This window comes from Azospirillum sp. P4_B5 (genome assembly GCF_056402275.1).
The window spans coordinates 1-55,754 of sequence record NZ_JBFUHT010000021.1 but is presented as its reverse complement, the minus strand read 5'-3'; the positions used below and the strand labels follow the sequence as shown (position 1 = coordinate 55,754).

Genomic DNA, 55,754 nt, shown 5'->3' with positions numbered 1-55,754 from the left:
GCAGGACGGCGGAGGAGGCGCTGCTCGCCGCCAAGGACGCGGCGGAGCAGGCGATGGAGCACGCCCTGACCGCGGCGGACGAGGCCCGGCGGGAGAAGAACCGCGCGGAGAAGGCGGAGCGGGCGAAAACCCAGTTCCTGGCGGCGGCCAGTCACGACCTGCGCCAGCCCGTGCAGTCGCTTTATTTCTTCGCGCAGGTGCTGGGCGACAAGCTGCATGGCCATCCCAGCCACGAGCTGGTGACCAGCATGGGCCATTCGCTGGACGCGCTGAAGCTCCTGCTCGACGGTCTTCTCGACGTGTCGCGGCTCGACGCCGGGGCGGTGGAGCCCAGCGTCACCGAATGCGCGGTCGGTCCGCTGCTCGACCGTCTGGCCGCGGAATACGGGCCGCGGGCGGACGGGCAGGGGCTGCGGCTGCGGGTCGTGCCGACCTCGCTGTGGGCGCGCACCGACCCGATGCTGCTGGAACGCATCCTGCGCAACCTGATCGAGAACGCGCTGCGCTACACCGAGCGGGGCGGCGTCGTGGTCGGCTGCCGGCGCGGCAACGGCACGCTGCGCATCGAGGTGGCCGACAGCGGCGTCGGCGTGCCGGAGGACCTGCAGCAGGCCGTCTTCGAGGAGTTCTTCCAGATCGGCAACCAGGAGCGCGACCGCGCCAAGGGCCTGGGTCTCGGCCTCGCCATCGTAAAACGGCTGGCCGGATTGCTCGGCCACATGATCGCCCTGCGCTCGCGGCCCGGACGGGGCAGCGTCTTCTCGGTGGAGCTTCCCTCCGTGCGGGCCCGCGCCATCCTGCGCCGCAGCGGGCCGGACCGGGCCAACGACGACGGGCAAGGGCTGGTCGTGGTCATCGACGACGAGGCCATCGTGCTGCTCAGCCTGCGCACCCTGCTGGAGCAGTGGGGCTACGAGGTGGTGGCCGCGGTCTCGGCGGAAGAGGCGGTGGACCTGCTGCACGGGCTGGGCCGCCTGCCGGACCTCATCATCGCCGATTACCGCCTGCGCGAGGGGCGGACGGGGGTGGAGGCGATCCGCGACATCCACGGCGTCTGCGGCGTCCGCATCCCCGCCGTGGTGCTGACCGGCGACACCGCGCCCGAACGCATCACCGAAATCCGCGGTGCCGGCTTCCGCCTCGTCCACAAGCCGATCACCCCGCACATCCTGCGCGAATTGCTGAAACCTGCGGCCTGATCCCGGAAAGCCTGATTGCGAAAGGCCGGTTTTTGACCCTGGCCGCCCGCGGGCCGGGTCTTTAGCGTGTCCGCCTCCTTGGGGAAGAGGGAGACGGGAGATGAATTGGAGCAAGGGGCTGTGGCGGGGCTGGCTGGCTGTCGCCCTGCTGTGGGGGACGGTGGTCGCCGCCTTCGCCGCCGCCGATCTGCACGGGCGCCACCCTTTCGCCGGTCTCTACGCCTATTCGGACGCAAGGGACGCCTTTCTGCCGCAGCATTACGCCGCCGACGAGGCGGTGGTGGAGGACGGGGTGAGGCGGGGCGTCGTGGCCCGGACGGACTTCCCCGACGGCACCAGCCTGGCCGCCCCGCCGGACCTCGGCGAGGAGCGCGTGCGGCGGATCGCCGACCGTTTCTGGGCGGAGCGCTGGGCACGCCGGGCGGAGGTCCTGTGGCCCTGGGGCCTGGGCGCCGCCATGCCGCCGCTGCTGCTTCTGCTGTGCGGTGCGTTCGCCCTGTGGATCGCCCGCGGGTTCCGCAAGCCGGACACCCCCGCGGAGACGGTTGCGGAGGAGAGGGCGGAGGAGGACACGCCGAAGGCGGCCTTCAACACGCGCTCCGCCGGCGGGCTGCCGCCCTTCATCCGTTCACTGGGTCCGGACCCCAAGCGTCGCCGCGTGCTGGGGGCGGGCCGGTAAGGGCGGTGCGAGGTACGTCGATGCGTCGTCCGAGCGGTGACCGCTCAAACTCGCGGTACCCCGCGGTGGAGCGCAAGCATCCCCGGCCGTCGGCATCCGGAAGGCACAAAGGAACAGGAACACCGGCATTGGGTTGATGGTGACGGAGCCCCGCCCGTGACGGGCGGATGTTCTCCAGGCTGCGGCTTTGTCCGTCCGGGCGTTCGGGCCGTTCGCCATCAAGGCAACGCGTGGCGCAAGGTGTTGCCAGCGGGCCAGACCAAGAGGAGACCTGGGTGTCGGAGCCGACCAAGACGGACAAGATCCTGACCGGAATTCCAGAATTCGACCTGATTCTACGGGGCGGCCTGCCGCGCGCGCGGCTTCATCTTCTGGAAGGCGCGCCGGGAACCGGCAAGACGACCATGGCTCTTCAATTCCTGTTGAAGGGTCTGCGGGACGGCAGGCGTGGCCTTTACGTGACCCTGTCGGAAACCGAGACGGAGCTTCGCGCCTCGGCCGCCAGCCACGGCTGGTCGCTGGACGACATCGGGATCTTCGAACTCGTTCCGCTGGAGGCGCAGCTCGACCGCCAGCAGAGCGTGCTCTATCCGTCCGAGGTCGAACTGGGCGAAACCATGCGCCTGATCACCGAACGGATCGAAGCCGACAAGCCGGACCTCGTGGTGATCGATTCCCTGTCCGAGCTGCGCCTGCTCGCCCAGGACCAGCTCCGCTACCGTCGGCAGATCCTGGCGTTGAAGCAGTTCCTGCAAGGCCGCCACTGCACCACGCTGGCGCTGGACGACCTGACCAGCCAGACCGGCTCCATGGAACTGCACAGCCTGATGCATGGCGTGGTCAGCCTGGAGCAGATCGAGCGTTCCTATGGCGCGGCGCGGCGGCGCCTGCGGATCGCCAAGATGCGCGGCTCGGAATACCAGAGCGGCTGGCACGATTTCGCCATCACGCCCGGCAACGTGCTGATCTTCCCGAGCCTGATCGCGGACGAGCACAAGACGGAGTTCGAGCCGACCGCCGTGTCGAGCAGCCTGAGCGGGCTGGACGAGCTGATGGGCGGCGGTTTGACGCGCGGCACGACGACGATGCTCGTCGGCCCCTCGGGCGTCGGCAAATCGTCCCTCGCCCTGCAATATGTCATGGCGGCGGTGGGCCGAGGCGAGCACGCCGCCTATTTCTCCTTCGACGAATCCTTCGAAACCCTGGCGCTGCGCAGCACCGCGCTCGGCATCGACATCGAGGAGGCGGTGCGCAAGGGCGAGCTGGGCTGGGAGCGGGCGAACCCGTCGCGCCTGTCGCCGGGCCAGTTCGTCTGGCAGGTCCGCCGCCAGGTGGAGGACCAGAAGGCGCGCGTCGTGGTGATCGACAGCCTCAATTCGTATCTCAGCACCATGCCGGAGGAAAAGGCGCTCATCCTGCAGATGCATGAGCTGCTGACCTATCTGAACAACCAGGGCGTCGTCACCATTCTGATCCTGGCCCAGCAGGGCATCGTCGGCGACATCCAGAATCCGGTGGACCTGTCCTTCATGAGCGACACCGTGGTGCTGCTGCGCTTCTTCGAGGCGGCGGGTGAGGTGCGCAAGGCGATCTCGGTGGTCAAGAAGCGCACCGGGGTTCACGAGCTGGCGATCCGCGAGTTCCGGCTGTTCCCCGACGGCATGCAGGTCGGCCCGCAGCTTCTGGAATTCCAGGGCGTTCTCACCGGCGTGCCCAGCTATGACGGGTCGGCGGCCCCGTTGCTGCGTGGGCAGAGCGGGACGGGCTGACGGCAGCGCATGGACGCCCCGATCCTTCTGCTCGCCCCGCATGGCCGGGACGCGGAGGTCATCCGCCTCGTGCTGGACGAGGTGGGCCTGATCACGCAGGTCTGTGCCGATCTGTCGGCCGTGTGCGACGGCTTGGCGAGGGAGGTCACCGCCCTGATCCTCTCCGAAGGCGCGCTGGGTGCGGGAATGGAGCCTTTGATCGCCTGCCTGGAGGCGCAGCCGCCCTGGTCGGACCTGCCGGTCCTGGTGCTCACGGCGCGCGGCAACCGTTCGGCCAGCAAGGCGCGATGGGCCCAGTTCCAGCGGCTCGGCAACGTCACGCTGCTGGACCCGCCCCTGCACGCCGAAGCCTTGCAGAGCGCGGCGCAGTCGGCGGTGCGGACCCGCCAGCGCCAATACCGCACCCGAACGCTCCTGGACGACATCGAGCGGGCCAACGACGCGTTGGAACGGCGGGTGGCGGAGCGGACCCGGTCCCTGCAGACCGAAATGCGGGAGCGCCAGAAGGCCGAGGAGGCATTGCAGCAGGCGCAGAAGATGGAGGCCGTCGGCCAGCTCACCGGCGGGATCGCCCACGACTTCAACAACCTGCTGCAGGTCATGCTCGGCAACCTGCACATGCTGCAGCGCATGCTGCGTGCCGACGATCCGCTGCTGCGGCACGTCGCCATGGCCGTCACGGCGGGCGACCGGGCCGCAGCACTCACCCGGCATCTTCTGGCCTTCGCCCGGCGCCAGCCGCTGACGCCGCAAAGCCTGGACATGAACGCCCTGGTCACCGCCATGAGCGGCCTGCTCCAGCGGTCCGTCGGCGAATCGATCCAGGTGGAGACGCTGTTGGCCGACGGGCTTTGGCGGACCTGGGCGGATCCCAATCAGGTCGAAAGCGCTCTGCTCAACCTGGCCATCAACGCCCGCGACGCCATGCCGGACGGCGGGAGCCTCCGTATCGAGACGAGCAACGCCGTTCTGGACGAGACCGTCTCCGACCCGCAGGGGGACATCCTTCCAGGCCGGTACGTCCTGCTCCGCATCACCGATTCCGGAACCGGCATGCCGCCGGCCGTCCTGGAGCGGGCGTTCGAACCGTTCTTCACGACGAAGCCGATCGGCCAGGGCACCGGCCTCGGTCTGAGCCAACTCTACGGCTTCGCCCGTCAGTCGGGTGGACACGCGGCCATCCGGTCGAAGCCCGGTCGCGGCACCACCGTCAGCCTGTACCTGCCGCAGCACGATGGCATAGCCGGTGCCGACAGCTCGGCCCCCGCTGCGAACGCGCCGTCGCAGGACCCGTCCCACAACGATGAATCCATCCTGGTGGTCGAGGATGAGGCCCTCGTCCTGATGCTGTGGGTCGAGGCGCTGGAAGGTCAGGGATACCACGTCCTGCAAGCGGCCACCCCCCAGTCGGCGGTCCAAATCCTGGAGTCGGACGCGGCGATCGACCTTCTGGTCACCGACGTCGGGCTGCCCGGAATGACCGGCCGGGATCTGGCGACCCTTGCGCGCGGGCTTCGCCCTGGGCTGAAGGTGCTGTTCGTGACCGGCTACGCGCATTACGCCGCTCTCGAAGCGGACAGCCTGGGGGCGGGCACGCGGATGCTCAGCAAGCCGGTCGGCGTGGACACGCTGCAGATCACGGTTCGTTGTATGCTGGATGAGGATTCGGCCTGACGTTGCGGCGGTGGGCGAACCGGCGTGAACGGCGGCAACTCGACAAGCTCCACGCACATCGCCTACAACCGGTCATCCGTCCTGTGGGTGGAATGGGAAGCGGTTGATCGGGGCAACGTCAGCACGGCCATCGGCCTCCCCTCTCCGTTGCGGGAAGAGGGGAAGGGTGAGTGGGCATCGCGAGGAAGGCGGCGCCGCGCTTGCGGCGCGCCCGTGTCCGTCCCGCCGGCATCCGTCCTGCTGGCGAACCGGGCTGGCCGCGGCGCTGGCCGCCGTTCTTCTGCTGATCCTGGTCCAGGTGCCGGGGCAGGCGGTCGCCATGCTCTCCGCCGGTCTGGCGCAGTCCTTCTGGGCGTCGTCGATGTGCGGACCGGATGGGGCTTCGGACCGGATGCCCGCCGTGCCCGATCAGCCCAAGCATGATCTGGAACATTGCCTGGGCTGCCAACTCGGCTGCGCGCCACCGGCGATGCTGATCCCGGCGGATGTCGCCGTTCCGCCGCCGCGCCTGACCGCTGCGCTGCGCGCGCTTCCCCTCCGAACCTGCAAGCTCCGCCGCCGGAGCATCTTCCGTCCGAACGCCCGTGCCCCGCCGATGACGCGTCCTGCCCCGACCAAGCGACCTTTCGATTCATCATTCTCTTTGCAGGACTCCGTCATCATGAAGAAGCACGCCCTGGCGCTCGCCGCGCTGATCACCCTGACCGCCGGCACCGCCCTGGCCCATGGTTTCAAGGCCGGGCCGGTCGACATCGAACATCCCTGGGCGCGCGCCACGGCGCCCTCGGCCCCGAACGGTTCGGCCTACATGGTGCTCAGCACCCACGGCCCGGACAGCGACCGCCTGCTGTCGGCCAGCACGCCCGTCGCCGACAAGGCGGAGCTGCACACCCACCTCATGGACAACGGCGTCATGAAGATGCGTCAGGTCGACGCCATCGAGGTGTCACCCGGCTCGCCGACGGCGCTGCAGCCCGGTGGCCTGCACGTCATGCTGTTCGGCCTGAAGCAGCCGCTGGCTCCGGGGAAAGCGTTCCCGCTGACCCTGACCTTCGAGAAGGCCGGGCCGGTGACCGTCCAGGTGGACGTGCAGAGCGGCGCGGCCGCAACCGACGGTCGGTACTGATATACCAGTATCGCATTTGACCGTCCGGCCCCGTGGGCGCAGGGTGTGGCGCGCCGGTCCGGCAGAAGGCCGGAGCGCCACAGGAAGGAACCGCCCCGCCCATGAGCGCCGCCCGATGACCGTCACCGCAAAGGCCCTGTCCGCCAACTCCTCCGGGCGGGCCGGCATCGCCTGGATGCTGCTCACCACGCTTCTGTTCGTGACGCAGGACGCGACCCTGCGCTTTCTGGTGCAGACCTACCCCTTCGCCGAGGTCGCCTGGGCGCGTTTCGCGGTGCATCTGGCCATCGCCTTCGTCGTGGTGGCGGTGAACTCCCCCAGCCACCTGATCGCCAAGCGCCCGGGGATTCAGATCCTCCGCTCCGCCCTGCTGGCGGTGCTGACGCTGCTGGTGGCGGTGTCCTACAAGACGCTGCCCTTCGTGGACGTGGCGGCCATCGCCAATGTGGCGCCGGTGTTGGTCACCGTCCTGTCCGTTCCGCTGCTCAAGGAGAAAGTGGGCTGGCGGCGCGGTCTGGGCGTGCTGGGCTGCTTCATCGGGGCGATGATCATCATCGGCCCGGCCAGCGTCGTCTTCCAGTGGGCGATCCTGCTGCCGCTGGCCGCCGCGCTGTGCAACGCGCTGTACCAGATCGTCACCCGGCTGTTGCGCGGCGGCGATTCCACCCTGACGACCTTCTTCTACACCAGCATGGCGGGGACGGTGCTCTGCGGGCTGCTGCTGCCCTTCGGCTGGGTGACGCCGGACCTGACGGGGGCGGCGCTGATGATCATGCTCGGCGTGCTCGGGGCGTGCAGCCATTACTGCCTGATCCGCGCCTATACGGCGGCGGACGCGGCGACGGTGGCGCCCTTCGGCTACACGACGCTGATCTGGGCGGTGTTCTACGGCCTGCTGGTCTTCGGGGAGTCGCCCAGCGCCTCGACCCTCGCCGGCGGTGTGGTGATCGTCGCCAGCGGCATCTACATCTTCCACCGCGAGCAGGTGCGGGCGCGCGAGGCGGCGGCCAAGGGGGCCTGAATGGCCCCCGTTTTCCCTATGCCGGAGGCACGTACACAGGACGTTCAGGTACCCTAAATATCACGGGCCGTACGCGTCGAACTGTAACATGCTCCGCGTACCGTACGCCTGCCGGTGAGGGCCGGCGTTTCTTCAACCCACAAGCAACGAGAACAGCAATGAACGGACTGCCCAAGCAGACGTGGCGCTGCCGCGTTGCCGAACTGTTGAACGATCCCGTGGTCCAGGCCGTGTTGCGCCGGGACCGCCTGACCCACGAGCAGGTTCTGGCACAGCTCACCCCCATTGCCGAGCACCTGCGCCGCAACACCTCCCCCGATCGACCCGCAAGGCGGCTTCCGCGCGAAGCCTTCTGACCTTCCAACGAGAAAAGGCCGCCCSATGAAACGGGCGGCCTTCTTCTTGTGAGCCGATGTCTTGCACGCCGGCTTTTTTCAAGCCGGTTGCGGATCAGCCGGCGATCTCGAACTTGATCCCCTGGGCCAGCGGCAGCGAGCGGGAATAATTCACCGTGGCCGTCTGGCGGCGCATGTAGCCCTTCCAGGCGTCGGACCCGGACTCGCGCCCGCCGCCCGTCTCCTTCTCGCCGCCGAAGGCGCCGCCGATTTCCGCGCCCGACGGGCCGATGTTGACGTTGGCGATGCCGCAGTCGCTGCCCGACGCCGACAGGAAGCTCTCGGCCTCGCGGATGTCGGTGGTGAAGATGCAGGAGGACAGGCCCTGCGGCACCGCGTTCTGCAGCGCGATGGCCTCCTCCAGCGTCTCGTAGGTCAGGACGTAGAGGATCGGGGCGAAGGTCTCATGGCGGACGATGTCGGTCTGGCCCGGCATCTCGACGATGGCCGGCTGCACGTACCAGGCGTTCGGATACTGGTCGGCGAGCGCGCGGCCGCCGCCGGTCACCACGCCGCCGTCGGCCTTGGCCTGCTCCAGCGCGCGCTGCATGCCCTCATAGGCGCCCTTGTCGTTGAGCGGACCGACCAGCACGCCGGACTCCAGCGGGTTGCCGATGGGAACGGAGGCGTAGGCGGCCTTCAGGCGCGGCAGCAGCGTGTCGCGCACGTCCTTGTGGACGATCAGGCGGCGCAGCGTGGTGCAGCGCTGGCCGCAGGTGCCCACCGCCGAGAAGACGATGGCGCGCACCGCCATGTCGAGGTCGGCCGACGGCGCCACGATCATGGCGTTGTTGCCGCCCAGCTCCAGAATCGGGCGGGCGAAGCGCTCCGCCACCTTCAGCGCGACCTCGCGGCCCATGCGGGTCGAGCCGGTGGCCGACACGATGGGGACCAGCGGGCTGGCGACCAGCGCCTCGCCGACGTCGCGCCCGCCGTTGACGACCTGCAGCAGATCCGCCGGGGCGTCGCCGAAGCGGGTCACCGCGCGCTCGAAGATGCGCTGGCAGGCGAGCGCGGTCAGCGGGGTCTTCTCCGACGGCTTCCAGATCACCGGGTCGCCGCAGACCAGAGCCAGGGCGGCGTTCCAGGCCCAGACCGCGACCGGGAAGTTGAAGGCGGAGATCACCGCGCAGGGGCCCATCGGGTGCCAGGTCTCGCGCATCGCGTGGCCCGGACGCTCCGACGCGATGGTCAGGCCGTAGAGCTGGCGGGACAGGCCGACCGCGAAGTCGCAGATGTCGATCATCTCCTGGACCTCGCCCAGGCCCTCCTGGACGATCTTGCCCATCTCCAGCGTGACGAGACGGCCGAGATCCTCCTTGGCGTCGCGCAGCTCCTCGCCCAGCAGACGGACCAGCTCGCCGCGGCGCGGCGCCGGGACGGAGCGCCACGCCTCAAAGGCGCGCTGGGCGCGGGCGGCCACCTCCGGAATCTCCGACGCCGGGGTGACCGGCGCCACGCCCAGCGCGGCGCCGTCGATGGGCGAGCGGACGGACAGGCCGGCCCCGTCGGCGGGAAGCTCAAGGCCGAGGCGGGAGAGAAGGTCGCGGTGCTGCATGGAAAAGGTCCTCGGTGTAAGGCAACCGGTGGAAAGTCAGCGCTGGCGCCCGGCGGCGCGGATGTCGGACAGGCTGCGGTTCGGCGTCAGGGCTTCGGGGTCGAGCCTGACGTGCAGGATGGCCGGCCGGCCGGAGGCGCGGGCGCGCTCGAAGGCCGGGGCGAACTCCTCCGTCCGCTCCACCGTCTCGCCATGGCCGCCATAGGCGCGGGCAAGAGCGGCGAAGTCCGGGTTGGTCAGGGCGGTGCCGGACACGCGACCCGGATAATCCCGCTCCTGGTGCATGCGGATGGTGCCGTACATGCCGTTGTCGATGACCAGCACGATGAGGTTGGCGCCTTCCTGCACGGCGGTGCCGAACTCCAGCCCGGTCATCTGGAAGCAGCCGTCGCCGGCGAAGCAGACCACGTCCCGCTCCGGGTGGAGCAGCTTGGCCGCGACGGCGGCGGGCAGGCCGTAGCCCATCGAGCCGCAGACCGGCGCCGCCTGCGTGCCGTAGCGGCGGAAGCGCCAGAAGCGGTGAATCCAGGTGGCGTAGTTGCCGGCGCCGTTGGTCAGGATGGCGTCGTCGGGCAGGGTGTCGCGCAGCCAGGACATGACGGCGCCCATCTGGACGTCGCCGGGGATGGTGGCCGGCGGCTCGCTCCAGGCGGTGTAGGCGGCGTGCGCGGCCTCGGCCCGACCGGCCCAGGCGGGGGAGGCCGGCGCCTCCAGCCCGGCCACGGCGTCGAGGAAGCCCCCCGGCGTGGCGTTGATGGCGAGGTCGGGGTTGTAGACGCGGCCCAGCTCCTCCGGCCCCGGATGAACGTGGATCAGCGTCTTGCCGGTCTCCGGGATGCCGAGCAGCCCGTAGCTCTGCGACGGCACCTCGGAGAAGCGGCCGCCGAGCAGCAGGATCACGTCGGCGTCCTTCACCAGGGCGACCAGCTTCGGGTTGATGCCCAGCCCGATGTCGCCCGCGTAGTTCGGGTGCGTGTGGTCGAACAGCATCTGGCGGCGGAAGGTGACGGCCACCGGCAGCGCGAAGGTCTCGGCGAAGACGCGCAGCGAGGCCACCGCGTCCTCGGTCCAGCGCGACCCGCCGGCGATCACCAGCGGGCGCTTCGCCCCGGCGAGCAGGCGCCCGACCTCGGCGACCTGGGCGGGGGTCGGGGCGCTGTCCACCGGCTGGGCCGGGCGGGCGACGGCGACGTCCGCCGTTTCCACCAGCATGTCCTCCGGCAGCACCAGGACGACCGGGCCGGGCCGGCCGGCGAGCGCGGTGTGGAAGGCGCGGCTGACCATCTCCGGCACGCGGTCGGCGCTGTCGATCTCGGCGACCCACTTGGCCATGCCGCCGAACATGAGCGTGTAGTCGACCTCCTGGAAGGCGTCGCGCCCGCGCATGCCGCGCTCGATCTGGCCGATGAACAGGATCATCGGGGTGGAGTCCTGCTGCGCCACATGGACGCCCGGCGCGGCATTGGTGGCGCCGGGGCCGCGAGTGACGAAACAGATGCCCGGCCGGCCGGTCAGCTTGCCCTCGGCCTCCGCCATCATGGCGGCGCCGCTCTCGTGGCGGGCGTTGATCGTGCGGATCGAGGAGTCGTGCAGCGCGTCCAGCACGGCGAGATAGCTTTCGCCCGGCACGCAGAACACGCGCTCGACGCCCTGCGCCTCCAGCGCCTCGACGATCAACTGGCCTCCGGTCTTCATGGCGCGCTCGTTCCTCGGCTGGGCGTTCAAATCCTCCTCAATCTGGCGGCAGGCCCCGCCCCGCGCAACCGACTTTCTTTCCCCAGGTCATGAGCTATAGTCATGACCCATGGGTCTGCAACGCCGCCTTCTCCCGTCCATGAGCGCGCTCTCCGCCTTCGAGGCGGCGGCGCGCGCCGGCAGCTTCACCGCCGCGGCGCAGGAGCTGGCGCTGACCCAGGGCGCCGTCAGCCGTCAGATCAAGGCGCTGGAGGACCAGCTCGGCGTCCCGCTGTTCGTGCGCCGCGACCAGCGCGTGACCCTGACCCCGGCCGGCGAGTCCTACGCGGCGGAGGTGCGGGAGGCGCTGCACCGCGTGGGGGCGGCGACGCTCAGGGTCATGACCGCGCCGCAGGGGGGCGTGCTGAAGCTGGCCGTTCTGCCGACCTTCGGCACGCGCTGGCTGGTGCCGCGCCTGCCCGCCTTCCAGGCGGCGCACCCGCAAATCATCATCCATTTCATGACGAAGATGGAGCCCTTCGACTTCCGGTCGGAGGATCTTGACGCCGCCATCCATTTCGGCGCCGCCGACTGGCCGGGGGCGGTGTGCGAGCGGCTGATGGAGGAGGAGGTGCTGCCGCTCTGCGCCCCGTCCTTCCTGGCCGCCCATCCGATCCGCACGGCGTCGGACCTCGTGGCGCTGCCGCTGCTGCACACCACCAGCCGCCCCGAGGCGTGGAAGGAGTGGTTCGCCGCCCAGAGCATCGAGCGGCATGAGGGCGCCGGCATGTTCTTCGAACAATTCTCCACCACCGCCCAGGCGGCGATCACCGGGCTGGGTGTGGCGTTGCTGCCGACATTGCTGGTGCAGGCGGAAATGCGGGACGGGGCGCTGGTCCCGGCGCTGGACCAGCCCTACCGGAACCCGGACCGCGCCTATCACCTCGTCCACCCCTCGTCACGGGCGCATCACCCGCCGCTGGTGGCGTTCCGGGAGTGGTTGCTGGGAGCCTGCGCGTCGGCTTCGGCCGGTCGCGGCCGCTGAAGGCCCATTTCAGGATCGGCGGCTTGTCCGCCAGGCGGGAGCGTTCGGTACTGCGCCCGCGATCCGATCCGCATCTTTGGGAGAAAAGTGAGCGCTTCAGCGTGCCGGCCTCAATCTGGTCATCGTGGCGCAGGGGAGTGCCCCGCTCTTGCCCGCGCGGACGTATTACAATTTGCGGTTGGCCAGGACGTAGACGACCTTGGCTGTTATCGTATTGTTGGCCAGCCAAGCATTGAACATGCCACCCAAGTTATCGATCTTCGGCTTATAGGCGTTGGGGCCGTTGTTGCAGGAAGCATAGGTACCGCTGGGGCCGAGGCCGTAAGTACCACCGCCTTCTGCTTTGATTTGGCAGGGATGGTCAACAGACCACTGCTTGTAAAGCCATCCTTCGCTGTCCGTGCCAAATTCAAAAACAACACCAGGATCCGAATTGGTGACATATTGCATCACGTAGGAAAATCGTGGGGCAATCCCAACGAAGGATTTCTCCGGCAACCCCAGTCTCGAGTAATTGCTGTTGATAAAGTCATTTGCCTGTTGGGTCGGCATGCCGCGGTACCAGAATTTTGCGTTTTTGGCTTCGGCATCCGCAAAGGCTGCATAGTTTCTAACCAATTTCATGGCATTGACGGTGGTGTTCTTGCTATCGAGAACCAGAATGCCTTTCTCATACATTGGGATGAGAACATCCATGTTGTTCCTTTTCAAGGTGTTGATGATGTCGCTGGAGGTCATGGTGTCGGCTGCGGCGATGTTGGGCAGCAAAGCCAGGATGATGAAAAACAGGAACCTCTTCATGATCCGTCATTCCTTTCCGAAGTCGCATCGTGAGCTTCTCCGGACCCAGGCGCTTGATGCGGTGTCCGTAATGGTGTCCGTCATTCCCACAGGAAAACGGGCAGCCTGAAGCGAACAAAAGCTTGCAATAGCGGTGGGTCCGCGGCTTTGCTGGGAGCGCCCTAAGCATTGCCTTCAAACAGTGACGCCTGAATCGCGTTTTTGTGAATGGAGTCCCGCTTGTTTCTTCGCAGCGGGTCATTCAGACAGCGCGGACAATCGATCGATTTTTGGCAAGATGGGATCGATGGGCTTGGGCCACGCCAAAGGCTTGGCGTCCTTGTTGCGGGCGCGAATGAGTCGGGCAATGGTGTCCTGTGCATCGGCAACGGATTGCAGGATGCCGCGTGGGATGCGCCGCCCGCAGGGGCTCACACTGTCGCCTCGACTGTGCTGGCACAGCGAAAATCGACATCATAGAAAATAGAGATTTCAATGGCTTGGCAGGCGAGGAATAATTTCCTTCGCGGCTGTACCAGATCCAGACCGGACGGGTTGGCTTTGCCTGATCCGCCACCAATGGCTTAATCGGCAAAAGAAAAATGGTGCCCAGGGACGGAGTCGAACCGCCGACACGGGGATTTTCAGTCCCCTGCTCTACCAACTGAGCTACCTGGGCGCCGCAGCGTGCGGGGGCGTCTTATAGGAAGAACCGGCGCGCTTGTCCAGCGCAATTCGTTACCTGTTCGAAAGAGATTTCTCGAAGGCGACCAAGCCGGTCAGGACGGACGCTACCCCGTAAGTGGTCTTACCAATTTGACCTGTGTCATGTCGCTCCACCCGCGATGGGGGGATAGTTCTCTCGCCGCGCGGACCAGGGAAAAGCGCCGCCCGGCCATGATCGATTTTCCGTGCGTGCCCTGGATGCTGTTCAGAGGGGCCTCGAGCCCGCATCCGGTATCCATGACCGGCCCGAAGGGACCGGCGGCGCGCCAACCGCAGAGGCGACACGATATGCCCGTCACCACGCTCGCAGACCTCAACGACCTCGTCCTTCGGGTTCGGGAGGCGCAGCGGATCTACGCCGGCTTTCCGCAGGACACCGTGGACCGCATCTTCCGCAGCGCCGCCCTGGCCGCGGCCAACGCGCGCATCCCGCTGGCGAAGCTGGCGGTTGCCGAGACGCGCATGGGCGTGATGGAGGACAAGGTCGTCAAGAACCACTTCGCCTCCGAATACATCTACAACAAGTACAAGGACGAGAAGACCTGCGGCATCCTGGAGGAGGACCCGGAATACGGCATCATGACGATCGCCGAGCCGGTGGGTCTGATCTGCGCCATCGTGCCGACGACCAACCCGACCTCGACCGCCATCTTCAAGGCGCTGATCAGCCTGAAAACGCGCAACGGCATCGTCTTCTCGCCGCACCCCCGCGCCCGCAAGGCGACCTGCGAGGCCGCGCGGATCGTGCTCCAGGCCGCGGTGGAGGCCGGCGCGCCACCGGACATCATCGGCTGGATCGACGAGCCCTCGGTGGAGCTGTCGAACGCGGTGATGCACCACCCCGACATCAACCTGATCCTGGCGACCGGCGGGCCGGGCATGGTCAAGGCGGCCTATTCCTCGGGCAAGCCGGCCATCGGCGTAGGCGCCGGCAACACCCCGGCGGTGATCGACGAGTTCGCCGACATCAAGCGGGCCGTCGCCTCCATCCTGATGTCCAAGACCTTCGACAACGGCGTGGTCTGCGCGTCGGAACAGTCGGCCATCGTCGTGGACTCCGCCTATGACGCGGTGCGCGACCGCTTCGCCCACCATGGCGGCCACATCCTGTCGGGGACGGACGCCGACGCGGTGCGCAAGGTGCTGCTGAAGAACGGCGCGCTGAACGCCGACATCGTCGGCCAGTCGGCCGGCGCCATCGCCGCCATGGCCGGGGTGAGCGTTCCCGCCCACACCAAGGTGCTGATCGCCGAGGTCGAGGCGGTGACCGAGGACGAGCCCTTCGCCCACGAGAAGCTGTCGCCGACCCTGGCGCTCTACCGCGCCCGCGACTTCATGGACGCCTGCGACAAGGCGGCGGCGCTGGTCGCACTGGGCGGCATCGGCCACACCTCCGCCCTCTACACCGACCAGGACCAGCAGCCGGAGCGCATCCGCCATTTCGGACAGGCAATGAAGACGGCGCGCATCCTGATCAACACGCCCTCGTCGCAGGGCGGCATCGGCGACCTCTACAATTTCCGGCTGGCGCCGTCGCTGACGCTCGGCTGCGGTTCCTGGGGCGGCAACTCGATCTCCGAGAATGTCGGGCCGCAGCACCTCATCAACCGCAAGACCGTGGCGAAGCGGGCCGAGAACATGCTGTGGCACAAGCTGCCGAAATCCATCTACTTCCGCCGCGGCTGCCTGCCCTTCGCCCTGGAGGAGCTGCGCGGAAAGAAGCGCTGCCTGATCGTCACCGACCGCTTCCTGTTCGAGAACGGCCACGTCGACGAGACCGTGCGCATCCTCAAGGGGCTGGGCCTCGCGGTGGAGACCTTCTTCGAGGTCGCCGCCGATCCCACCCTGGCGGTGGTGCGGCGCGGGCTGGCGCTCGCCAACGCCTTCCAGCCGGACGTCATCCTGGCGCTGGGCGGCGGCTCGCCGATGGACGCGGCCAAGATCATGTGGGTGATGTACGAGGCGCCGGACGTCGCCTTCGAGGATCTGGCCCTGCGCTTCATGGACATCCGCAAGCGCATCTACACCTTCCCGAAGCTGGGCGTGAAGGCGCAGTTCGTCGCCGTCCCAACCACGTCGGGCACCGGGTCGGAGGTGACGCCCTTCGCCGTGGTGACCGACGAGCGCACCGGCATCAAGTACCCGATCGCGGATTATGAACTGACGCCGAACATGGCGATCATCGACGCCAATCTGGTGATGGACATGCCGAAGGGCCTGACCGCCGCCGGGGGCATCGACGCGGTGACCCACGCGCTGGAGGCCTACGTCTCGGTCCTGGCAAACGAATACACCGACGGGCAGGCGCTCCAGGCGCTGAAGCTTCTGAAGGAGCATCTGCCCTCCGCCTACGCCAACGGCGCCAAGGACCCCAAGGCGCGGGAGCAGGTGCACAGCGCCGCCACGCTGGCCGGCATCGCCTTCGCCAACGCCTTCCTCGGCGTCTGCCATTCGATGGCGCACAAGCTGGGGGCGGAGTTCCACCTGCCGCACGGCGTCGCCAACGCGCTGCTGATCGCCAACGTCATCCGCTACAACGCCGCCGACATCCCGACCAAGCAGACCGCCTTCAGCCAGTATGACCGGCCCAAGGGCGTCGCCCGCTACGCCGAGATCGCCCGGCACCTCGGCCTCGGCGGCAGCCGCGACCATGAGCGGGTGGAGACGCTGGTGGCCTGGGTGGAGGAGCTGAAGCGGACGCTGGACATCCCGGCCTCGATCCAGGCCGCCGGGGTGCCGGAGGCGGAGTTCCTGGCCCGGCTGGACGCCATCGCCGAGGCCGCCTTCGACGACCAGTGCACCGGCGCCAACCCGCGCTTCCCGCTGGTCGCGGAGATCCGGCAACTCCTGCTCGACAGCTATTACGGCCGCGCCTACGCCGAGGGAGCGGAGCGTGAGCCGGACGCAAAGGCCGAGCGCAAGCCGGTGGCGCTGGTCCGTTCGCGGTGATGTCTTCACGTTGATTTGGGCCTGACGGGCCGCCCGGCGCCGGGATACCGGACGCCGAGCGGCCCCTTCTTTTGTCCGGAAAAAAAGCTGGTCTGCCGAAGACTTCACGCCCTGACGCCATGAAGCGTCGATTGGTTGTGAACCCATTGTCTGAAACGGCGGCAGGTGATTCCGGTCATGATTCGATCCTATCAATCCGATTACCGCCATCGCGGCTCCGCGATGCATGCATTCGTCTTCAAAGTCCGGCGTCCGCGGAAGACACGGCACGGCTTTACCAAGGAGGCGGTGCGATGACTCTGTCGGTCTGTGGCGCGCTGGACGAGATCCTGCACCCGGCCTCGGCCGATTTCCGCAGCCTGCCGGACCTGATCGGCGGGCTGATGGGCCGGCTGGCCGACCGCGCGCCGTTGCGCGGCGGGGCGTTGTGGCTCCAAGACATGGGCACGCTGGTGCTCGCCCAGGACCGGGCGGGCGGGCGCCTCTGCTGGACGGCGGACGGCGACCCCAACGACGCCGCGGCCGATCCGGAGGCGGTGGTGGTGCCCATCACCTACGCCGACGCGCCGGTCGGCGAGATGCGGCTGGTCCTCGACCGCGCGCCGGACGGCGCCGCGCCCGAGGCGCCCATCCTGCAGGGCGTCGCCCGCCAGTGCGGCTATCTGGCCAAGCGCTACGAGGTGCGGCGCTGGGCGGAGCGGCGGTTCGGCCGGCCCCTGCTGATGGTCGGCATGAGCCGGGCGCTGCGCGAGCTGGACGCCTTCCTGGAGCAGGCCGCCCACAGCGCGCTGCCCGTCCTGCTGACCGGGGAGTTCGGAACCGAGAAGGCGCAGCTCGCCGCGGCGATCCACGGCTGCGGACCGCGGCGCGACGGCCCCTTCGTCCAGGTCAACGGGGCGGACCCGGCGGGGACGCCCGCCGACTGGTTCGCGCGGGCCGCCGGGGGCACCCTGTTCCTCAGCGGCGTGGACGAGATGACGCCGGCCCTGCAGAGGCAGATCGTCCAGCACATGCCCTCCCAGCTCGGCCAATGGCTCGACGCGCCGGGGGGCTGGACGCACTCCGCCAACGGGATGGCCAACGGGATGGCCAACGGGATGGCTAACGGGCCTGGGGGGCCGCGGGTCATCGCCTCGACCACCGCCGACCTGCGGCGGCTGGCGGAAGAGGGGCGCTTCTCCCGCCCGCTGCTGGCCGAGCTGGATTTCCTGTGCGCCACCGTGCCACCGCTGCGCGACCGTCCGGCGGACATTGAGCCGCTGGTCCTCGCTGCCCTGGAGCGCCACGGCGGGCGGGCCGACGAGACGCGGACCGACGAGTTGATCGCCCTGTGCAAGGCCCATAGCTGGCCGGAGAACCTGTTCGAGCTGGAGCGGGTGATCGCCCGGCTGGCGGTGATGACCGGGGGCCGGCCGATCCGCCATGGCGATGTGCGCCGCCACGCCCCCTGGATGGTGGGCGGCGCCATGCCGGCGGAACCGGAGTCCGGCATTCATCCGGCGGGCCATCCAAACGGCCATCCGGAGCCCGCGTCCGTTGTCCCGCCGGCTCCCTCGCCCGCGGACCATTGGGTGCGCTGCGCGCTGACCCGCGACCAGGACGCTTTGGCCCGGCTGCACGGCGGCCTGCGCAAGGCGCTGGTGTTCTTGGGCGAGCGCTTCGCCGATCCGATCACGCTGGACGCGTTGTCGCGGCAGGCGCATGTCAGCCCGTCCCACCTCAGCTACCTGTTCCGGACGGAGCTTCAGACCTCCTTCAAGGGTCTGCTCGGCCGCATTCGCATCCACAAGGCGCGGGAACTTCTGGCCGCCGACCGACGGTTGCCCATCACCGAGGTGGCGATGAGCGTCGGGTACGGCGACCTCAGCCATTTCGAGAAGAGCTTCCGCCGCCTCGTCGGGGAAAGCCCGCGCGAATATCGGCGCAACCTGAGCGGAGCCGCCGTGCGCGGGTGAACCGATCACCACCGGCAGGGGGCGGCCGTCGCGCCCCCTGCCGGTAAAACGTCCGCAACCTACGGGAATGCTCATCGTCATGCGCCCGCACCACGCTTTCACGAACCGACCGGGTGGTGTCGGACAGGGCGGCGATGGGCAAGGGAGGCCTCACGCTCCATCCGCAGCCAGCCGGTCCGGGACGTCATGCGGGACGTCTTTCGGCCCAGTTGAAGACATGTTCGGAAATGGGCGGAAACGCGCCCGTGCCCCGAAGGAGCCGCGCGGCGTCGCGGTCCCTCCGGGGCGGCGGATCGTCCGGGGCTTTACAGGGCCGGGTCGCTCTTGCTGTTCATCGCCCGCGCGATCTGGGCGCTGGCCGCGGCCATGGCCTGTTGCGCGGCCTCGTTGGCCGCGGTGACGGCCTTCTGCTGCTGCTCGCTGGCCTGCTGCATCGCCTGACCGCCGGCGCCGGTTCCGCTGGCCGCCTGGAGCGCCTGCGTCATCGCCTCGTTCGCCTGGGACATCGCGTCCTGTTCGTCGGAGTGGCCGCCGGGGTGGGCGGTCAGGCCGGGGATCGCCTCCACCGCGTGGCCGGCAAGCTGGATGGCCTGCTCGACCGCGGCCAGCGCCTGCTCGGCGGCGGCGTTCACGCTCTTCACCGCATGGTTGAGCAGCGCGCTGGCGATTTCGGCGGGCGTCCTGGTGCCCGCCTCGAACGGTGCCGTATCGGGTGCCGTGACGGCCGGCGGCGCTGCATTCTCTGCGGGCATGGCCGGAGCTGACGTGTCCGGCGTCGCCGGAGTGGGCGCCGCGTCAGGGGGCGGGCTGCTGGGGGGCTGGGAAACGGCCATCCTTCGATCTCCTTCGTCCGGGTTGGTTTTGCGGTGCGCGTGCCGCCGGGGCCGTCGGCGTCTCCGTGGCTGGCGCGGATGGCGCAGAGGGCGGCGCAGAGGGCGGCGCAGAAGGGGCCGCCCCGGTCACCGTCTGTTGACGCGAGTCAGGCGGCGGCGTCGGCAGTGCTGGTGGGGGGATCGGGGCGAAAGCAGCGCAGCGAGATCACCCCCGCGGCCCCCATCTGGATTTCCGCCTGGTTGCCCTTGCCGATGACGGGGAAGAGACAGGACGCACCGTCCTGTCCCATGATGCCGCGCTGCGGTGGCGTCGCCGATAGCAAGGCCTGAGCCCCGGCCAGATAACCCGCCACCAGAACCCGCACCGCGTCGCCGGTCTCATCCCGGAAGCCCGTGTCGCGGACGATCTGCAAGGCCCCGTCCGACAGGCGGGCGAAGCCGATCGGCCGGCCGCGTTTCTGCCAGTCGGAGACGGCCCGCGCCACTTCCGCCGGGGCGGCCAGCGGGCCGACCTGCGGGCATTCCAGAAAGCCGAACAGCTGCGGCAGGATGGTGTCCAGCGCGCCGCCGGCCCGTTTCTTCCGGTCGTCCGGCGTCGCGGTCAGGGAGCCCAGCCGGTTCACGTAGATCAGATAGAACTGATAATAGTCCGCGAACTCCTGCACGGTGCGCGCCTGCTCCACCGCGAAGGCGGCCGCCTCCTTCTGAAGCTCGGGGTTCGCCGTTCCCTGGCTTTCCTTGCGGTAGAGCAGCTCCTGCACCGCCAGCTGTTCGTCGAAGCCCATGAACTGGAAGACCGGAGCCCCGGAGACTCCCAGCCCCGAGAGGAAGGAGGCGCCGGCGGCGAAGTCGTCCTGGGTCAGCAGGTTGTGGTCGGCGAGGATGCGCTTGACCTGAGCCGACACCGTGGCGCTGGCGTCGCCGGATTCGGCGTCGGCCAGCGTGCGCAGGCTGTCCACCCCCAGCGTCATCAGCTTCACCGGGCTGACCATCAGCTTCAGATTGGGCAGCAGGGCCAGCCGCGTCGCGTGAAGACCCTGCTGGACCTGCTCCACGAGCGTGCTCTCGTCCGGGAAACCGTAGCGCGGGCCGGCGTTGCTGATGGCCCAGTCGAGCCACTCCGACCCGCCATCGATGAAGGCGAGCGCAAGCCGCCCCAGGTCGGTGAGCCCGGCGCGGTTCTGGATCATCTTGTTGGCGACAGAGACGGTCATGGTGGGGACACCTGCGTAAGGGTCAGCTCGACGGGAAGCTATTCAGGACCGTGGAGGCCGCGGTACCGATGCTGGTGAAGTCGTTGGCGGCGCTCGTCATCATTCCCTGCGCCTGGGTCAGGGCGGTGACGTATTTCGGATCGCCCGTCGCCAGGAGCTGCGCCATCGCGACGCCGATCGCCGTGGTGGCGATGGTCGAGACGTTGCGCAGCGTGTCCGTCGCATCCTGCACGGCCATGGCCGTGGACTGGGCGACCGCCTGATAGGCTTTCCCAGCGCCGCTGGTGGTGACGACCTGCGGGCTCATGGTCGCCGTCTGCGTCTGGTTTATGACGTCAATGATCTGCGCATTGACCTTCGTGGGCTCCGACATGAAGGCTCCTTGCTCGTTGTGGCCTGGACGGCCGGCCGCTGGGAAATGGGCGCGGGGTCAATCACGACCCGCCGCTGACGGTGCTGTTTCCGGTGCCGCCGGCGACGGTGCCGTTTCCGGTTCCACCGGCGACGGTGCCGTTCCCGGTTCCGCCGGCAACGGTGCTGTTTCCAGCGCCGCTGGTGACGGTGCTGTTCCCGGCGCCGCCGGTGACCGTGGAGGGCAGGGTGGTGAGCGAGGTCGTCAGCAACGGCGTCAGCGGCTGCAGCGGCGACGCGTTGCCCCCCGGGGTGGAGGCGCCCGAGGGTGGCGGCGGGGGCGTGATGGGGAAGGGCACGGACAGCATCTTGGCGCAGGCGGCGGTGACCGCGGCGGAATTGACCATGCCGGCGTTCTGCTGGCGGTGTACGGCGTTGTGCATCGCCATGCCGAGCGTCTCGACCATCACGGCGTCGAGCATGGCGAACGACTGCGCGGGGGACTGTCCCGTCAGAAGCGTGACGATGTCCGACGTCGCGTCGATCACCTGGGTGTTCACGGTGCCTTCGTCGCTCATGATTTTGCGGTTCCCTTGGTGATGATCAGCGTGAGGACCTGGGCGAGCGCGGCTTCGGTGATGACCTGGGCGCGCTGCTGGTTGGCGACGGCGTTCTGCATGGCCAGGCCGAGGCTGTCGGCCATGGCGACGTAGGTCATGTCCATCGCCAGGGATGGGGTCAGGCCAAGCGGTATCGCCGTGTTCGCCGCGACCGATCCGGCAAGGCTGGCGGAGCTTCCATCCGGCATTTACACACTCCTGCCTTCAGGCTCCCGTCACAGCTTCTGCGGACACGGGCTTATGCGCGACCGGGCGCTTCAACCTGTGGCGGAGGCCGCCCCCGGTGTCCCGAGGGCGGCCCGCCGGCTCTCCTTAGGAGAGGCCCAGGATCTGGGTGGTGACGACGCCGGTCGAGGCCGTGTCGACGGAGTACAGGGTCGACAGGCCCTGCGTGGTCGCCGCCTGCATCACCACGTAGGACTGCTGCTGGTTGTTCGTGGCGTTGTGGGCCGCGTTCGACAGCGCCTGGCTGGTGGCGACGAACAGGTTGCCCATCGCGACGGCCGGGGCGTCGCCCAGGACCTTGGTGTTGACCTGGGAGACCGAGTCCGTGATCTGGTTGTTCAGGGCGGTCGGGAAAGCCATCGTGTTTGCTCCTTACATCGGATGTTGCGTTGGTTCGAGGCCAAAGCGCCGGCGGCGGTACGGCGGACGGCGGCGGGTGCCGCGTCCGCCGACCGGTCAGCCGAGGAGCTTCGACGTGGCGGCGCCAGTGGTCGCGGTGTCGATGGAGTAGAGCATCGCGACGCCCGTCGTCGTGGCGGCCTGCGCCGTGACGTACATCTGCTGCTGCGCCAGGGTGGCGTTGTGGGCCGCGTTGGCCAGCGCCTGGGCGGTGGCCTGGTACAGGTTGCCCATGGCGATCGCCGGCGAGCTGCCAACGACCTGGACGTTGCTCTGGGCTACGGAATCGGTGATCTGGCTGTTGACTGCCGTCGGGAAAGCCATCTGACGTTATTCCTTGGCGAATGGTTCGGGATGGATGGCCGGCGGCCCGTTCCGGATGCCCGCGGGCGCCCGGTCCCGGCCGGTCGGCTCATCAGCTCCCCAGGATCGACTTGGTGGCCACGCCGGTGGAGGCGGTGTCGATCGAGTAGAGCGTGGCCACGCCCATCGTGGTGGCGGCCTGCATGGTCACGTAGGACTGCTGCTGGTTGTTGGTGGCGTTGTGGGCCGCGTTGGCCAGCGCCTGGGCCGTGGCCTGGAACAGGTTGCCCATGGCGATCGCCGGAGCGTCGCCCAGGACCTTGGTGTTGGCCTGGGTGACGGAATCGGTGATCTGGTCGTTCACGGCGGTCGGGAAAGCCATTTGTTTGTCCTCTTCGGTTGTCTGCCGCCCGCCCGCCGCCCGTCATGGAAGGCGGGGTGGCGCAGGTGGTTTGAAACGTCGACGGCGACTTGGGTCCGGCTTACGAGCCGAGGCCCTTGACGCCGGTGCTGAGGATGCTCTTCGTCGCCACGCCGGTGGTGGCGGTGTCGATCGAGTAGAGCGTGGCCACGCCCTGGGTGGTGGCGGCCTGCGCGGTCACGTAGGACTGCTGCTGGGCGTTGGTGGCGTTGTGGGCCGCGTTGGCCAGCGCCTGGGCCGTGGCCTGGAACAGATTGCCCATGGCGATCGCCGGAGCGTCGCCCAGGACCTTGGTGTTGGCCTGGGTGACGGAATCGGTGATCTGGTCGTTCACGGCGGTCGGAAATGCCATTGTCTTTCCTCACTGGTGGGGCCGGTTTCAAAGGCGGCCGCTGGTGGCGTCGAACATTCGCGCAGCCCCATGCGACCATGGGATGCGTGAACAGCGGACGGTGCGACTGTAGCGATGATGAATGCCGTCCGATTGGTCTATTCGGCGAAAGAATCCGCTGCATCGCGCGAATTTTGTGCGTCTGGGTTGCGCTTCGGCGATCGATGCGGGGAAAGCGCGTGGTGTCGGCACGACCGATTCTTGCGCAGCGGGCGCAACGATGGCCGCAAGGCCACGCAATTCCGCGTCCCTCCACCCGCGCGCCCCGAGCGGGAAACCGGCGCCATCCGGAGGAATCGACGGCGAGGGGAGGGGCGACGGGAACGCGGAGCGGCGTCGCTCCACGGATTGCGGGGGCAGCGAACGAGCTTACGCCGCTCTATTCTTGGTCTGGTCTTTGATGATACTGTCGATATGGAATGAAGTCTGGAAGGTGCCGAGCGTGCTCAAGAAAAGTGCTGTATCCGTGGCCCCAAACACTGCCGTTGCAACAAATGAAACCAAACGGGCGGCGCACAGCGCATTTGATAATGCGCAGGGGCAGCTGTTCGGCATCATCATGACCGCGTTCGGGATTTCCATACTGCATGCCGCCGGATTGATCACCGGGCAGGCGGCGGGGCTGTCCTTCGTCATCGCCTACGCCACGGGGCTGGATTTCGGCCCGGTGTTCTTCGTGGTGAACCTGCCCTTCTACGCGCTGGCTCTGGCGCGCATCGGCTGGCGCTTCACCGCGAAGTCGCTTCTGGCGGTCACGAGCATCTCGGTGCTGACCACGCTGGCGCCGCAGGCGATCCGCTACGACGCGCTGCACCCCTATGTGGCGGCGGTCCTGGCGGGCTTCTGCATCGGCATCGGGGTCATCGGCCTGTTCCGCCACGGCTCCAGCGGCGGCGGGGTGGGCATTCTCGCCTTCTACATCCAGGAGAAGACGGGCTTCCGCGCCGGCTGGCTCCAGGCCATGTTCGACGTGGTGATCTTCTCCATGGCGGTCTTCGTGATCGACGGAAAGGCCGTGCTGGCCTCGATGCTGGGGGCGGCGGTGCTGAACGCCTTCGTCGCCTTCAACCACCGGACGGACTGGTACGTGGCCCGCTGAGAACCTTCTTCTGGCACCATCCCGTCGCGGCCGACGCGGGCCGTTGCATTTCTCCGCAGGATTGGTACCCTGTCCCGCATCGCCAGCCACGCTGGCCGTAAGCGTTCAACGTCAACCAACGCACTCAACGATCCTCGCCGATCGGAGTGCGTTCGCGTGTTCGGACGGACGGCCATCGGCGGGGACCAGTGTGGAGCACACCATGGGTCCCCAAACACGGCCGGATCAAAGGCCAGTCTCGGCGCGTGACGCGGCGCAAGGCCGCCTGATCGTCCTCACCGCCGTCCTCTTCGTCTCCTACCTCTGTGTCGCCCTGTCCCTTCCCGTCGTGCCGCTGTTCGTCGCGGGGGATCTCGGGATGGGCAATGTCTGGGCCGGGCTGGGCGTGGGAAGCGCCTTCCTCGCCACCATCCTCAGCCGCGGCTTCGCCGGCACCGTCTCCGACCGCCAAGGCGCCAAGCGCGCGGTCGGGCGGGGGCTGGCCTTCTATGTGGCCGGCGGGCTGGTTTCGATGGCCGCCGGTCCCCTGTCGTTCTCGCCTTGGGCGGCCTTTTCCGTGCTGGTGGCGGGCCGCCTGCTCATCGGCGTTGGCGAAAGCCTCGCCGGGGTCGGGGTGGTCGCCTGGGGAGTCGGCATCGTCGGGCCGCAGCGGTCGGGCCGTGTGCTGGCGTTGATCGGGGCGGCGCTCTACGGCGCCTTCGCGGCGGGCGGGCCGCTGGGGCTGGCGCTGTTCGACCACGTCGGCTTCTCCGGCGTCATGGCGGTCAGCGCGCTGCTGCCCGCCGTCGGGCTTCTGGCGATCCGGCGCATGGAAGGGACCCCGGCCCATCCCGACGCCGAACGCCCGCCCTTCCGCCGCGTGCTGGGGCGGATCTGGCGGCAGGGCGCCGTCGTCAGCCTCCAGGGCATCGGCTTCGCCGCCATCGGCGCCTTCTTCTCGCTGCACTTCGTCCGCGAGGGCTGGCCCCACGCCGGGCTCGGCCTGACCGCCTTCGGGCTCGGCTTCGTGCTCGTCCGCTTCGCGCTGGGCCATTTACCCGACCGCTTCGGCGGGCTGCGCGTGGCGATGGGGTCGCTGGCGGTGGAGGCGGTCGGGCAGGCGCTGCTGTGGACCGCGGGCGACCCGGTCACGGCGCTGGCCGGCGCCTTCCTGACCGGGCTCGGCTGCTCGCTGGTCTTTCCCGCCATGGGCCGCGAGGTCGTCCATCTCGTCGAGCCGCAACTCCGCGGCACCGCGCTCGGCGCCTTCGCGGCGTTCCAGGACGTCGCCTACGGCCTGACCGGACCGTTGGCCGGGCTGCTCGCCGACCGGGTGGGCTACGGCGGCGTCTTCCTGCTGGGGAGCGTCGCCGCCGTGCTGGGTTTCCTGACCACCGTGCAACTGCTGCGCGCGCGGCCGGTGGCGAAGGCCAGCCCGACCTGAGCTATTCCCCCGCCGCGGCCTTCAGCAAGGTGATGCTGATCCGCCGGTTCTGCGGGGCCAGCGGGTTGGCGGCGTCGAGATGGTCGAGGTCGGCGCGGCCCTCCACCCGGACGATCCGCCGGGCCGGCACGCCGGCGGCGATCAACTCGCGGCGGGCGGCGTTGGCGCGATCGCTGGACAGTTCCCAATTGCCGTACTTCGCCCCGTCCGCATAGCCCAACGCGTCGGTGTGGCCGGTGATGCTGAGGCGGTTGGGCGACGATGCGACGGCGCCGGCAACCAGCCGCATCAGGCGCCGTCCCTGCTCGTTCATCTGGGCGGAGCCGACATTGTACATCGACACCTTCGCCTGATCGGTGAGCTGCACGCGCAGGCCGACGGACGTCTGCTCGATGACCACGCTCGCGGTGAGCGCCCCCAGCTCCGGCATCGTCTCCAGCGCCGTGCGCAGGTCGCGCTCGGCCTTCTCCAAACCCTGCTGTTCGCTCAGCGCCGCGGTCTGGCGGTCGAGCAGGGCCTCCAGCTCCGCCCGCGCGTCGCGGTCCGGCTGGTTCCGGCCGCCCGGCGGGTTCGGCATCGGGTCCTTGCGCCCGGCGGGCTCGCGGTCGCTCTCGCCCAGCGAGGCGACGACGGGCGGAGCGGCCACCGGCACGCTGTGCTCCCCCGGCGCGTTGGGGGTGGACAGCGATCCCGTCTTGTCCACCGCTCGCCCGGCGAGCATGCCGTCGGCGCCCGAGTTGGACTGGGACAGGGCCACCGGGTTGAAATAGTCGGCGATGCCCTTGCGCTGCTCCACCGTGGTGATGTTCATCAGCCACATGATCAGGAAGAAGGTCATCATCGCCGTCACGAAGTCGGCGTAGGCCAGCTTCCAGGCGCTGTTGTGCTCCTCCTCCTCCTCGCCGTAGCGGCGCTTGATGATGATCGTCGGCTCGATGCGCTTGCGGGGCATGGCGGGGCCTCAGGCGGTCTGGCTCGCCTCGCGGGCCTTCGCCTGCGAGGAGAGGGTGGTGGCGACCTCGACCTCGGCGAGGCTCGGCTGCGTGTCGGCGAACAGCACCTTGCGGGCGAATTCCGCGCAGACCTGCGGAGGGCTGCCGCGCAGATAGGCGCCCAGCCCCGCGCGCACGCAGATGAACAGCGTCAGCTCCGCCTCGCGGCGCTGGCGGGCGGCGGCGGCGATCGGACCGACCAGACCGTAGGACAGCAGCACGCCGAGGAAGGTGCCGGTCAGCGCCCCGCCGATCATGTGGCCCAGCACCTCCGGCGGCTCGCTGATCGCGCTCATGGCGTTGATGACGCCCAGCACGGCGGCGACGATGCCGAGCGCCGGCAGCGCGTCGGCCAGATTCTGCAATGCTTTCGGCACTTGGTTCAGCTCGCGCCCGATGGTCTCGATCTCCTCGTTCATCAGGGCCTCCAGGTCGTGCGGGTTGTCCTGGCCGAGCGCGATCAGGCGCATGTAGTCGCACAGGAAGGTGACGCAGCGCGGCTGGCGGAAGACCGAGGGGTATTGGGCGAAGATCGGGCTGTCCTCGGGCTTGTCGATGTCGCTCTCGATGTTAGAGACGCCCTTGGACTTCGCCTGCCGCAGCAGGACGTAGAGGAGGGAGATCAGGTCCAGATACTCGTCCTTGCTGGTGCGCCGCCCGCGCGCCACCGCGCCGATGGTCCGCATCGTGCCGCGCAGCACCGGCATGGAGTTGGCGATGACGTAGCCGCCGATGCCGGCGCCGACGATGATGATGATCTCCACGGGCTGCCACAGCACGCCCATCCGCCCGCCCATGGCGGCGAAGCCGCCGAGCACGCTCAGGAAGACCGCGACGATTCCGAACAGCAAACGCATGATGTGAGTCCTCCGGCTCGGCCGAAAAGGGGGATCGGGCTCAGGGAGCCGTCGTATGGGGCGGGAGCGTTCAGGGCGTCTTCCACCGGCGCACCATGCCGGCCAGCGCGTCGGCGGCGGCCAACTGGCCGCTGACCGTGGCGCTGGACAGCGGCTTGCCCGCCGGGTCGGGCGGGACGGCCAGGGCGTCGAGCAGACCGGCCCAGCGGGTTCCGGCCAACGCCTTGCCGTGGCGCTCCGCGGCGGCGGTCACCGCCGCGCCGTCGCCCGCCCGGAAGGCGGCCAGCGCGTGGAAGGCGATGTCGTCCGGCAGGGGCGCATCCTGCCCGCCCAGCAACTCGGCGTAGGCGGCGCGGGCCGCCGGCCATTCGCCGGCCCGGAACAGGCTGTCCGCCCGGATGCGCGCCGCCTCGGGGCCGGTCAGGCCGCGCAGCGCGTCGAAGGCGCGCATCGCCTCGCCTTCGGTGGCGAAGGCCTCGGCGCGCAGCAAGGCGCGGCGCTCGGCTGCGGCGGCGTCCGGCGCTGGGCCGGCGGTGTGGTCGAGCACGGCCAGAGCCTCCGCCCCGCGCCCGGCGTCCAGCAGCACGCGGGCCAGCTCCAGCCCGACCGCCGCGCGCGTGGCGCCGCGCGTGGCCTCGGCGACGGTGTGAAGCAGGCGCGCGGCCTCCAGCGTGAAGCCGCCGTGGGCCAGCAGCCGGGCGAGCCGGCGCTGCCGCGTTCCGGCATCATCGTCGGTCAGCGCCACCGTGCGGCCGTAGCGCACCTGGAGCGACAGCGCATCGAGCGCGCTGCCCGGGGTCGTCTCCAGATGGCCGATCACCGCGTCGAGAAGCCCGCGCCCGGTGGTCAGCGCCGCCTGACCGCGCGCCGTCGCGCCGAAGCGGCGGCCGAGCAGGCCGAAGATGTCCAGCGCCGCGTCGATCCGCCCGGCGCGGGTGTAGGCGGCACCGAGGGCGGCCAGCGCGTCCGTCTCGACGTCGCCGCCGCGCCAAGCGTAGCGCAGGCTTTCCAGCTCGGCGATGGCGCCGGCATCGTCCAGCGCCCCGCTGGCCAGCCGCAGCTCGATGGAGCGCACCTGGGCGCGGTGGCCGTAGAGGTTGGGCAGGGCGGCGGCCCGCTTGTAGTGGGTCAGCGCCTCCGCCGTCTCGTTGTGCAGCTCCGCCAGACGCCCGCGGAAGAGGTCGAGCCGCCCGTCGGCGGAGCCGATGCCGTCCAGCGTGATCATCTCCAGCACGATCAGGTTCAGCGCCGGGCCGTCCGCCGCCTCGCCCGCCGATTCAGCGAGCAGGGTGAGCAGGCGGCCGCGCAGGTCGGCGGGGTAGGACAGCAGCCGCTTCAGCGCAATGGGCAGGCTCGATTTGGCCGCGATCCAGCGGCTGGGGGCCAGGGTGGCGCTGCGCCAGACATGGTGGTCGGCGGCGGCGGGGGTGGGCTGGGCGCGGACGAACTGGCTGTCGTCGGGATCGGCGGTGCCGTCCAGCGCGCGGAAGGCGTCGCGCAGCAGGCGCAGCTCGTAGCGCTGGTCCGGCCCCGGCGTCAGGCTCTCCGCGGCGTCCAGCGCGGCGCGGCCCTCCTCCGGCAGGGCGCGGGCCAGCGTGAAGCGGGCCATGGCGAGCAGCGCGTCCACCCGCGCGCGGCCCTGGCTCTCGGCGATGCGCTGCTCCAGATGCTGCTTGCGCGCGGGGTAGTCGTCGCCGGCCCAGGCGTCCAGGTCGAAGGCGCGGATCGGCGGATCGGTCTGGACGGCAGGGGCGGGGGCAGGGGCCGGCGGAACGGCTGGCGGCGGCACGGCGGCCACCGTCTTTGCCGGCTCCGGCTTCGGCGGGGCAGGGGGCGGGACCTTGGCGACCGGTTGCGCCTGCACCACGGGCGGCGCCGGCACGACCGGCTGCGCCTGGGCGCTGGCGACTGGGTTCAGCCGCTCGGCGAGGCTGACGGGCGCCGCTTGGGCCGGCGATGGCGGGGTGGGCGCCGCTTCGGGGGCCGGCGGCGGTGCGATCACCGGAAACACCGACGCGCCGGGCGCCTCGGCGAGCCGTGTGGTGTCGGCCGGCGCCGGAACCGGGGTGCCGGGCTTGCGCGCCGGGCGCGGCGGGTCGGCCACGTCGATGAAGGTGATCCGCCGCTCCCGGCGCACGGTGACGCGAGCGCCGCAGGGCCAATCCATGGTCAGGCTGCGCCCTTCCTCCCCGGTCTGGAAGCCGGTCAGCCGCCGCGAATAGGTGCCGTTCAGCGCTTCCAGCGGCCAGGGGACCGCCTGCGAGAAGGCAACGCGCCCGCCGCAGCTTCCCACATCGACCGCCGGGGCGCCCTGCGCGTTGACCAGCGCCAGACGCGAGAAGTCGGCGTGGTCGCCCGTCTGCACATTGATGTGGGCGGGGATCGCTGCCGGTGCCTCCGCCGCGGCGGGGGGCGCGGTCAGGGCGGTGGTGACCGACAGCAGGGCCAGAGAGATGGACAGGGTCCGGCAGGGATGCATCGCGACTGCCCCAAATTTTATCTAAATCGGAATCAAATCCCCCAAGACACCGGTCAGTTCCCGTTGCGGTGCCTCAGGTTGAAACCCGGCTTTAAACTGCATCACCTAGGTTAAGGCGGCGTTCAAACCGAAGGTGTCCGGCGATGGAGAATCCCCTTTACATTGGATTGTCGCGGCAAGTGGCGTTGCGCCGGCAGCTCGATGTCGTGGCGAACAACATCGCCAACATGAACACTGCGGGATTCCGCGGCGAGCGTATGCTGTTCGAAGCGGCGATGGAGCGCGGCGGCATGAAGCCGTCCGACAAGATCGCCTTCACCATCGACCGCGCCACCTACACCGACTTCACCGCCGGCAGCCTGAAGCCGACCGACAACCCCTACGACGTGGCGCTGGACGGTGACGGCTGGCTCCAGGTGCAGACGCCGGACGGCCCGCGCTACACCCGCGACGGGCGGATGCGCCGCGACGTCGACGGGCAGCTCGTGAACGCCGGCGGCTTCCCCTATCTGGACGACAACCAGCAGCCCATCGTCATCCCGGCCGACCGCAGCCGGATGGAGATCGGCACCGACGGGCTGGTCTCCGCCGACAACGAGATGATCGCCCGGCTGCGCGTCGTCCGCTTCGAGAGCCCTCAGGCGCTCGCTCAGACCGGCGACGTGCTGTTCGACGCCATGGACGCCCAGCCGCTGCCGGCCCCCGACACCCGGATCGTCCAGGGCAAGGTGGAGCAATCCAACGTCCAGTCCATCGCCGAGATGTCGCGGATGATGGAGCTGACGCGCGACTACCAGTCGGTCACCCGCATGATGGACGACGGGCAGGACCTGCTGCGCTCCGCCATCAACCGCCTCGGCAAATCCGCTTAAATCAGGAGATTGCGTCCATGCGCGTGCTCAGCATCGCTTCGACCGGCATGATGGCCCAGCAGTTGAACGTCGAGGTCATCTCCAACAACATCGCCAACATCAACACCACCGCCTTCAAGCGCGGGCGCGCCGAGTTCCAGGACCTGATGTACCAGTCGGAACGGCGCCAGGGCAGCCAGTCCACCGACGCCGGCACCATCATCCCGACCGGCATCGAGGTCGGCCTCGGCGTGCGTCCGGGGGCGGTCAACCGCATCAACACGACCGGCAACCTGACCTCCACCGGGAACGAGCTGGACCTCGCCATCGAGGGGCGCGGCTACTTCAACATCCGCATGCCGGCGGGCGAGACCGCCTACAGCCGCGCCGGGGGCTTCAAGCTGTCGCCGGAGGGCACCATCGTGACCAGCGACGGCCACCCGGTGCTGCCGGAGGTCACCGTGCCGCAGGGCACGCGGGAGATCGCCGTGAACGCCTCGGGCGAGGTGCAGGCCTTCGTGGACGGTCAGACCCGCCCGCGCGTGCTGGGCCAGCTCGTGATGACCGTGTTCGTCAACGAATCCGGGCTGGAGGCGATGGGCGACAACCTCTACCGCGCCACCCCCGCCTCGGGCGAGCCGCAGGACGGCACCGGCGGGCAGGCGGGCTTCGGCACCATCCGGCAGAAGTATCTGGAATCCTCCAACGTCAACGTCGTCCAGGAGATCACCGAACTCATCTCCGCCCAGCGCGCCTACGAGATGAACGCGAAGGTGGTCGAGGCCGGCGACCAGATGGCCTCCACCCTCTCCAACATGCGGTGACCGCCATGCGGCGTTCCGTTCGTCATCTGGCCGGGCTCGCGGTCGTCCTGCCGCTGCTCGGCGCGCCCGTCCAGGCGGCGTACCTCTCCGACGGCGAGGGCGCTGTCGAGGCGCTGCTGGCGCAGGAGCTGGCGGCTTCGCTCGGCCCGGCGGTGCCGCCGGACGCGCGGGTCTCGCTGGTGCTGACCGCGCCCTTCTCAGGCCCGGTGGAGGCGGTGCGCGACCTGTCCTACGACCCGCGCGGCGGACTGGTCCGCGCGCTGGTCAGCAGCAACGGGCGCGTCGTCGAGGTGAAGGCCAAGGCCGACATCATGGTCGAGGTGCCGGTGCCGACGCGCCGCATCCTGCCCGGCGAGGTGATCGCCGACAGCGACCTGACCACCATCCCGATGCCGCTGGAGCGCCTGAACGGCGCCGTCATCACGTCCCGCGACAGCCTCGCCGGGCTGGCCAGCCGCCGCCAGCTCTCCGCCGGGCGGCTGATCCAGACCTCGGCGGTCGGCGCCCCGCTGGTGGTCCAGCGCAACAAGCCGGTCAGCCTCGTCTACGAGGACGGGCCGCTGCAGCTGATGGCGCGCGGCCGCGCCCTGCAGGACGGCGGGGTGGGGGAGCTGGTGCGGGTGATGAACATCGCCAGCAACATCGTCGTCACCGGCACCATCACCGGCCCGCAGACCGTCACCGTCAGCGGGCCTCCGGACGCCATGCCGCCCAACGCGGCTTCCGCGAAATTCTGAGTCCAATCAAGGACACTCCCCAATGCGCACGCTTCCGCCCCGCACCTTGGTTCCTTTTCTCGCCCTGACGGTGGCGCTCGCCGGCTGCGGGCGGCTGGCCGACGTGGGGCAGGCGCCGCGCCTGTCGGAAATCTCCAACCCGGCCATGGCGCCGGAGGCGCGCGTCATCTCCATGCCGATGCCGCGCCCCAACAGCAACGAGCAGGTGCCGAGTTCACTGTGGCGCACCGGGTCCCGCGATTTCTTCCGCGACCCGCGGGCCAAGCAGGTGGGCGACCTGCTGACCGTCATCATCAACATCGCCGATCAGGCGCAACTGCAGAACCAGACGCAGCGCCAGCGCTCCAACGCCGAGTCGGCGGGCGTGCCGAACTTCTTCGGGCTGGAGTCGCGGCTGCCCGCGGTGCTGCCCGACGCGGTGAACCCGTCCAGCCTCGTCGACATGGACAGCTCCTCCTCCTCCTCCGGCACCGGGACCATCCAGCGCAACGAGCGCATCGCCATGCGCGCCGCCGCGGTGGTGACCGAGGTGCTGCCCAACGGCAACTTCGTGATCGCCGGCCGGCAGGAGGTGCGGGTGAACTACGAGCTGCGCGAGATGCGCATCGCCGGGGTCATCCGGCCCGAGGACATCACCAACGTGAACACCATCGATTACGACAAGATCGCCGAGGCGCGGATCACTTACGGCGGGCGGGGCCAGATCACCGATGTCCAGCAGCCGCGCTACGGCCAGCAGGTCTTCGACATCGTCATGCCCTTCTGAGCGGGGGGAGACGCGACCATGGCGGACCGTTCCGGACCCAGTCGATACTCGGTCTTCGTGCTTTGCGCCGCCCTGGCGGCCGCGGTCGGCTACGGCGTCGGGCGCCTGCAGCTGACGCTCGGCGCCGAGGAGACGGCCACGGCGCCGCAGGCCGGCGCCGGGCCGGACCTGCCAACCGACGGCCCCGGCCCCTTCTATGTGGAGGTTGGGCAGCTGATGGTGCCGGTGCTGGTGGAGGGCCGCACCAACGCCTTCATCCTGACCCAGATCACCCTGCAGACGGGCAGCGTCGAGCAATCCAATCTGCTGCGCCGCCATCTGCCCCACGCGCGCAACGCTCTGCTGCAGGCCCTGTTCGGCATGGCGGGGGCGGGCGCCTTCGACGGCCCGTCGGTCGATCCCGCCGCCGTCGCCAAATCCCTCAAGCAGGCCGCCGCCGAGCAGCTCGGCCCCGAACTGGTGCGCGGCGTGCTGATCGACCGCCTGATGCGCCAGGAAAACACCCGCCTGTAACATCGGCCCGTAACGTTGGCGACGTGACCCTCGCAGCGCCCCCCTCAACCCCTCCCCCGCGTGGGGAGAGGGGTATTTTGCAGGGGGGACAGAGGTTTACACCATGCCGGAGCGGGTGAAGGGCAGGTGGTGCAGCCGCTTGCCGGTGGCGGCGAAGACCGCGTTGGCGACCGCCGGGGCGGCGGTCGGCACGCCGGGTTCGCCGACGCCGGTCGGACGGGCGGTGGAGGGGAGGATGTGCACCTCGATCGGCGGCATCTCCGAGTTGCGGAGCGGCTGGTAGCCGTCGAAGTTGCTCTGGTCCACCACACCGCCGGTCAGCGTGATCTCGTCGCGCAGCGCGTGGCCGATGGCCCAGCCGGTGCCGCCGGAGACCTGGGCCTCGACGATATTGGGGTTCACGACCTGCCCGCAATCCACCGCGCAGACCACGCGGTCGATGGTCACCCGGCCCTGCTCGTCCACGGAAACCTCCGCGACGTGGGCGACGAAGCTGCTGAAGCTCTCATGCACGGCGACGCCGCGGCCCTTGCCCTTGGGCAGCGGCTGGTGGCCCCAGCCGGCCTTCTCGGCCGCCAGCTTCAGCACGCCCTGGAGGCGCGGGTGGTTCTTCAGCATCTCCAGGCGGAAGGCCACCGGGTCCTTGCCCGCCGCCGCGGCCAGCTCGTCGATCATCACCTCCTTGGCGTAGGCGGTGTGGGTGTGGCCGACCGAGCGCCACCACAGGGTGGTCACCGGCGACGGCGGGGAATGCAGGTCGACGTGCAGGTTCGGCACCGCGTAGGCCATGTCCGAGGCGCCCTCGACCGCCGTCGCGTCCACGCCGTTCTTGACCATGAAGCCTTCGAACAGGGTGCCGATCATGAAGCTCTGCCCGACGATGCTCTGCCGCCACGCCACGAGCGTGCCGGAGGCGTCCAGCCCGGCCTTCACCTTGTGCAGGAACAGCGGGCGGTAGCGGCCGCCGCGGATGTCGTCCTCGCGCGTCCACACCAGATGGACCGGCGCCTTGCCGCCATAGGCCTTGGCGATGGTCACCGCCTCCGCGATGTAGTCGGCGTCCGGGGTGGCGCGGCGGCCGAAGCTGCCGCCCGCCCAGACGGTGTTGATGACCACCTGCTCCGGCTTGCAGCCGAGGATGCCGGCGGCGACCTTCTGCTCGACCCCCTGGAACTGCGAGCCGGCCCAAATGGTGCAGCCGCCGTCCGGAGTCAGCTCCACGGTCGCGTTCAGCGGCTCCATTGGGGCGTGGGCGAGGTAGGGGAAGACGAACTCCGCCTCCACCACCTTGGCGGCGCCGGCCAGGGCCTTCGCCGTGTCGCCGGTGTCGGTGGCCACGTTGCCCGGCTGGTCGGCCAGCTTGCGGTAGTCGGCGAGCATCTCCTCGGTGCCGCGCATCTCCGCCTTGGCGTCGTCCCACTCCACGGTCAGCGCCTCGCGGCCCTTCATGGCGGCCCAGGTGTTTTTGGCGACGACCGCGACGCCCATCGGCAGGGTCAGCACCTCCAGAACGCCCGGCACCTGCTTCGCGGCGGCGGCGTCCACCGACTTCACCGTGCCGCCGAAGCGGGGGGAGCGGGCCATCACCGCCGTCACTTGGCCGGGGCGGCGGATGTCCATGGCGAAGATCGCCGTGCCATCGGTCTTGGACACATGGTCCAGCCGGTGCAGCGACGGGTTGCCGATGAGTTTGTAATCCTTGGCGTCCTTCAGCGCGACGTTCTGCGGGACGGGCAGCTTCGCCGCGTCCTCCGCCAGCTCGCCGAAGCGGGCGCTGCGGTTGGAGGCGGCGTGGCGGACGACTCCCTGCTCGACCGTGACGGACGAGGCCGGAACCGACCAGCGCGCCGCGGCGGTGGCGACCAGCATGGCGCGGGCGGCGGCGCCGGCCATGCGCAGCTCGTCCCAGCTGTTGGCGACGGCGGTGGAGCCGCCGGTGCCCTGGATGCCGAAGAAGTGGTTGGCGTAGAGCGCGCCGTCCGCCGGTGCGAAGGCGCCGCGCATCTGCGCCCAGTCGGCGTCAAGCTCCTCCGCGACGATGGTGGTCAGGCCGGTCATGATGCCCTGGCCCTTGTCCAGATGCTTGACCAGCACGGTGACCGTGTCGTCGGCGGCGATGCGGATGAAGGCCTGCGGGCGCGGGTCCGCCGGGCCGACGACCTTGGGGGCGGCGGCCTCGCTGGCGAAACCGCTCCGGGGCAGCATGGCGCCCAGAACCAGGGCGCCGCCGGCCCCCTTGAGGAAGCCGCGGCGCGAGGGGGAGGCGACGTCCGCCGCCGCCTGCTTGATGAGCTGGTTCAGCATGGCTCAGGCCCCCATCGCCTTGGCAGCGTCCTTGATGGCCGCGCGGATGCGCGGATAGGTGGCGCAGCGGCAGACGTTGCCGTCCATCGCCGCGTCGATGTCGTCGTCCGTGGGGTTGCGGTTGTCGGTCAGCAGGGCCACGGCGCTCATGATCTGGCCGGACTGGCAGTAGCCGCACTGCACCACGTCCAACTTCTGCCAAGAGGCCTGGACGGCCTGGGCGACCGTGCCGGACACGCCCTCGATGGTGGTGATCCTGGTGCCGGCGGCGGAGTCCGCCGGGGTCTGGCAGGCGCGGATCGGCGTGCCGTCCATGTGGACGGTGCAGGCGCCGCACTGGGCGATGCCGCAGCCGAACTTGGTGCCGGTCAGGTTCAGCTCGTCCCGCAGGACCCACAGAAGCGGCATGTCGCCGGGCACGTCGACGTCCCGGTCCTGCCCGTTGATGTTCAAACGAATCATCGGATGATCCCTGTCTCTCGACTCTGCCTGTCGGGTATTATGGTGCGGGCCTTCGGCGGGCAATTCTTGCGTGAATCCCAGCTTCGAAAAGACCGTGTTCAGTGTGGTCCCGTTCGGCGGGCGCGGCAAACATCCCAGTGTGGGAGTCGGTCTTCCGCGGAAGCGCCCGCTCTATCCGTTCGTTCGGCCCGCAAGCGTAACCACGAGCATCCTAACCGCTTCGCCGCGAGCCGAATAGCCGGTACAATCCGCTTGGGCTTATGAATGTGGTGCATGAATGAACCGGAACGACCTCGGCGATCTGGCGGCCTTCGCCGTCGTGGCGGAGGAGGGGAGCTTCACGCGGGCGGCGGCCCGGCTGGGCATGTCCCAATCCGCGCTCAGCCACGCCATGAAGGCGCTGGAGGACCGGCTGGGCCTGCGCCTGCTGGCCCGCACGACCCGCAGCGTGTCCACGACGGAGGCCGGGCAGCGGCTGCTCCGCACGCTGCGGCCGGCGCTGGACGACATCGCCTCCGGGCTGGCGGCGGTGGGGGAACTGCGCGAGAGGCCCGCCGGCACACTGCGCATCACCACCGGCAAGCACGCCGCCGTCCGGGTGCTGTGGCCCGTGCTGTCGCGCTTCCTCGCCGACTATCCGGAGGTGCAGGTCGAACTGTCCATCGACAGCAGCCTGACCGACATCGTGGCCAGCCGCTTCGACGCCGGGGTCCGGCTGGGCGAGCAGGTCGAGAAGGACATGATCGCGGTGCGCATCGGCCCGGACATCCGGGCGGCCATCGTCGGCGCGCCCTCCTACTTCGCCCAGCGTCCGGTGCCCTGCGCCCCGCAGGATCTGGCCGGGCACGACTGCATCAACTACCGCTTCACCTCGTCCGGCGCCGTCTATGTCTGGGAGTTCGAGGAGGACGGCCATCCGGTGAACGTCCGGGTGACCGGATCGCTGGTCTCCAACGACATGGACGTCATCATGGCCGCCGTCCTGGACGGGCGGGGGCTGGCCTACATTTTCGAGGACGAGGTGGCGGAGCACATCGCCGCCGGGCGGCTGGTCCGCGTGCTGGACGACTGGTGCAAGCCCTTCCCCGGCTATTACCTCTATTACCCCAGCCGCCGGCAGATTCCGCCGGCCCTGGCCGCCCTGGTCGATGCGCTCCGCTACCGACTGTAGCGTCCGCGCAACTTGCGCATGCTGATTCCGCGCTCCGCACGGATCCGAAAAAGGATTATTAACGTACCAAAAGATTAAGGTAATCGGAGGAAGCGGCGCCGAGCCGCCGGAACGGGATGAACGCCGGATGATGCGTGTGTATGCCTGCATAACCCAGCAGCACGATCTGTGGCTCGTGCTGCTGGCGGGGGCGGTCTGTGGATTCGGTGCCTGGGTGTCCCTGAACCTCGCCCGCCGCGCCGCGGCGGCGGCGGGACGGGCGCGCTGGGGGTGGCTGGCCGGTGCCGCGACGGCGACCGGCGGCGGCGTGTGGGCGACCCATTTCATCGCCATGCTGGCCTTCCGGAGCAGCCTGCCCATGGGCTACGACGTCGGCCTGACGGTCCTGTCGAGCCTGATCGCCATCGGCGGCGCCGCGGTGGGCATCCGCCGCGCCATCGGCGGCGGGCGGCTGGCCGCCCCGCTGGGCGGCGCCATCGCCGGGGCAGCGGCGACGGCCATGCATTTCACCGGCATGGCGGCGCTCCAGGTTCCGGCCAACCTGCATTACGACCCGGCCTACGTCGCGGTGTCGCTGGGCCTGGGCGTGCTGCTGAGCGGGGCCGGTTTCACCGCCGCCCTGCGGATCGGATCGCTGAAGGGGCTGGCGGCGGGGGCGGCCCTGCTGGCGCTGGGCATCTGCGGGCTGCATTTCACCGGCATGGCCGGCGTCACACTGGTCCCCGACCCGCTGCACGACATGTCCGACCAAATCATGGAGCCGGGCCTGCTGGCGATCGCCATCGCGGTGACGGCCACGGTGGTGATGGCGCTGGGCCTCGCCGGGGCCATCGTCGACCAGCGGCTGGCCGCGCGGGCGGCGCACGAGGCGGCCCGGCTGCGCGCCAGCGAGGAGCGGTTCCGCCAGCTCGCCGACGCCACCACGGAAGGCATCGTGATCCACCGCGACGGCGTGGTCCTCGACGTCAACCGCGCCATGGCGGAACTGCTGGGCAAGCCGCCGGCCCAGTTCATCGGCCAATCCATGCTGCGCTTCGTGGTGCAGAACCGCCGCTCCGACATCGAACGCAAGCTGGCCCATCCGACCTCCGAGCGGGTGGAACTGGACCTGCTGCACGACGACGGCACCCTGGTCATGGTGGAGGCGCACGGACAGGACATCACGCACGAGGGCCGGCCCGCCCGCGTCGTCGCCGTCCGCGACATCCGCGAGCGCAAGCGGGCGGAAGAGCGCATCCGCCACATGGCGCACCATGACCTGCTGACCGGCCTGCCGAACCGCTCCCTGTTCCTCGACCGGCTGAACGGCGCGCKGGCCMGCGCGGGGCGGGCGCGGACCGGGGTGGCGGTGCTCTATCTGGATCTCGACCGCTTCAAGGCGGTGAACGACCTGCTGGGGCACCCGGCGGGCGACCAACTGCTGCAGGAGATGGCGCGCCGCATGCTGGAGGCGGTGCCCAGCCACGACACGGTGGCGCGCCTGAGCGGCGACGAGTTCGCCGTTCTGCACCGCATCGCCCAGCCGGGCGAGGCGCTGGCCCTGGCCGACCGTCTGGTCAAGGCGCTGGGTGTTCCGGCCGAGCTGGACGGCCAGCGGATGGTGGTCGGGACGAGCATCGGCATCGCCCTGTTCCCGCAGGACGGCGCCGGGGCGGAAGCGCTGCTCCAGCACGCCGACACCGCCCTCTACCGCGCCAAGTCGGAAGGGCGGGGCACCTTCCGCTTCTTCGAGGCGGCGATGGACGAGCGGCTGCAGGCCCGCCGGGGTCTGGAGCGCGACCTGCGCCAGGCGCTGAACGACGGCGTGCTCAGCGTCCATTACCAGCCGCTGGAGGATTGCCGGACGCACCGCGTCCTGGGGTTCGAGGCGCTGGTGCGCTGGAAGCACCCGGAACGCGGCATGATCCCGCCGGCGGAATTCGTGCCGCTGGCCGAGGAGAGCGGGCTGGTCATGCAACTTGGCGAGTTCGTGCTGCGCACCGCCTGCCGGGACTCCCGGGCTTGGCCCGATCCGGTCAAGGTGGCGGTGAACCTGTCGCCGGTCCAGTTCCGCCATTCCGACCTGCCGGCCACCATCCTCGGCATCCTGGAGGAGGAAGGGATGCCGCCGCACCGGCTGGAGATCGAAGTGACCGAGGGGGTGATGATCGACGACACCGAACGCGCCCTGGCGGCGCTGACCACCCTGAAGGCCGCCGGGGTGCGCATCGCCCTGGACGATTTCGGCACGGGCTATTCCAGCCTCAGCTATCTTCAGAAATTCACCTTCGACAAGCTGAAGATCGACCGCTCCTTCGTCCAGCTGATGGCGGAGAACCGCGAGTCCCTGTCGATCATCCGCACCATCCTGGCGCTTGCGAAGAGCCTGGACATCGCCGTCACGGCGGAGGGCGTGGAGACGGAGGAGCAGCGGACCCTGCTGAAGAACGAGTCCTGCAACCAGCTCCAGGGCTATCTGATCGGGCGCCCGGTCCCGGCGTCCGAACTGGCGCGCTTCTACGAGCCGGCGTGAGGCGCCATTCCAGGCGCCATTCCGGACGTTTTTCGCGGCGGGGCGCGGATCAGCGGATCTCGATGAGGTCCGTCAACTCGCGCACGACCAGTTCCAGACTGTCGGCCACGGCCTCGCACGACACCCGCTCCTCCGGGGTGGTGAAGTCGGCGGAGCGCAGGGTGGCGATCTGCTCCTTCAGCCGGCCGATGTAGGCGATCAGCTTTTCTTCCATGCCCGGACCCCGTGGTGCGAGAGGCTTCCCGCAACCATAACAGGCGAGCGGGGGCTTTGGCGCTGGAATTCTCCGCCCGCCGGATTGTGGGGCTGTGCCGCCATCAGAGCGGCTTCCTCATGGCGCACCGCCGTGCGATGGGGAGCCCTGCCCGTTCCTCGGCCTGCAAAACCGCCTCCAGCCGGGCACCCAGATGGCCGCGATCCAGCGTCATGAACCCAAGTCTCTGATAATAGGGCTCATTCCAGGGCACCGTTCTGAAGGTGGTCAAGGTCAGGGACGGAACACCATGGCGGATGGCGTGGTGCTGAGCCGCGTCGATCAACGCCCGTCCGATGCCACACCCCTGTCGATCCCGGTGGACAGCCACCTGCCAAATGTGGAGGGCGTCGGGTGTCACCTCCCCGTTCAGGAACGCCACGACTCCGCGTCCCTCCAACTCGGCGACGAAGGCAACGCCCTTCGCGATCAGGGCGCGATGCTGCGCCTCCGATTGGACATCGTCGTCGGCAATCCACTCCAGCCCGTCCAATTGCCGGAACAATTCACCGGAACTGCGTTCGATCTCCGGCAGGAGCGGCACGTCGCGCTCCTTTGCCAGTCTTATGTTTACCATGTGCGCCATGAATCAACGGAGGCTACGCCCGCCATGGCCGATGACGGCCATCGGCCATCCGGCCCGCGGTTCCTCCGGAGTGGAGAAGGTTGGTCGAGCGGAAGGCGCGAGCGCTTCACGAGCGGATCAGCGCTTCGACCTCCCGGATCGCGGCATCGGCGGGAATGCGTTCCATCTCGCGACCGCCGAAGGCGGCGGCGGTCAGCACCGCGCCCCGCGTCACCTTGGGGCGCAGCTTCTCCGCGATGGTCGGGCCGTAGAGGGTCAGCAGCGGCACGTCGGCAAGGCCGAACAGGTGGCTGGTCCCGCTGTCGTTTGCGACCGCCGCAGCACAGCGCCGGGTCAGCGCGATGGTGCGCACCGGGGCATAGCGCGGCTCCGCCAATTCGGCGTCCTGGAGCGGGAACAGCGCCTGCGGCACGGCGGCGCGCAGTTCGGGCAGCCAATCCAGCTCCGCCGGACCGAGGATGAAGACGGGCACCCGCCCACCGGTGACCTGGGCGCGGGCCAGCTCCACGAAGCGGTTCAGCGGCCAGCATTTCACCCGCTTGCCCGCCCCCGGGGCGATGGCGACGTAGCCCGGCCCGTCGGGTAGGACGGCGCGCGCCTCGGCCTCGGCCTCGGCCGGAATGGGCACGGCCATGTCCAGCGGCGGGCGTCGCCCGCCGGCCACCTCCAGCAGGTCGAACAGGCGGTCCAGCACATGCCGCGGCTCCTTGTAGCCGGGAGGCGGGCGGCGGTCGGACAGACGGTAGCCGGCGCAGGCCGAAACGAACAGGTCGTGCTTCAGCCGCCGAACCAACAGCGTCCGCCAGGGCAGCGCCTGGGTGTCCAGCACCAGGGAGAAGCGGTCGCGGATGGGCATCGGCTTCAGCAGGCCGAGCGGGCTGCGCCCGATTCCGGTGTCGGCGCGGAACTCGTCGATCAGCCCGTCCATCATCGGGCGCAGCGTGGTCGCCAGATGGGTGCCCTCGGTGGTGATCCAGGTGATCCGGTGGTCCGGGAACAGCCCCCGCAGGGCGCGCACGAAGGGAATCTTGATGAGCGCGTCGCCGATCAGCTCGCCATGGGTGAAAACGGCGAGCGACGGGGGGCCGGCGCGGTCGGTTGCGGGCATGCGGAAGCCTCGGGAGGATGCGGCCAAGCGGACGGCGGACTATAGCGGCCCGCATCCGGCGGCGGAACCCTCCGCGAAGCCTCGTCCGTCCATCCCCTCTGGGGAGAGGGCTATGATGGGCCGGGCCTACAGCTCCGCATTCAGACCCGACGCCGACAGTTCGACCGGGCGCACCGCGTGGCCGGAGGGGGCGTAGAGGCCGTCGCTGGCCGCCTTCTCCAGGGCCACCAGAAGGCTCCGGTTGATCGACAGCACGGCCTTGCGCATGGCGACCAGCCCCGCCGCGTTGTCGTTGATGGCGCGGTCCAGCCGCTCCACCCGCTCCAGGATCATCGCGCGCAGGTCGTCGTTCAGCCGCAGCGTGCCCGACTGCGCGTGGGTCATGATGCCGCCCAGACGGTCGGCCATCGCCTGCTTGCGCCGGGCGTAGACCTCCAGCCCCTCCAGCTCGCCGGCGGCGMGCGCCGCCGTCTCCTCGTCCAGCAGGATGCTGAGTTCCGCCACCGTGTCGAGGAACTCCGTCATCACCACGGCGGTCGGCCCGTCGGCCAGCGCGGGAAGCTCGGGCTCCGGCGCGGCGATGGGGGCGGTGTCCTCGACCGGCTTGGCGTCGGGGGCGAATTCGCGGATCAGGTCCTTGAAACGGCGGCTCATCCCTTGGTTCCTTCGCTCGTCTGGCCGTAGAGGCGGGCCACGTCGGCCTCGACCATGCGGCCGATGCCCAGGGTGCCGGCCTCGGCGATGGCCTTGCCGTACTCCTGGAGCATGAAGCTGCGCCACGTCCGCTCGCCCTGGCCGCCGCCGAAGGCGCTGCCGGTCTCGATGCCGGCGAACATGGATTCCAGCATCTGCCCGACCATCAGCGCCTCGAACTCCTGCCCGGCCTTCTCGGCGGATTGGTTTTGGGCGGCTCGCTCCGGGGCGGCGGGTTTCGCGGCCTGGGCGGTCGGAGAAAGGGGGGAGATGTCCATCACGTTGTCGTCCAGCCGGAGGTGTCAGATGATTTCCAGGTCGGCGTGCAGGGCGCCCGCCGCCTTGATCGCCTGGAGGATGGCGACCATGTCGCGCGGCCCGACGCCCAGCGCGTTCAGCCCGTTGACGAGCTGCTGCAGGCTGACGTTGCCGCCGATGGTCACGAACTGGCGCCCGTTGCCCTCCTGCACCTGCACGTCGGTGCGCGGCACCACCACCGTTTGCCCGTCGGAGAAGGGCTGCGGCTGCGACACCTGCGGCGTTTCCACCACGCGGACGGTCAGGTTGCCCTGGGTGATGGCGACGCGGCTGATGCGCACGTCGTCGCCGATGACCACGGTGCCGCTGCGCTCGTCCACCACCACGCGGGCGATGCCGTCCGGACGCACGGTGAGTTGCTCGATGTCGCCGATCAGCCGGGCGACCGCGCCGGTGTAGCGGGGCGGGATGCGCACATCGACGGTGGTCGCGTCCAGCACATGGACGGCGCTGCTGCCCAGCCGCACCGCCACCGCGTCGGCGATGCGGTTGGCGGTGGTGAAGTCGGGGTTGCGCAGCGCCATGCGGACCGCGGTCGTCTCGTCCAGCGCGAATTTCAGTTCCCGTTCCACGATGGCGCCGTTGGCGATGCGGGCGCTGGTCGGCACGCCCTTGGTCACGTTGGCGGCCACCCCGCCCGCCGAGAAGCCGCTGACCGACAGCGACCCCTGGGCCACGGCGTAGGCCTGCCCGTCGGCGCCCAGCAGCGGCGTGACCAGCAGCGTGCCGCCGAGCAGGCTGGTCGCGTCGCCCAGCGCCGACACGGTGATGTCGATGGTCGTTCCCTGGCGGGCGAAGGGCGGCAGCGAGGCCGTGACCATCACCGCCGCGGCGTTGCGGGTGCGCAGCACCTCGTCGCGGGTGTTGATGCCCAGCCGCTCCAGCATGCCCTTCAGGCTCTGCTCGGTGAAGGGCGTGTTGATCAGCCGGTCGCCCGAGCCGTTCAGCCCGACCACGAGGCCGTAGCCGATGAGCTGGTTGCGGCGCACCCCGTCGAAGGTGACGAGGTCCTTCACCCGCGTTTGGGCCAGCCCCTCCTCCGCCACGGCGGCGGCGCCCAGCAGGCAGGCCATCGCCAGCGCCAGGGCGCGGAAGGCGCGGCGGATCGGGCCATGCTTCGTCGGGCCGTGCGTCATCAGACCGTCTTTCATCGTCCCGCAGGGCGGCCGTGCCGCCCTACAGGTAATTGGCGAGGCTCATCCGGGCGATGCGGGCGGTGGCCGCCGCGGTCGCCTCGATCTGCACCTCGAGCTGGTTCATGCGCAGGCTGGCCTCCGCCGGATCGACGCTTTCCATCGCGTCGAGCTGGTCGTTGAGGACGCGCAGCTGCGTCGTGTTCATCGCCGCGATGTCGTCGAGCTGCGCGCGGTGGATGCCGAGCTGCGCGGTGGCGTCGCGCACCCCTTCGATGCCGCCCGACACCTTGGCGACCGCCGCCTCCATGTAGGGCTTGTAGGCGTCCAGCGGCAGCTGGCTGGTGTCGATGCTGGCCAGCATGTAGAGGCCCTGGAGCAGGTCCCGCATGGCCGGGTCGTTGCCCTGGATGCCGTAGGGGATCTCGGTGGAGCGGTCGAGCCGGGCGCTGAGGCGCGGCGCGGTGGACGGTGCGCCGAGGTAGAATCCCCCCTCGAAGCCGAGCGGCGAGCCCGACGGTGCGGCGAACAGGTCGTCCAGAGCCGCCACGGCGGCGGCGGTCTCGGCCGGGGTCTGCGGCGACGCGGTGCCCCCGGTGGCCGCGGCGATGGTGTCCTGCACGATCTGGATGGGGGAGGGCAGGCCGGACTCGTCGCCCTGCACGGCGCGCATGGGGGCGGCCTTCACCTCCACCCCGCCGAACAGATAGCCATTGCCAGAGGAGGCGTTGAGCATGCCCACCACCTGCTCCAGCATGGCGCGCGCCCGCACCTGGAGCGAGCTGCCGGTGGGCGAGGGCTGTCCCAGCCCGACCGAGGCGGCGGCCAGAACGTCCTGCCCCGCGGACAGGATGTTGGTCAGCGCGCTGTCCATGGTGCCCAGCCGCCCCTGCAGCAGGGCGGTGGATTTCAGGGTCTGGTCGGTCTCGTCATACAGGTTGCGCAGCGCGATGGCCTGCCCGGTGCGTGCACCCAGCGCCTTGGCGACGTCGAAATGCTTGCCGCTGGCGATCTCGTCGTTGTTGCGCAGCCGTTCGAGCTGAAGCTCGGTGTTGGCGGTCTGCAGGCGTTTGCTGAGGCCGAGGGTGGAGACGGCGTTGTAGAGCATGGCGTCAGTTCCGGATCTGGAGCAGCGTGTCGAGCATCCGCCCGGCGGCCTGGAGCACCTGGGCGCTGGCGCCGTAGCTCTGCTCGATCAGCAGCAGCTTCTGCATTTCGTCGTCGACGTTCACGCCGTCGCGGTTGAGACGCGCCGATTGCAGCGCGTCGGCGCTGATCTTGCGGGTCTTCATCTCGGACTCGGCGGTGGTGCGGTAACCCTGCTGGGTGGAGACCATGCCGGTGGCGTAGTCGCCCAGCGTGGCCGAGGAGGGCAGGTCCGCCGCGGCAAAGCTGCGGGTGGCCGAGAAGGCGTTGAGGAAGCGGTCGATCTGCGTGGTGTCGCCCGACGCCAGCGGAGCGCCCGCCTGGACGCCGCTCTGCACCTTCCAGGGGTTGCTTCGCACGCTGCCGTTGACGGCGATGCGCGAGGCCAGCCCTTCCGTCGTGCCGTAGGCGGCGCCGGCGTCGGTGAACAGGCCGGGCTGGGTGGGGTCGGCTTCCGCCGCCTGGAACTGCCGGACGATGCCCGCCGCCAGCTCGTCGAGTTGGGCCAGCGCCCGCGGCATGTCCTGGTGGGCGGTCTGGACGTAGCCCATGATGCGCCCGCTCTGGATGTCCTGGTCCGGGTTGTCGGAGATGATCTTGCCGCCGGCCACCAGATCGCCGCCGATGAGCTGAAGCGGCTGGGCGCCCGCCGGCAGTTCGCGGTCGAGCAGCGTCTGGCCGTTGCGGGTCATCACCACCACCTCACCGCTTTCGCGGGTGTGGGTGCGGATGCCGATCTCGTTCGACACCTGGTCGAGCAGCCGGTCGCGCTCGTCCATCAGGTCGCCGGTCTCGGCGCCCTTGGCCTTCTGGGTGGCGATGGCGCCGTTCAGCTCCCCGATGCGGACGAGCGAGCGGTTGACCTCGTCGACGGAGGACTGGAGCCGCGCCTTGGCGTCGTTCTGCACGGTGATGGCGGCGGCGGCGGTGTCGTGCAGGCGGCGCACCAGCGATTCCGCGGAATCCACCACGGCGGTGCGCGCCGCCTCGTTGTCCGCCTGGTTGCGGAGCTGGCTGAAGGACTGCTGGAGCTTCGCCAGCGCGGTGGAGACGGACCGCTCGTCCTGCGGCTGGCCCAGCGCCGTGGCGTAATCGGCCAGCGCCGAGGCGCGGGTTTCCTGCGCGCTGTAGCGGCTCTGCTCGAACCGGGCGTCGCGGATCAGGAACTCGTCCACGCTGCGCAGCACGCCGTCGACGCGCACGCCCTGGCCGCGCCCGCCGCTGATCGCGGTGGAGACGGCCAGATCCTTGCGGACGAAGCCCGCGGTGGTGGCGTTGGTGATGTTGTGCGAGACCAGCGCTGCTTGCTGCTGGGTCGCGCGCAGCCCGGACAGGGCGGCGCTGAGGGCCAGTTGGAGGCTCATGGCGGGCTTTCCCCTTTCCCGTCCGTCAGCGCTTCAGCCGGGTGGTCTCGTCCACCATCTCGTCGGCGGTGCGCACCAGCGTGGCGTTGGAGGAGTAGGCGCGCTGCGTCTCGATCAGCGACACCAGCTCCTCCGCGATGTCGACGTTCGACTGCTCCAGCGCGTAGCCGGCGACCGAGCCGGCGGTGCCGCTGTTGCCGTTGCTCAGCGTCATCGTGCCGCTGTCGATGCCCAGCGTGTAGGTGTTGCCGTCCTGCGGGACCAGCCCGCCGGGGTTGACCACGTCGGCGACCGGTACCTGATAGAGCGGCTGGCGGGCGCCGTTGTCGTAGACGGCCCACAGCGTGCCCGCCTTGTCGACGTCCACCGTGCTGACGCGGCCGGCGCGGGCGCCGTCGCCCATGAACTGCGGCACGTAATCGCCGTTGAGCTGGGTCAGGTTGCCGACCGAGACGTTGACGGTGTCCGGCGTCGGGTTGGCCGGCGAGGTCAGCGTGATCTGCGGCAGGGCGCCCGCCGGCAGACCGGCGTTGGCGCCCGTGGTGTTGAAGGTGACGGTGTTGGTGGACAGCGTCGCGGTGTAGCCGGCGGGCGGCGTCACCGACAGCGTCCATTCGTTCGGGTTGGCCGTCTTCGTCCAGGTCATCGTGACGTCGAGCGGGTTGCCGAGCCCGTCATAGAGCGAGGTGGAGGTGTCGAAGCTGGTGCCGTCCGTGGCCTGGGCCGGCAGGTTGCCGGCGAAGCTCATCTGCGATGTCTTGCTGCCGCCATAGGCCAGCCCGGCGATGGAGACGGCGCTTAGCCCGTCGAAGCTGCTGCGGTTCACCGCGGGCAGGCTGCCGTCCGGCCCCAGCTTCCAGGCCTGGAGATACTGGCCGGCGCTGTTGCGCAGGAAGCCCTGGTCGTCGGGCAGGAAGCTGCCGGCGCGGGTCAGCGCATAGCCGGGCGAGGTTCCGGTGTTGCCGGCGTTGTCGGCGACGACGAAGAAGCCGCGTCCCTCGATGGCCATGTCGGTGGCGGACTGGGTGCCCTGGATGGTCCCGTCCTTCAACACCTGATAATGCACGTTGGAGCGCACGCCGCCCGCGGCGTAGTTGCTCGTCGCACCGGAGGAGGTCATCAGCGTCGAGAAGTCGACCGCGGCGCGCTTGTAGCCGATGGTGGCGGAGTTGCTGATGTTGTCCGAAATGGCGGCCATCCGCGAGCTTTGCGCGGACATGCCGCTCACACCGGACCGCATGGCGCTGAACAGGCTCATCGGGAGATCCTCATCCTAAATCGGTTGGGCCGGAAGCGAGCCACGGGATTCTCCGCGATGGACTTCGGAAGGGAGAGTACAGGGCGGCTTTTAAAGCGGATTTAAAGGGCGTTTCCGAACCTTTACTTAAAATTTTCCATTCTTTTCCATGGCCCTCTTCTTTGGCGGTGCGGCGGTGCATCCCTTCCGCACGGAGGGGAGAGGAGAAACAGAAATGCGATTGCGGGGGCGGCGAACGGATGCCGCATTGCGCGGATCGACAAATACGGTCACTGTTGGACCGGTTGTCCTCCATGCATCGAGTGTCCAGAGTGAGCGAAGAGCAAAAGCAGCAGGTTACGGCAGTCGTCAAATGGTACAAGGCCGACAAGGGCTTCGGCTTCGTCCGCTTCGCCGACGGAAGCGGTGAGGCGTTTCTGCATTCCCGGGTTCTCGCCTCGCTGGGCGAGGTGTCGCTGACCGAGGGCACCGGCCTCGTCTGTGACATCGCCGAGACCCCGAAGGGGCCGCAGGTCGTGGCCATCCATTCCATCACCCCCGCCGACCCGGCGGAGGCCAAGCCGGCCCGTGCGCCGAAGCAGCGCCGGCAGCGGCAGCCGGAGGCCGGCGATCCCCAGGCCATGCGCCCCGCCGCCCCGGCGCCCATCCGCGAGCCCAAGCCGCGGCGCGAGCGGTCGGCCCCGGCCCTGATGCCGGTGCCCACCGGTGAGATGATCTACGGCACCGTGCGCTGGTACAATCTGGACAGCCAGTCCGGCCTGATCGACCCGTGGGACGACGAGACGGGCATCGGCGTCTATTTCGACCGCGCGATCCTACGCCAGTCCGGGCTGGAAGTGGTGGCCGATGGCGAGGACGTGCGTTTCGTCGCCGTGCCGGGCGACGGCGGCCCGACCGCGCTGCGCGTCGAACTGGTGTGAGCCAACGGAAATCCGGCGCCGCCGGGGCCTCCGCCCGGCGGCGCCGGATTCAAACTCCGGCTCCGGCTGCCGCCGTCAGCGGGGGGTGAAGGACCGCGAGGGGCGGCGCTCCACGACCACCGGCGGGCGCTGGTCCATGCCGCCGGAGGGGCGGGACGCGTAGTGGCCGCGGGATTCGGAGGAGTCCATCCGCCCGGCGGCCTCGCGCACCTCGAAGATGCGGCGTTCGACCGGCAGGCTCTCCGCCAGGACGATCACGGTGTTGAGCGAGATCCGGTCGATCGCCGGCTCCAGCCGGTCGGCGCGCAGCCGGCCCGCCTGCACATGCTCCTCCACCTCGGCTTCCGAGCACTTCAGCCAGGCCGCCGCCTCGGCGATGGAGAGTGACTGGTCGCGCATCGAAGAAGCTCCAAGACTGGGGTGGGGACAGGAAACCGGGTTGCAAATAGGGGTGTACCCGATTTCCGCGCCGAACAACAGGGTGGCGAATGGGCGTCCCGTCACAAGACGCCCGGAAACCGCCTCTTTTTACTCCTTCGTGACGGTCCGGCAGCGCTGCTGGAGCAGGGTGACGGCCTGGGCGGCCTCGTCGCCCTGCAGCGTGAAGGCCCGCTCGTCCAGCAGCCGCCCGTTGGCGTTGAAGGCGCGGACGAACAGGCCGTGCGCGGTGCTGGTCACCACCACGTCCACCACGGCGTCCGCCGTTTCGTCGCTTGCGACGTCGATGAAGGAGGCGAGTTCCGCCAGTTCGCCGTTGTCCGTCCAGTCGGCCTCGGCGATCAGGTCCAGCAGGTCGTTCAGTCCGCCGGCCGGCTCGCAGCGCTGGACGCGCGGGTCGGCGCCCTGGATGGCCGCCGTGAAGCGGGTCAGCGCCTCGCGGATGCGGGTTTCCTCCGCGGGGTCGAGTTCGGGTTCGCCGTCCTCGCCGACGCGGGCCAGACCGAGGAAATCGGGAACCGCGTCCTCGCCGGCGGCCTCGACCGCTTCCGCCGCCTCCTCGATCAGGCCGACGACGCCGACCAGACGGGTGCCGGCGTCCGCCGGATCGGCCAGCAGGTCGCCCTCGCGGACGAAGCGCAGCGCCGCGTCGGTCGAGTCCAGCATGCGCAGCAGCAGGGTGCGGCGGTCGGCGGCCTCCAGATAGACCAGAGCCTCCGGCTCCAGCCAGACCGGCAGCAGGCGGGTGTCGGCGGCGGTCTCCAGCAGGCCGGTCGAATCCAGCGCCGCTTCGATGGTCTCCACGGCGGGCGGTTGCGACAGGTCGCCGGACACCTCCACCGCCAGCCAGAAGAGGGTGGCGATCATGTCGTCGCCCTGGGAGTCGGTGCGGCGGACGGATTCGGCGATGGTCTCCACCTCGTCCAGGAATTCCGGCTGTTCCTCCTCGCGCAGCTTTTCCAGCGCGGCTTCCAGCACCGCTTGCCGGCCGGCGTCCAGCGTCTCGTCGAGCAGTTCGTCGAAGCGGCGGTCGCTGTTGCGCCAATAGCGGACCAGGCGCTCCGCCGGCGTGCCCGTGAAGGTTCCGGAGGCCGGCTTGCCCGCGCCGTTCCGCCCGTTGCCTGTCTTTGCCATGCTGCTTCTCCTGACTGGTCCGCCGACGCCGTCGGGCGCGAGGGTAACGATACGGGCAGTGACCGTAGTGGCCGAAGGGCGCGCTGGCAAGCCGCCTGTCAAGCCGCCTGTCAAGCCGCCTGTCAAGCCGTTGTCTTCCGCTTTCAGGGCACTCGACAGCGGCGCCCGTCCTGCGGCAGGCTGGGCCCCGCAATCAAAAGCCGGAGGGCAGGACCCGTGACGACGCGCGATGAGACCGAGGCCCTGCTGGCGGAGCTTCGCAAGGGCTTCGGCGTGGCCTCGAACAGTGAGCTTCTGCATCTGTTGGCTGCGCTGGGGCGGGTCGTGCTGGACGAATCCAGCCGCGACGAGCGTGGACGCCGCGTGCTGAAGATCGTCGGCAAGGGCGGGCGCGAACGCCAGATCGTGATTTCGGAGTAGAAGGGAAACACCCTTCCCCATGATGCTAAAGGGGAAGGGCGTTCTCGTCAGCTCGCGCGGACGCGCTGGAGGAAGCCGGACAGCTCGCGGTTGAGCGCGTTGGCGCCGTCGGCGAGGTCGTGGGCCTTGTCGAGGAGCGTGCGGGCGGCGGTGCCGCTGCGGTCGGCGGCGGCGTTGACGCCGGCGATGGTCTGCGTCACCTCGGTCGTGCCCAGCGCCGCCTGATGGACGTTGCGGGCGATTTCCTTGGTGGCAGCGCTCTGCTGTTCCACCGCCGCGGCGACGGTGGCGCCGATGGTGCCGACGCGGGTGACCACCTGGACGACCGCCTGGATCTCCTGCACGGCCTCGCCGGTGGCGCTCTGGATGCCCGCGGCCTGGGCGGCGATCTCGCCGGTGGCTCGGGCGGTCTGGGCGGCCAGCGCCTTCACCTCGTTGGCGACGACGGCGAAGCCCTTGCCGGCCTCCCCGGCGCGCGCCGCCTCGATGGTCGCGTTGAGCGCCAGCAGGTTGGTCTGGCTGGCGATGTCGTTGATGAGGTCGACGACGCGGCCGATGCTCTGCACGGAGTCCGCCAGGCCGCCGATTTGCCCGTTGGCGCGCTCGGCCAGGGTCATCGCCTCGCGGACGATGTTGGTGGATTCGGTGATCTGGCGGGTGATCTCCTCGATGGAGCTGGTGAGCTGCTCCGACGCGGCGGCGACCGTCTCCACGTTGGCCGAGGTCTGCTCGGTCGCGGCGGCGACGCTGGTGGCGAGGCGATTGGTCTCCTCCGCCGTGGCCGACATGCTGCGGGCGCTCTCCTCCATCTCGGTGGATTCCGCCACGAAGCGGCTGACCACGCTGCCCACGGCCCCCTCGAAGCTGCTGGCGATCTCCTCCAGCGAGCGCTTGCGGTCCTCCTCGGCGCGGCGGGCGGATTCGATCTGCTCGGCCTCCAGCCGGCGCTTGGCGAGAGCGTTCTCGCGGAAGACCTCCACGGTGCGGGCCATCGCGGAGATCTCGTCGCGGCCGCCGGACGGAACCGTCACGTCAAGGTCGCCGGCGGCGATGCGCTCCATCCCGCCCTGAAGGGTGAGCAGGCGGCGCACCACCATCCGGCGCACGAAGACCAGGACGACCAGCGCCGACAGCAGCAGGCTGACCACGCCGACCCCGATCTGGAGGATCGTGCCGTTGGACAGGGCCTTTTCGCTCTCCTCGGCGGCGGTGGTGATGGCGCCCTCCTGCGTGTGCACGAGGTTCACGACCGCCATGGACAGCGTTTCGGACAGGCTCAGATTGTTGGTCAGCAGGTCCCGCTGCGCCTTCAGGATGTCCAGCTCGGCCAGACGGGTGGGGATCAGCCCTTCGGGCTCGACCGAGAGGGTTTCGATCGCCTTCAGCGGTTCGGCCATCGCGTCGCGCGAGGCGTCGGGCAGGCGGCCGGAGTTGGCGACCATGGTGGTCAGGAGAATGCGCGTCTGCGCGTCGATGACCGACAGCCGGTTCAGGTCGGCGCTGGCCGCCGCCTCGGTCAGCAGAGCGCGGACGGTGCTGGCGCCGTCGTCGATGCTGCGGACGATGGTCAGCCGCTCTTCGGTCTGGAAATAATCCTCGCCGGCCTTCAGCCGCTCCTCCGGGGGACGGGTGTCGTCCTGGAAGAGGGCGCGCTGCATGTCCACTTCGCTGCTGTGGATCGACTTCCAAGGCGCCGCGAGCTGCGACAGGCGCCGCGTGGCGATGGACACCTGCTCCAGCAGTTGCGTGCGGCGGTCGCTCAGCCCGATCCGCTGGTCCGCGGCTTGGTCGAGCAGCGTGACGTTGGCGAGCATGGCCTGGGCGGCGACGCTGGCGGCGGCGGTTTCGGACTTGCCGCCGGTACGGGAGCCGGCGTTGGCGCTGTTCTGCTCCAACTCGGCCAGATCGCGCAGCTCGCGTTCGAAGTCGTGCCGCTCCATGGCGATGCGCGCCGCCAGGTCCGCCTTCTCCTCCTTGCTCGTGACGGAGCGGAAGGCGGGAGCCAGCGCGTCGATGCGGCCCGCATGCTGGGCCGCCCGCAGGGCACCGACCGCGGACGGCACGGCCTCCGCGGTGATGACCTGCAGCGTCCGGCCGAAGCCGGCGTATCCGGTCAGCGCCACCCCGACGGCGGCGAGCGTGCAGCACATCACGGCGCCGACGCCGGTGAACAGGCGCCCCTGAACGCCTCCCAACCGGCTTGGGCGCACCACCCTATCCTGGGCATTTCCTAACGATTTGGACATCTCATCTCTTCCCCAACGGCGGTCTTGCTTCTCGCCGGCGCCGCCGCACGCCATCCGCGGCGGGCCTTGTCCCCTCTTCCCGTCAGCCGAGCCAGGCCGTGTGGGCCAGAACCTCGTTCGAGCCCCGCCAGACCATATCGAGCGCAACATAAGTGATGATCGCAAGACCGATCCAACCAATCCAGCGATGTTTGTGCAGGACACGTGCAATTATGTTCGCGGCGGCGCCCATCAGCGCCACCGAGAGCAGCAGGCCGAGCACAAGCACGGTCGGATGTTCCTTGGCAGCACCGGCCACGGCCAGCACATTGTCAAGCGACATCGACACGTCGGCCACCACGATCTGCCAGACGGCGGCGCCCACGGTCGCCGCCCCCACGGCGGCGACGGCCGTGTTGTTGTTGATGGAGGCGGTTCCGGGCAGGACATCGGGGGCGTCGAGAGCCTCCTCCGGCGTGATCTCCTCCGCCCCGCCGGAGCGCAGTTCGCGGAACATCTTCCAGCAGACCCAGAGCAACAGCACGCCGCCGGCCAGCGTCAGGCCGATGATGGCGAGAAGCTGCGTGGTCATCAGCGCGAAGATGATGCGCAGGACGATCGCGGCGCTGATGCCCCACATGATGACCTTGCGTCGCTGCTCCTGGGGAACGGCGGCGGCGGCCATGCCGACCACGATGGCGTTGTCGCCGGCCAGCACCAGATCGATGGCCACCACCTGCCCGAAGGCGACGAGTTGCGGCCAGAGTTCGGCGGTCAGCATGATTGGTCTCCATTGCAGCGGGGCGCCCGGTGATTGGGGCGCCCCGCGGTATCCTTTGTGTGCGGTGAGGGCGCCCGGTCAGCGCATGAGGAGATGGGGCAACCAGAGGGAGAAGGTCGGGACGTAGGTGACGAGGAGGAGGGTGATGAAGAGKGCGCCGTAGAAGGGCGTGATGGAGCGCATGACCTGCCCGACGGAGACCTCGCCGATGGCGCAGCCGATGAACTGGGTGGTGCCGACCGGCGGGGTGTTGAGGCCGAGCGCGCAGTTGATCAGCATGACGATGCCGAACTGCACCGGGTCCATGCCGTACTGCATGGCGATGGGCAGGAAGATCGGCGTGCAGATCAGGATCGTGCTCGCCATGTCCATGAAGGTGCCGAGCAGGAACAGGATGATGTTGATYAGCAGGAAGATGACCAGCGGGTTGGTCGAGATGCCGGCCATCAGCTCGCCGGTGATCTCGGCCACCTGATAGAGGCCCATGATGTACTGGAACATCGTGGAGACGCCGATCAGCAGCAGGACGACGCCGGTCGTCTTGACCGTCTTGGCGGCGGCGGCCAGGAAATGGTCCCAGGTCAGCGTGCGGTAGACGAAGGTGGTGAGCAGCAGCGCGTAGATCACCGCGATGGAGGCGGACTCGGTGGCGGTGAAGACGCCCGAGGTGATGCCGGCCAGGATGATGACGACGATGAGCAGGCCSGGCGCGGCGGCGGCGAAGGAGCGGCCCAGGATGGCCCAGCCCGGGAAGGTGCCGGCGGGGTAGCCGCGCTTGACCGCGACGTAGTAGGCGGCGCCGAGGTTGCTGACCATCAGCAGCAGGGCGGGGACGATGCCCGCCGCGATCAGCGCGCCGATGGAGGCCTTGCCGCCGGCGGCCAGCGCGTAGATGATCATGTTGTGGCTGGTCGGCATCAGCGCGCCGACCAGGGCGGCGTGGGTGGTGACGTTGACGGCGTAGTCGGCGTGGTAGCCTTCGCGCTTCATCATCGGGATCATCACCGCACCCATGGCCGAGACGTCGGCGACGGGGGAGCCGGCGACGCCGCCGAACAGCGTGCAGGCGACGACGTTGGACATGCCGAGGCCGCCGCGGATGTGGCCGACCATGTTCTTGGCGGTGGCGACGATCTTGTCGGCGACGCCGCCGTGGAGCATCAGCTCGCCGGAGAAGACGAAGAAGGGGATGGCGAGGAAGGAGAAGACGTTCATGCCGGACATCATCTGCTGGAAGATGACGGCGACGGGGAGGCCCTCGTAGAGGATGGTGCAGAGCGCCGACAGGCCGATGGCGAAGGCGACCGGGATGCCCAGGACGAGGAAGCCGAAGAAGGTGACGGCCAGAATGGTCAGTTCCATGAYGGYGCGACCTCCTCGCCGCGGATGATGGCGACGACGTGYTCGATSGMGAARWGCACGATCAGGACGCCGGAGAGCACGAGCGGGATGTAGCGGACGGCTTCGGAGACGTGCAGGTTGGGGATGTAGTAGGCGGCGACGGAGGTGCCGAGCACCCAGCCGTTGTAGGCCATGCAGGCGCCGAAGACGCCGACGAGGGCGTAGATGACGATCTCGACCTTGCGGCGGACGACGTCGGGCAGCATGACGAGGAAGGATTCGAGGCCGATGTGGCCGGCGTCGCGGACGCCGACGGCGGCGCCGATGAGGGTGACGTAA

Annotated in this window: 54 protein-coding genes and 1 tRNA gene (1 of these 55 running past the window's edge); 21 read left to right on the top strand and 34 right to left on the bottom strand. The window is 69.5% G+C overall.

What is annotated here, in order from left to right:
- The 7 genes from AC1DVI_RS17620 to AC1DVI_RS17590 all read left to right on the top strand — a co-directional run.
- Positions 1 to 1,199, top strand: partial view of a PAS domain S-box protein gene (locus AC1DVI_RS17620; RefSeq protein WP_476959060.1) — the end only. It extends 1,444 nt beyond the left edge of the window; the window shows 1,199 of its 2,643 coding nt (coding positions 1,445-2,643); its start codon lies beyond the left edge, outside the window; it ends in the stop codon at positions 1,197 to 1,199.
- A gap of 100 nt (positions 1,200 to 1,299) precedes the next feature.
- Complete coding sequence (locus tag AC1DVI_RS17615) at positions 1,300 to 1,878, top strand: hypothetical protein (protein WP_476959059.1); 579 nt, start codon at positions 1,300 to 1,302, stop codon at positions 1,876 to 1,878.
- Positions 1,879 to 2,153: 275 nt separating this feature from the next.
- Positions 2,154 to 3,647: an ATPase domain-containing protein gene (locus AC1DVI_RS17610; RefSeq protein ID WP_476959058.1), complete on the top strand. Its 1,494-nt coding sequence runs from the start codon at positions 2,154 to 2,156 to the stop codon at positions 3,645 to 3,647.
- Between the two features lie 9 nt (positions 3,648 to 3,656).
- Positions 3,657 to 5,321: an ATP-binding protein gene (locus AC1DVI_RS17605; RefSeq protein WP_476959057.1), complete on the top strand. Its 1,665-nt coding sequence runs from the start codon at positions 3,657 to 3,659 to the stop codon at positions 5,319 to 5,321.
- A gap of 166 nt (positions 5,322 to 5,487) precedes the next feature.
- On the top strand, positions 5,488 to 6,447 hold the full coding sequence (locus tag AC1DVI_RS17600; protein ID WP_476959056.1) for a copper chaperone PCu(A)C domain-containing protein: 960 nt from the start codon (positions 5,488 to 5,490) through the stop codon (positions 6,445 to 6,447).
- A 115-nt stretch (positions 6,448 to 6,562) separates the two neighbouring features.
- Positions 6,563 to 7,468, top strand: coding sequence for a DMT family transporter (locus tag AC1DVI_RS17595; RefSeq protein ID WP_476959055.1), 906 nt, complete (start codon positions 6,563 to 6,565; stop codon positions 7,466 to 7,468).
- 158 nt (positions 7,469 to 7,626) lie between these two features.
- A complete protein-coding gene (locus tag AC1DVI_RS17590; protein ID WP_145626275.1) occupies positions 7,627 to 7,824 on the top strand; it encodes a hypothetical protein in 198 nt (65 codons plus the stop codon).
- A 94-nt stretch (positions 7,825 to 7,918) separates the two neighbouring features.
- On the opposite strand, the gene amaB is transcribed toward AC1DVI_RS17590, so the two are convergent.
- Both amaB and AC1DVI_RS17580 read right to left on the bottom strand, forming a co-directional pair.
- On the bottom strand, positions 7,919 to 9,421 hold the full coding sequence (gene amaB / locus AC1DVI_RS17585; protein ID WP_476959054.1) for an L-piperidine-6-carboxylate dehydrogenase: 1,503 nt from the start codon (positions 9,419 to 9,421) through the stop codon (positions 7,919 to 7,921).
- 36 nt (positions 9,422 to 9,457) lie between these two features.
- The gene (locus AC1DVI_RS17580; protein ID WP_476959053.1) at positions 9,458 to 11,116 is read right to left on the bottom strand and encodes a thiamine pyrophosphate-binding protein; all 1,659 of its coding nucleotides are present in this window, start codon (positions 11,114 to 11,116) and stop codon (positions 9,458 to 9,460) included.
- A gap of 109 nt (positions 11,117 to 11,225) precedes the next feature.
- Between AC1DVI_RS17580 and gcvA the strand changes: the two genes are divergently transcribed.
- On the top strand, positions 11,226 to 12,140 hold the full coding sequence (gene gcvA, locus AC1DVI_RS17575; RefSeq protein ID WP_476959052.1) for a transcriptional regulator GcvA: 915 nt from the start codon (positions 11,226 to 11,228) through the stop codon (positions 12,138 to 12,140).
- 165 nt (positions 12,141 to 12,305) lie between these two features.
- Here gcvA and AC1DVI_RS17570 read toward each other — a convergent pair whose 3' ends face one another.
- Both AC1DVI_RS17570 and AC1DVI_RS17565 read right to left on the bottom strand, forming a co-directional pair.
- The gene (locus tag AC1DVI_RS17570; protein WP_476959051.1) at positions 12,306 to 12,941 is read right to left on the bottom strand and encodes a hypothetical protein; all 636 of its coding nucleotides are present in this window, start codon (positions 12,939 to 12,941) and stop codon (positions 12,306 to 12,308) included.
- A gap of 582 nt (positions 12,942 to 13,523) precedes the next feature.
- Positions 13,524 to 13,599 (bottom strand) — tRNA-Phe (locus tag AC1DVI_RS17565).
- 335 nt (positions 13,600 to 13,934) lie between these two features.
- On the opposite strand from AC1DVI_RS17565, the gene adhE reads away from it, so the two are divergent.
- Entirely contained in the window at positions 13,935 to 16,595 is a 2,661-nt protein-coding gene (gene adhE / locus AC1DVI_RS17560) for a bifunctional acetaldehyde-CoA/alcohol dehydrogenase (RefSeq protein ID WP_476959050.1), read from the top strand.
- 293 nt (positions 16,596 to 16,888) lie between these two features.
- The gene (locus AC1DVI_RS17555) at positions 16,889 to 18,550 is read left to right on the top strand and encodes a helix-turn-helix domain-containing protein (protein ID WP_476959049.1); all 1,662 of its coding nucleotides are present in this window, start codon (positions 16,889 to 16,891) and stop codon (positions 18,548 to 18,550) included.
- A 305-nt stretch (positions 18,551 to 18,855) separates the two neighbouring features.
- Here AC1DVI_RS17555 and AC1DVI_RS17550 read toward each other — a convergent pair whose 3' ends face one another.
- From AC1DVI_RS17550 to AC1DVI_RS17505, 10 genes are all read right to left on the bottom strand, one after another.
- Positions 18,856 to 19,383: a hypothetical protein gene (locus AC1DVI_RS17550; protein ID WP_476959048.1), complete on the bottom strand. Its 528-nt coding sequence runs from the start codon at positions 19,381 to 19,383 to the stop codon at positions 18,856 to 18,858.
- A gap of 146 nt (positions 19,384 to 19,529) precedes the next feature.
- Positions 19,530 to 20,597: a hypothetical protein gene (locus tag AC1DVI_RS17545; RefSeq protein ID WP_476959047.1), complete on the bottom strand. Its 1,068-nt coding sequence runs from the start codon at positions 20,595 to 20,597 to the stop codon at positions 19,530 to 19,532.
- A gap of 22 nt (positions 20,598 to 20,619) precedes the next feature.
- Positions 20,620 to 20,970 carry a hypothetical protein gene (locus AC1DVI_RS17540; RefSeq protein ID WP_035680645.1) on the bottom strand — a complete coding sequence of 117 codons (351 nt, stop codon included), beginning with the start codon at positions 20,968 to 20,970 and terminating at the stop codon, positions 20,620 to 20,622.
- 61 nt (positions 20,971 to 21,031) lie between these two features.
- Positions 21,032 to 21,526: a RebB family R body protein gene (locus tag AC1DVI_RS17535; protein ID WP_476959046.1), complete on the bottom strand. Its 495-nt coding sequence runs from the start codon at positions 21,524 to 21,526 to the stop codon at positions 21,032 to 21,034.
- Positions 21,523 to 21,756, bottom strand: coding sequence for a RebB family R body protein (locus AC1DVI_RS17530; protein ID WP_040138293.1), 234 nt, complete (start codon positions 21,754 to 21,756; stop codon positions 21,523 to 21,525). Before AC1DVI_RS17530 ends, AC1DVI_RS17535 begins: the two co-directional genes overlap by 4 nt.
- 124 nt (positions 21,757 to 21,880) lie before the next feature.
- Positions 21,881 to 22,153 carry a RebB family R body protein gene (locus AC1DVI_RS17525; protein WP_014200162.1) on the bottom strand — a complete coding sequence of 91 codons (273 nt, stop codon included), beginning with the start codon at positions 22,151 to 22,153 and terminating at the stop codon, positions 21,881 to 21,883.
- Between the two features lie 96 nt (positions 22,154 to 22,249).
- Positions 22,250 to 22,516 carry a RebB family R body protein gene (locus AC1DVI_RS17520; protein WP_014200161.1) on the bottom strand — a complete coding sequence of 89 codons (267 nt, stop codon included), beginning with the start codon at positions 22,514 to 22,516 and terminating at the stop codon, positions 22,250 to 22,252.
- Between the two features lie 91 nt (positions 22,517 to 22,607).
- On the bottom strand, positions 22,608 to 22,877 hold the full coding sequence (locus AC1DVI_RS17515) for a RebB family R body protein (RefSeq protein WP_014200160.1): 270 nt from the start codon (positions 22,875 to 22,877) through the stop codon (positions 22,608 to 22,610).
- Positions 22,878 to 22,977: 100 nt separating this feature from the next.
- Complete coding sequence (locus AC1DVI_RS17510; protein ID WP_145626299.1) at positions 22,978 to 23,268, bottom strand: RebB family R body protein; 291 nt, start codon at positions 23,266 to 23,268, stop codon at positions 22,978 to 22,980.
- Between the two features lie 408 nt (positions 23,269 to 23,676).
- A complete protein-coding gene (locus AC1DVI_RS17505) occupies positions 23,677 to 23,868 on the bottom strand; it encodes a hypothetical protein (RefSeq protein WP_162473423.1) in 192 nt (63 codons plus the stop codon).
- On the opposite strand from AC1DVI_RS17505, the gene AC1DVI_RS17500 reads away from it, so the two are divergent.
- Together AC1DVI_RS17500 and AC1DVI_RS17495 are read left to right on the top strand one after the other, a co-directional pair.
- Entirely contained in the window at positions 23,867 to 24,406 is a 540-nt protein-coding gene (locus AC1DVI_RS17500) for a YitT family protein (RefSeq protein WP_246654170.1), read from the top strand. The genes AC1DVI_RS17505 and AC1DVI_RS17500 overlap by 2 nt on opposite strands.
- Before the next feature lie 202 nt (positions 24,407 to 24,608).
- Positions 24,609 to 25,829 carry an arabinose transporter gene (locus AC1DVI_RS17495; protein ID WP_476959045.1) on the top strand — a complete coding sequence of 407 codons (1,221 nt, stop codon included), beginning with the start codon at positions 24,609 to 24,611 and terminating at the stop codon, positions 25,827 to 25,829.
- Between the two features lies 1 nt (position 25,830).
- Here AC1DVI_RS17495 and AC1DVI_RS17490 read toward each other — a convergent pair whose 3' ends face one another.
- The 3 genes from AC1DVI_RS17490 to AC1DVI_RS17480 form a co-directional block, all read right to left on the bottom strand.
- Complete coding sequence (locus tag AC1DVI_RS17490) at positions 25,831 to 26,781, bottom strand: flagellar motor protein MotB (protein ID WP_476959044.1); 951 nt, start codon at positions 26,779 to 26,781, stop codon at positions 25,831 to 25,833.
- 9 nt (positions 26,782 to 26,790) lie between these two features.
- The gene (motA, locus tag AC1DVI_RS17485; RefSeq protein WP_476959043.1) at positions 26,791 to 27,678 is read right to left on the bottom strand and encodes a flagellar motor stator protein MotA; all 888 of its coding nucleotides are present in this window, start codon (positions 27,676 to 27,678) and stop codon (positions 26,791 to 26,793) included.
- A gap of 70 nt (positions 27,679 to 27,748) precedes the next feature.
- Positions 27,749 to 30,157, bottom strand: a complete 2,409-nt coding sequence (locus AC1DVI_RS17480) for a hypothetical protein (RefSeq protein WP_476959042.1) — start codon at positions 30,155 to 30,157, stop codon at positions 27,749 to 27,751.
- Positions 30,158 to 30,300: 143 nt separating this feature from the next.
- Between AC1DVI_RS17480 and flgF the strand changes: the two genes are divergently transcribed.
- The 5 genes from flgF to AC1DVI_RS17455 are packed head-to-tail and all read left to right on the top strand — an operon-like array spanning position 30,301 to position 33,848.
- Positions 30,301 to 31,029, top strand: a complete 729-nt coding sequence (flgF, locus tag AC1DVI_RS17475) for a flagellar basal-body rod protein FlgF (RefSeq protein WP_476959041.1) — start codon at positions 30,301 to 30,303, stop codon at positions 31,027 to 31,029.
- A 17-nt stretch (positions 31,030 to 31,046) separates the two neighbouring features.
- Positions 31,047 to 31,832, top strand: coding sequence for a flagellar basal-body rod protein FlgG (flgG, locus tag AC1DVI_RS17470; protein ID WP_145626304.1), 786 nt, complete (start codon positions 31,047 to 31,049; stop codon positions 31,830 to 31,832).
- A 5-nt stretch (positions 31,833 to 31,837) separates the two neighbouring features.
- On the top strand, positions 31,838 to 32,569 hold the full coding sequence (flgA, locus tag AC1DVI_RS17465) for a flagellar basal body P-ring formation chaperone FlgA (protein ID WP_476959040.1): 732 nt from the start codon (positions 31,838 to 31,840) through the stop codon (positions 32,567 to 32,569).
- A gap of 22 nt (positions 32,570 to 32,591) precedes the next feature.
- Positions 32,592 to 33,335, top strand: coding sequence for a flagellar basal body L-ring protein FlgH (flgH, locus tag AC1DVI_RS17460; RefSeq protein WP_476959039.1), 744 nt, complete (start codon positions 32,592 to 32,594; stop codon positions 33,333 to 33,335).
- An 18-nt stretch (positions 33,336 to 33,353) separates the two neighbouring features.
- Entirely contained in the window at positions 33,354 to 33,848 is a 495-nt protein-coding gene (locus tag AC1DVI_RS17455; protein ID WP_476959038.1) for a hypothetical protein, read from the top strand.
- A 96-nt stretch (positions 33,849 to 33,944) separates the two neighbouring features.
- On the opposite strand, the gene AC1DVI_RS17450 is transcribed toward AC1DVI_RS17455, so the two are convergent.
- Positions 33,945 to 36,152, bottom strand: coding sequence for a xanthine dehydrogenase family protein molybdopterin-binding subunit (locus tag AC1DVI_RS17450; RefSeq protein WP_476959037.1), 2,208 nt, complete (start codon positions 36,150 to 36,152; stop codon positions 33,945 to 33,947).
- A gap of 3 nt (positions 36,153 to 36,155) precedes the next feature.
- On the bottom strand, positions 36,156 to 36,614 hold the full coding sequence (locus tag AC1DVI_RS17445) for a (2Fe-2S)-binding protein (RefSeq protein ID WP_476959036.1): 459 nt from the start codon (positions 36,612 to 36,614) through the stop codon (positions 36,156 to 36,158).
- Positions 36,615 to 36,891: 277 nt separating this feature from the next.
- Here AC1DVI_RS17445 and AC1DVI_RS17440 point away from each other — a divergent pair, with 277 nt between their 5' ends.
- Entirely contained in the window at positions 36,892 to 37,785 is an 894-nt protein-coding gene (locus AC1DVI_RS17440; protein ID WP_476959035.1) for a LysR family transcriptional regulator, read from the top strand.
- 127 nt (positions 37,786 to 37,912) lie between these two features.
- Entirely contained in the window at positions 37,913 to 40,297 is a 2,385-nt protein-coding gene (locus AC1DVI_RS17435; protein ID WP_476959034.1) for an EAL domain-containing protein, read from the top strand.
- A gap of 49 nt (positions 40,298 to 40,346) precedes the next feature.
- Here the strand turns inward: AC1DVI_RS17435 and AC1DVI_RS17430 are convergent, their stop codons facing one another.
- From AC1DVI_RS17430 to AC1DVI_RS17390, 9 genes are all read right to left on the bottom strand, one after another.
- Positions 40,347 to 40,511: a hypothetical protein gene (locus AC1DVI_RS17430; protein WP_014199676.1), complete on the bottom strand. Its 165-nt coding sequence runs from the start codon at positions 40,509 to 40,511 to the stop codon at positions 40,347 to 40,349.
- Positions 40,512 to 40,614: 103 nt separating this feature from the next.
- Positions 40,615 to 41,094, bottom strand: a complete 480-nt coding sequence (locus AC1DVI_RS17425; protein WP_476959033.1) for a GNAT family N-acetyltransferase — start codon at positions 41,092 to 41,094, stop codon at positions 40,615 to 40,617.
- Between the two features lie 148 nt (positions 41,095 to 41,242).
- Complete coding sequence (locus tag AC1DVI_RS17420; protein ID WP_476959032.1) at positions 41,243 to 42,244, bottom strand: glycosyltransferase family 9 protein; 1,002 nt, start codon at positions 42,242 to 42,244, stop codon at positions 41,243 to 41,245.
- 126 nt (positions 42,245 to 42,370) lie between these two features.
- Positions 42,371 to 42,898, bottom strand: a complete 528-nt coding sequence (locus AC1DVI_RS17415; protein WP_476959031.1) for a flagellar protein FlgN — start codon at positions 42,896 to 42,898, stop codon at positions 42,371 to 42,373.
- Positions 42,895 to 43,215, bottom strand: a complete 321-nt coding sequence (locus AC1DVI_RS17410; RefSeq protein WP_476959030.1) for a rod-binding protein — start codon at positions 43,213 to 43,215, stop codon at positions 42,895 to 42,897. The genes AC1DVI_RS17415 and AC1DVI_RS17410 overlap by 4 nt, the downstream gene beginning before the upstream one ends.
- Before the next feature lie 24 nt (positions 43,216 to 43,239).
- Positions 43,240 to 44,391: a flagellar basal body P-ring protein FlgI gene (locus AC1DVI_RS17405; RefSeq protein ID WP_476959029.1), complete on the bottom strand. Its 1,152-nt coding sequence runs from the start codon at positions 44,389 to 44,391 to the stop codon at positions 43,240 to 43,242.
- A gap of 40 nt (positions 44,392 to 44,431) precedes the next feature.
- On the bottom strand, positions 44,432 to 45,496 hold the full coding sequence (locus tag AC1DVI_RS17400; protein WP_476959028.1) for a flagellin: 1,065 nt from the start codon (positions 45,494 to 45,496) through the stop codon (positions 44,432 to 44,434).
- Positions 45,497 to 45,500: 4 nt separating this feature from the next.
- Positions 45,501 to 46,898: a flagellar hook-associated protein FlgK gene (gene flgK, locus AC1DVI_RS17395; protein WP_476959027.1), complete on the bottom strand. Its 1,398-nt coding sequence runs from the start codon at positions 46,896 to 46,898 to the stop codon at positions 45,501 to 45,503.
- 25 nt (positions 46,899 to 46,923) lie between these two features.
- Positions 46,924 to 48,156, bottom strand: a complete 1,233-nt coding sequence (locus AC1DVI_RS17390; protein WP_476959026.1) for a flagellar hook protein FlgE — start codon at positions 48,154 to 48,156, stop codon at positions 46,924 to 46,926.
- 311 nt (positions 48,157 to 48,467) lie between these two features.
- Between AC1DVI_RS17390 and AC1DVI_RS17385 the strand changes: the two genes are divergently transcribed.
- On the top strand, positions 48,468 to 49,076 hold the full coding sequence (locus tag AC1DVI_RS17385; RefSeq protein ID WP_149166862.1) for a cold-shock protein: 609 nt from the start codon (positions 48,468 to 48,470) through the stop codon (positions 49,074 to 49,076).
- 75 nt (positions 49,077 to 49,151) lie between these two features.
- Here the strand turns inward: AC1DVI_RS17385 and AC1DVI_RS17380 are convergent, their stop codons facing one another.
- Positions 49,152 to 49,475 carry a hypothetical protein gene (locus AC1DVI_RS17380; protein WP_476959025.1) on the bottom strand — a complete coding sequence of 108 codons (324 nt, stop codon included), beginning with the start codon at positions 49,473 to 49,475 and terminating at the stop codon, positions 49,152 to 49,154.
- A gap of 129 nt (positions 49,476 to 49,604) precedes the next feature.
- A complete protein-coding gene (locus AC1DVI_RS17375; protein WP_476959024.1) occupies positions 49,605 to 50,648 on the bottom strand; it encodes a hypothetical protein in 1,044 nt (347 codons plus the stop codon).
- A 216-nt stretch (positions 50,649 to 50,864) separates the two neighbouring features.
- Between AC1DVI_RS17375 and AC1DVI_RS17370 the strand changes: the two genes are divergently transcribed.
- The gene (locus AC1DVI_RS17370) at positions 50,865 to 51,068 is read left to right on the top strand and encodes a hypothetical protein (RefSeq protein WP_476959023.1); all 204 of its coding nucleotides are present in this window, start codon (positions 50,865 to 50,867) and stop codon (positions 51,066 to 51,068) included.
- Positions 51,069 to 51,115: 47 nt separating this feature from the next.
- Here AC1DVI_RS17370 and AC1DVI_RS17365 read toward each other — a convergent pair whose 3' ends face one another.
- The 4 genes from AC1DVI_RS17365 to AC1DVI_RS17350 form a co-directional block, all read right to left on the bottom strand.
- Positions 51,116 to 53,278, bottom strand: a complete 2,163-nt coding sequence (locus AC1DVI_RS17365) for a methyl-accepting chemotaxis protein (protein WP_476959022.1) — start codon at positions 53,276 to 53,278, stop codon at positions 51,116 to 51,118.
- 118 nt (positions 53,279 to 53,396) lie between these two features.
- On the bottom strand, positions 53,397 to 54,074 hold the full coding sequence (locus tag AC1DVI_RS17360; RefSeq protein WP_476959021.1) for a TerC family protein: 678 nt from the start codon (positions 54,072 to 54,074) through the stop codon (positions 53,397 to 53,399).
- Positions 54,075 to 54,152: 78 nt separating this feature from the next.
- Positions 54,153 to 55,436: a TRAP transporter large permease gene (locus tag AC1DVI_RS17355; protein WP_476959020.1), complete on the bottom strand. Its 1,284-nt coding sequence runs from the start codon at positions 55,434 to 55,436 to the stop codon at positions 54,153 to 54,155.
- Positions 55,427 to 55,754, bottom strand: a 328-nt coding sequence (locus AC1DVI_RS17350) for a TRAP transporter small permease (RefSeq protein ID WP_476959019.1), incomplete at its 5' end; no start/stop codon positions are given. The genes AC1DVI_RS17355 and AC1DVI_RS17350, both read right to left, overlap by 10 nt.

Coding starts and splice junctions, on each gene's coding strand:
- gcvA (WP_476959052.1), top strand. CDS start 11,226: ATGGGTCTGCAACGCCGCCTTCTCCCGTCCATGAGCGCGCTCTCCGCC.
- amaB (WP_476959054.1), bottom strand. CDS start 9,421: ATGCAGCACCGCGACCTTCTCTCCCGCCTCGGCCTTGAGCTTCCCGCC.
- AC1DVI_RS17375 (WP_476959024.1), bottom strand. CDS start 50,648: ATGGCAAAGACAGGCAACGGGCGGAACGGCGCGGGCAAGCCGGCCTCC.
- flgA (WP_476959040.1), top strand. CDS start 31,838: ATGCGGCGTTCCGTTCGTCATCTGGCCGGGCTCGCGGTCGTCCTGCCG.
- AC1DVI_RS17580 (WP_476959053.1), bottom strand. CDS start 11,116: ATGAAGACCGGAGGCCAGTTGATCGTCGAGGCGCTGGAGGCGCAGGGC.
- AC1DVI_RS17410 (WP_476959030.1), bottom strand. CDS start 43,215: ATGGACATCTCCCCCCTTTCTCCGACCGCCCAGGCCGCGAAACCCGCC.
- AC1DVI_RS17540 (WP_035680645.1), bottom strand. CDS start 20,970: ATGTCGGAGCCCACGAAGGTCAATGCGCAGATCATTGACGTCATAAAC.
- AC1DVI_RS17505 (WP_162473423.1), bottom strand. CDS start 23,868: ATGATGATGCCGAACAGCTGCCCCTGCGCATTATCAAATGCGCTGTGC.
- AC1DVI_RS17455 (WP_476959038.1), top strand. CDS start 33,354: ATGGCGGACCGTTCCGGACCCAGTCGATACTCGGTCTTCGTGCTTTGC.
- AC1DVI_RS17520 (WP_014200161.1), bottom strand. CDS start 22,516: ATGGCTTTCCCGACGGCAGTCAACAGCCAGATCACCGATTCCGTAGCC.
- AC1DVI_RS17420 (WP_476959032.1), bottom strand. CDS start 42,244: ATGCCCGCAACCGACCGCGCCGGCCCCCCGTCGCTCGCCGTTTTCACC.
- flgF (WP_476959041.1), top strand. CDS start 30,301: ATGGAGAATCCCCTTTACATTGGATTGTCGCGGCAAGTGGCGTTGCGC.
- AC1DVI_RS17405 (WP_476959029.1), bottom strand. CDS start 44,391: ATGACGCACGGCCCGACGAAGCATGGCCCGATCCGCCGCGCCTTCCGC.
- flgK (WP_476959027.1), bottom strand. CDS start 46,898: ATGAGCCTCCAACTGGCCCTCAGCGCCGCCCTGTCCGGGCTGCGCGCG.
- AC1DVI_RS17510 (WP_145626299.1), bottom strand. CDS start 23,268: ATGGCATTTCCGACCGCCGTGAACGACCAGATCACCGATTCCGTCACC.
- AC1DVI_RS17445 (WP_476959036.1), bottom strand. CDS start 36,614: ATGATTCGTTTGAACATCAACGGGCAGGACCGGGACGTCGACGTGCCC.
- AC1DVI_RS17535 (WP_476959046.1), bottom strand. CDS start 21,526: ATGAGCGACGAAGGCACCGTGAACACCCAGGTGATCGACGCGACGTCG.
- adhE (WP_476959050.1), top strand. CDS start 13,935: ATGCCCGTCACCACGCTCGCAGACCTCAACGACCTCGTCCTTCGGGTT.
- AC1DVI_RS17400 (WP_476959028.1), bottom strand. CDS start 45,496: ATGCTCTACAACGCCGTCTCCACCCTCGGCCTCAGCAAACGCCTGCAG.
- AC1DVI_RS17480 (WP_476959042.1), bottom strand. CDS start 30,157: ATGCATCCCTGCCGGACCCTGTCCATCTCTCTGGCCCTGCTGTCGGTC.
- AC1DVI_RS17490 (WP_476959044.1), bottom strand. CDS start 26,781: ATGCCCCGCAAGCGCATCGAGCCGACGATCATCATCAAGCGCCGCTAC.
- AC1DVI_RS17500 (WP_246654170.1), top strand. CDS start 23,867: ATGACCGCGTTCGGGATTTCCATACTGCATGCCGCCGGATTGATCACC.
- AC1DVI_RS17390 (WP_476959026.1), bottom strand. CDS start 48,156: ATGAGCCTGTTCAGCGCCATGCGGTCCGGTGTGAGCGGCATGTCCGCG.
- flgH (WP_476959039.1), top strand. CDS start 32,592: ATGCGCACGCTTCCGCCCCGCACCTTGGTTCCTTTTCTCGCCCTGACG.
- motA (WP_476959043.1), bottom strand. CDS start 27,678: ATGCGTTTGCTGTTCGGAATCGTCGCGGTCTTCCTGAGCGTGCTCGGC.
- flgG (WP_145626304.1), top strand. CDS start 31,047: ATGCGCGTGCTCAGCATCGCTTCGACCGGCATGATGGCCCAGCAGTTG.
- AC1DVI_RS17550 (WP_476959048.1), bottom strand. CDS start 19,383: ATGGCCGTTTCCCAGCCCCCCAGCAGCCCGCCCCCTGACGCGGCGCCC.
- AC1DVI_RS17515 (WP_014200160.1), bottom strand. CDS start 22,877: ATGGCTTTCCCGACCGCCGTGAACGACCAGATCACCGATTCCGTCACC.
- AC1DVI_RS17530 (WP_040138293.1), bottom strand. CDS start 21,756: ATGCCGGATGGAAGCTCCGCCAGCCTTGCCGGATCGGTCGCGGCGAAC.
- AC1DVI_RS17570 (WP_476959051.1), bottom strand. CDS start 12,941: ATGAAGAGGTTCCTGTTTTTCATCATCCTGGCTTTGCTGCCCAACATC.
- AC1DVI_RS17595 (WP_476959055.1), top strand. CDS start 6,563: ATGACCGTCACCGCAAAGGCCCTGTCCGCCAACTCCTCCGGGCGGGCC.
- AC1DVI_RS17380 (WP_476959025.1), bottom strand. CDS start 49,475: ATGCGCGACCAGTCACTCTCCATCGCCGAGGCGGCGGCCTGGCTGAAG.
- AC1DVI_RS17555 (WP_476959049.1), top strand. CDS start 16,889: ATGACTCTGTCGGTCTGTGGCGCGCTGGACGAGATCCTGCACCCGGCC.
- AC1DVI_RS17495 (WP_476959045.1), top strand. CDS start 24,609: ATGGGTCCCCAAACACGGCCGGATCAAAGGCCAGTCTCGGCGCGTGAC.
- AC1DVI_RS17440 (WP_476959035.1), top strand. CDS start 36,892: ATGAACCGGAACGACCTCGGCGATCTGGCGGCCTTCGCCGTCGTGGCG.
- AC1DVI_RS17430 (WP_014199676.1), bottom strand. CDS start 40,511: ATGGAAGAAAAGCTGATCGCCTACATCGGCCGGCTGAAGGAGCAGATC.
- AC1DVI_RS17450 (WP_476959037.1), bottom strand. CDS start 36,152: ATGCTGAACCAGCTCATCAAGCAGGCGGCGGCGGACGTCGCCTCCCCC.
- AC1DVI_RS17525 (WP_014200162.1), bottom strand. CDS start 22,153: ATGGCTTTCCCGACCGCCCTGAACAACCAGATCACGGACTCGGTCTCC.
- AC1DVI_RS17545 (WP_476959047.1), bottom strand. CDS start 20,597: ATGACCGTCTCTGTCGCCAACAAGATGATCCAGAACCGCGCCGGGCTC.
- AC1DVI_RS17590 (WP_145626275.1), top strand. CDS start 7,627: ATGAACGGACTGCCCAAGCAGACGTGGCGCTGCCGCGTTGCCGAACTG.
- AC1DVI_RS17615 (WP_476959059.1), top strand. CDS start 1,300: ATGAATTGGAGCAAGGGGCTGTGGCGGGGCTGGCTGGCTGTCGCCCTG.
- AC1DVI_RS17605 (WP_476959057.1), top strand. CDS start 3,657: ATGGACGCCCCGATCCTTCTGCTCGCCCCGCATGGCCGGGACGCGGAG.
- AC1DVI_RS17360 (WP_476959021.1), bottom strand. CDS start 54,074: ATGCTGACCGCCGAACTCTGGCCGCAACTCGTCGCCTTCGGGCAGGTG.